The organism is Tamaricihabitans halophyticus (genome assembly GCF_004340875.1).
In the GTDB taxonomy this organism is placed as follows: Bacteria; Actinomycetota; Actinomycetes; order Mycobacteriales; family Pseudonocardiaceae; genus Tamaricihabitans; species Tamaricihabitans halophyticus.
Map to the genome: position 1 here is coordinate 457,907 of NZ_SLXQ01000001.1, position 57,671 is coordinate 515,577.

Here is a 57,671-nt window from a genome sequence, read left to right on the forward strand (position 1 = left end):
GGTGTGAGTACTCCGGAAAGCGGCGAGCAGGCCGCAACGGAACCAGCGGCGGTCGAGTTCTACTGGCGGCCCGGCTGCGGTTTCTGTGCGCGGCTGCGCGCGCAGCTGAACAAGACCGAGCTGCCGGTGCAGGAAGTGAACATCTGGGACGACCCGGAGGCGGCCGCGCGAGTACGTGCGGTCGCTTCCGGAAACGAGGTCGTGCCAACGGTGTTCGTGGGGCCGGCCGCGATGGTGAACCCGAGTATCGATCAGGTACTCGCCGCCGTACGGGAACACGCGCCAGCACTGGCGGAACTTGCCGAGGAACCGGCCAAACCAGGTGGCTGGCGACGCTGGCTGCCAGGCGGCTAGCCAGCGATTCCGGAAAAGGGCTGGCCAGCGGGAATACGCTGGGGTTATGTCCGCGCAACCGCCGCAACGGCCGACGCTGGACGGGTTGGAGGACAAATGGTCCGCGCACTGGGAAAGTGCCGGCACCTATCGATTCCACCCGCCAGCGACCCGCGACGAGGTGTACTCCATTGACACCCCGCCACCGACGGTAAGCGGCTCATTGCATGTCGGGCACGTGTTCTCGTATACGCATACCGACCTGATCGCCCGGTTCCAGCGGATGCGCGGCAAGCGGGTCTGCTACCCGATGGGCTGGGACGACAACGGGCTGCCGACCGAGCGACGGGTTCAGGTCTACTTCGGAGTGCGCTGCGACCCGAGCCTGCCGTATGACCCGGATTTCGTCCCACCAACCGATACCAAGCGGCCGGTGGCGATCTCCAGAAAGAACTTCGTCGAGCTGTGCGGCGAACTGACCGAATTGGACGAACGGGCGTTCGAAGGACTGTGGCGCCGGCTCGGGCTCTCGGTCGACTGGTCAATGCTCTACACCACGATTGGCGAGCGGGCGAGGCGGCTGTCCCAGATCGCCTTTCTGCGCTTGTGGCGCGCCGGCGAGGCTTACCAGGCCGAGGCGCCAACACTGTGGGATGTGGACTTTCGTACCGCGGTTGCCCAGGCCGAGTTGGAGGACCGTGAGCACGCCGGCGCATGGCACCGGATCGCGTTCCAGCGCACGGACGGTCCAGCCATCGAAGTGGAAACCACCCGCCCCGAACTGCTGCCCGCCTGTGTCGCACTGATCGCGCATCCAGCCGATGAGCGCTACCAAGCCCTGTTCGGCAGCACCGCTCGCTCACCGGTGTTTCACGCGGATATCCCGGTTCTCCCGCATCCGGCCGCCGATCCGGAGCGGGCCAGCGGGATAGCGATGTGCTGCACTTTTGGCGATCTGACCGATGTGCAGTGGTGGCGAGAGCTGAAGCTGCCGACCAGAACGGTGCTCGGCAGGAACGGCCGGCTGCTTGCCGAGGCACCGGCGGGAATTGACCCCGGGCCCTACACCGAACTGGCCGGAGCTACCGTCACCACGGCACGCGCACGCGTGGTGGAGCTACTGCGCGAAGCCGGCGCGCTGCTTGATGGCCCACGCCCGACCAACCGCCCGGTGAAGTTCTACGAGAAGGGCGAACGCCCACTGGAGATCGTGTCCAGCCGGCAGTGGTTCATCCGCACGCTCGCCCACCGCGAGGCGCTGCTGAGCAGGGGCACGGAGCTGCGCTGGCATCCGGAATACATGCGAGCGCGCTACACGGACTGGGTGAACGGCCTCAACGGTGACTGGCTGATCAGCAGGCAACGGTTCAACGGAGTTCCGTTCCCGCTCTGGTATCCGCTGAACGAACAGTCCGAACCGGACTACACGCGGCCGATCCAGCCGGACGAGCGGGAGCTGCCCGTCGATCCGACAACCGATGTCCCGCCCGGCTACACCGCGGCGGACCGCGACCAACCGAACGGGTTCACCGCGGAACCCGATGTGTTGGACAGCTGGGCAACATCCGCACTGACCCCGCTGCTGGTCTGCGGCTGGCTGGATGATCCGGAACGGTTCGCGCTGACCTATCCGATGGACCTGCGCGCACAGGCACACGACATCATCCGCACCTGGCTGTTCGACACGGTGTTGCGCGCGGAACTGCACACCGGCGAGCTGCCCTGGCGGCATGTCGCGTTGTCTGGCTGGATCCTGGATCCGGACCGCAAGAAAATGGGCAAGTCCACGGGCAACGCGCGCACCCCGACCGGCTTGCTGGACACCTTCGGCGCCGACGCGGTGCGGCATTGGGCCGCGAGCGGCCGCCCGGGCACCGACACCACCTTCGACGAGGCGCAGCTCAAGATCGGCCGCCGGCTGGCGACGAAGCTACTGCACGCCAGCAAGTTCGTACTCAGTTTCACCGAGCCGGAGCGCGCCACGAGCGAGGGCGCCTGGCTGCTCGACCGCGCGGTTTTCGATGAGCTGGACGCGGTGATCAACCAGGCCACCGAAGCGTTCGAGAACTACGAGTACACCACGGCACTGGAACGTATCGAACGGTTCTTCTGGTTCTTCTGCGATGACTACCTGGAACTGGTCAAGCTGCGCGCCTATGGGCAACACGAAGGCACCGCATCCGCGCTGGCCACGTTGCGCGGCACGTTGCACGCGCTGCTCCGGCTGTTCGCGCCGTTCCTGCCGTACTGCACCGAAGAGGTCTGGTCATGGTGGCAACAGGGGTCGGTACACCTGGCAAGCTGGCCAACCCCCGGCGACGGCGCCAAGGTGCGCGAACCCGGGGGCGCCGAGGCGGTGCTCGAGACCGCCCAGCTGGTGCTCGGCGCGATCCGCAAGAGCAAATCCGCGGCGAAGGTATCGATGCGCGCACCGGTCGCCCGCGTCCAGGTGGCGACATCCCCTGCGGAGGGGGAAATTCTTCGTCAGCTCGATGCGGACATTCGCGCCGCCGGCTCGGTTGAAGTGATCGACATTACAGCCACCTCTGCGGGTGCGCCGCAGGTGACGGTCGAGCTCGGCTGAGCTCGCGACAACCTGCGCCAGCAGCGCGAACGACCGCAGTAGCTCACCCGAACGCCACCGCCGAGTTAGGCCGAACGCAGCCACCCGCGGGCGCTCGGGATTGTGTGTGCCCGTTGGTATCGTTCGCGCCGCTCGCCGCGTATTTGCAGATTCAAAGATCTCGCACAGCTGTGACGCTTAGTGAGTTTTTAGCTCCAGCCCGATACCTAGAGGAGTAGAGTTCGTCTAGTGATTGTAGAGCGACGCAGCGTGCGGGGCGTCGCCAAAGCTGCCCGGACAACCCCGGGTAAACCGGACCGATTGTGGAGCGTGTAGCAAGGGGGCATCGTGCAGAGATCCACACGTTCGCCTCTGGCGACCGGCGAGTGGCGCTCGCTGTGGATCGCTGAAGCCCTTTCGGTCGCGGGTGACCAGCTAGCCAGGGTCGCCATCTCGGTTCTGGTCTACGAGCGGACCTCGTCCGCGGCGCTCACCGCGGTCACCTACGCGCTGACCTTCCTGCCTGACATCGTCGCCGGCCCGCTGCTCTCGGGACTCGCCGACAGGTTTCCCCGCCGCGAAGTGATGGTGTTCTGCACCACCCTGCAAACCGGGATCGTCGCGATCATGGCCATCCCCGGCATATCGCTGTGGATCCTCGGCACCTGCGTCGCTGGCATCGCCGCGCTCCAGGCACCGTTCAAGGCCGCGCAGAACGCGCACGTCCGGGTACTGCTCGGCAACCAGCACCTCACGGTGGGTCAGGCACGGCTCACCACGCTGCGCGAAATGGGTCAACTCGCCGGGCTCGGTGGGGCAACCGGCGTCGTCGGCTTCGTCGGGGTCACCCCCGCGCTGATCATCGACGCGGGGACCTTCGCGCTGGCCACCGTTCTACTCTCGGTTGGCCTGCGGCGTCGCCCCGCGGCACGCGCCACACACGCCCCGCTGCTCAAGCGCTCACTGCCACCAAGCAGACGACGCAAGGCGCTTGCCACCCTGTCCATCCTGCTTGCCTGCACGATTTTGCCGCACGGTCTGATCGTGCCGTTCGTAGCCGAGATCGGCGCGCCGACCTGGTCGGTGGGACTCATCCTGGCGGCCGATTCCGTCGGGTTCCTACTCGGCGCGGCGTTCGTCGGCCGCAAGGCGCGGCCACGGGCAGTAGAGGACGGCTGGATTGGCCCGCTTGCCGGCCTGTGCATGGGCGCGCTGGTGCTGTTCGCACTCAACCCATCGGCCGTATTCGCGGGAATCCTGCTGGCCACGTCGAGTTTCGGCGCGTCTTATCACATCCTCGCGCGTTCGGCCTACATCGAGATGTTGCCCGATGAGCTCACCGGACGCGCGACCGGACTGGTGCGTACCGGCCTGCGAACAGGGCAAGGTCTTGGGGTCGCCTTTGGCGGCATCTTCGCCGAATGGCTGAACTCAACGGCGTTGGCGATCTCCGTAGCCGCGGCGGTCGGCCTCCTCGGATGCCTGGTCGCCTGGCTGATCGTCAAACGCAATCCAGCTGATGCCGTCGATTCGGTAGCGAATGACGCTGTGCGCACGATTGAATCAACAAGTACTAGTACTCCCGGTCACGCACTGACCACACCTCCAAGCGGGGCTCCAGCGTCGGTCGAGCCGGAGTCGAACAAGCCGGCGTCGAACGGAAAGGAGCCAGTACAGACGGCTACGAAAGAGAACGGGACGACACGGTGACTGCGCCGTGCGATCAGTACTCGCGGTCACGCATCACGAACACCTCCCTGCGGAGTCGAACTAGTAAGGGAAAGCGCACAACTCAGTACTCACGGTCACGGAACACGGGAACCTCCTCGGTGGGTCCGGCGTCATACCGGGTAGACATGAATGGACTTCAGGTAACGCGGATAATCAGTACTCGCGGTCACGCACCACAGACACCTCCTCGTGGGGTCCGGCCGGAAAGGAGAGCGATCGGATGAGAATCAGTACTCACGGTCGCGCACGGCCAACACCTCCCTTCCGGAAGCGGTCGGCGGCTGCGCGGGCCGAGTTGGACACGGCCCCAGCGGACCGACCAGCCGAGCAGTCGGCCGGCTCGACGAAGCAACCGGCACCGGCGCGCGGCAGCCTGTCCGAAATGGATCTCTTCGCGCACACGACGCCACTCGGTGTCACCTGGATTCTGCTGTGCGAGGTCCTGGTACTCGGTTGGGCCGGCTTCGCGACCTGGACCTCGGCTGCGCCCATCAGCAAGGACTGGCTGATGTTCGGGCTGCTCGCGGCCTCGGCGCTGATACACATGACGTTGACGAAACCGGCTGAGGAACGGCGACGCGCGGCACACCTCCGGCGCGAGCACATTGCCCACACCAGTGTCTGGAACTTCACCGGAGCGCTGATCCTGCCGGTGCCGCTGCTGCTCGCACTCGTGCTGATCATCCGGTCCAGCCAGTACATGATCGCCAGGAAACCTCTCGGTCGCTATCTATTCACCACGTCGGCCATTACGGCTTCGGTGCTAGCGACGTATACCGTCGCCGACGTAACACCGGTGCACGACTGGTTCGCCGGAACCCGTGCGGTTCCCACGAACATCAACGAAGTCGTAACCGGCCTTCTCGCCATTACAGCCGCCGCCGCCGCGTACTACGTCGCTCAAACTCTCATTATCGGTGTCGCTCGGGTATTCAGAGAGAACTGGGCAATTGTACCGATTCTGGGTAGCCGCGAGGAAAATTTTGATCTGGCCATCACGATATCTCTCGGGCTGGTCGCCGCGGGCGCCAGCAATCAGGCTTTCGGACTAACGCTGCTCGTAGTATCGCTGATCCTTGTTACTTATACCCGACTGACCCAACGAGTCGAACAACTGGAAACCGAACGCAATCAGCTCAAGGTAGACGCGCTGCACGACGCGCTGACCGGACTACCCAATCGGCGCAGCTTCAACCCTGCGGCCGAACTCGCGTTGGTCACCGACGCCGCCCGGAAACAGCCGAGCGCCTTGCTGATGTTCGACCTGGACAGGTTCAAGCAGTGGAACACCGACCTCGGACACATCGGCGCGGATCAGGTTCTCACCGCGGTAACCAGGACGCTGCGCGAGCACACCCGCGACGGTGATCTGCTCTGCCGCTGGGGCGGCGAGGAAATCGCCGTGCTGCTACCGAATACCGACGCGTCGAACGCCCTGGCCGTAGCCGAGCGGTTCCGCGTCGCCATCGAATCGATGACGGTCACCGTGACCAAGCCGATGGGCGGGCGCCCGGTCACCTTGAACCAAGACATCCCTGGCTGCACCATTTCCGGCGGTATCGCGATCTCGACCGAGCACGGCACGGAGCTCCTTCCGCTCCAGGAAGCTGCGGATCTCGCGCTACAGCAGGCCAAGGACGGCGGCCGCAACCAGGTGTGCCTTGCCACTCCGGAACCCTCGCGGTCGACCCACTAGCCAGGTTTCGGATCCTTGCCATGTGCAAGACACGTGCAAGACAGGTTCCCGCAAGGAGGTAGTCGCAGCGCGATGAGCTCGCGAAATCACCGGGGAAAATCCCCGAAAGTCATGCTGATCGCGTCGACCGGCGGGCATCTCGCGCAGCTGCTGAACTTGCGCGAATGCTGGTCGGGATACCAGCGCCATTGGGTGACCTTCGACAAATCTGATGCGTTGACCGCACTGCGCGACGAAACGGTTACTTGGGCTTACCACCCCACTACTCGGAATGCGCGTAATGCGATAAGAAATTTTGTGCTATCGATCCGCACACTGGTGCATACTAAACCGGATGTAATCGTCTCGACGGGCGCCGGAGTCGCGTTGCCGTTCTTTCTTGTCGCGCGATTTCTGCGAATCCGAACGATCTATCTGGAAGCCTTCGAACGCATCGAGGCACCCTCGCTGACGGGGCTGCTGTGCTATCCGCTCACTGACCGGTTCTGCGTACAGTGGGCCGAGCAACAGCGCATCTATCCCGAGGGCGTGCACGTGGGGCCGGCGTGGTGAATGCGGACAAGACGGGGCTACTCGGCACGCTCGGCACCGACCATCATCAGTTCGGCAGGCTGGTTTCCTGGCTGGACAACTGGGCAGCCGAACACGCGGAGACGCCGGTTTTCGTCCAGTACGGCGAATCCCCGGCGCCGGCTGTCGCCAGCGGCGCCGCGATGCTGCCGAAGGAGGAACTGCTCGACCGGGTGCGGGTTGCCTTCGCCGTGGTAACCCATGGGGGCACCGGCTCGATCATGGAAGCGCGCTCCTGTGGCAAGCTGCCCATCGTGGTGCCGAGGTTGGCGCGGGCACGCGAGCATGTGGACGATCACCAGCTGGTGTTCGCGCGCAAACTCGCTGACACCGGATGGATCCGGTTGGCGGAGACCGAGGCCGAACTACACGAGCACCTCCGGTCAGCATGGGAGCGGCCGGCCGAGTACCGCGTCCAACCGACAACCCAGGCGATCGAGCACACGAAGCGAAACATCGACCAGTTGCTTACCGATGTGCTCTACGAACGACCGGGTTTCGTCCGGCCGACGCGGGTACGCCAACTCGTCCGGTTTCTCCGCGCACGCAAGCAAAACACCTCCGACTGAGTCAGGACACGATGAGCGACCAGCACTCCGGCAATGATGTGACCGAGCACGACGAGCAGCCGACCAACCGGCGCCGCACTATCGCGATCATCACCGGGGCCGTGGTAGCCGTCGCGGCGATCGGACTCGTTCTGCTGTGGACACTGCGGGATCAGCCGGCTGACGAGTCAGCCGCCCAGCCGGACCAGTCCACTTCGCGGGACGCCCCGACGAGCAGTGTCGCCGCGGAAGGGCTCGCCCCGGAGCAGGCCGTCGCGGGCGCGCGCGAGGCCTTGACCGAGTACCTGCGGATCAACGACGAGGTTTTGCAGGACCCCGAAGGCAACCTGCGTGGTATCGAGCGGGTCGCTGTCGGTTCGGCGCTCGATGAGGTTTCCGGGAACAAGCAGGAGTTCAGTGACAGCCGGATGAGTCAGGACGGCAGCGTCACACTCGCCGGCGCCGATCCGCAGGAGACCAAGGTGGACGCTGAGCCACCCGAGGTCACGCTGCGCGCCTGTATCGACTCGACCGATATCGACGTGCTCGATGAGTCCGGCGAACCAGTGCAGCGGCCGAAGTCCGCGGCGTCCAAGGTGGCGCATCTGTACACCGTGCGGCTGGACGGTGGCGCCTGGAAGGTCACCAATCACACCTTCCCCAGCCAGACCACCTGCTAGCCCCGATCACCCCGGTGACCGCGTTCTTTAGGGATCTTGCGGTCGGAGGCCCCCGGACTGGGAGCTTTGCTGGGGGCGCGGTTGGCCGGACCGCGGGGGCCGCTGCTGAGGTTGGGGTGTCGACTGCGGCCAGGCTATGGCGCCGGCCTGGCCACCAGGGTTCGCTTTGCCTGGCGTCGCCGGACCAGCCGGACTTCCCGTGTTCGCCTGGCCGGTAGCGCCCGCTGGACCACCGGGAGTGGGCCCATTAGGGATCGGCCCACTAGGGATCGAACCAGTGCCATTCGGCGGGGTCGGCGGAATCGAGCGGTCCACCTGCACCACGGCCACGTCGTGCCGTAGCCCAACCGCAGCCAACTCCTCGATCAACCGCAGCGCCACCGCGAGCTCGTCCGTTTCGCTTGCGGTAAGCACGACCTTGTCCACCTGCTGGCCGAGCATCGCCGCCCTGGCAACTCCCACCTCGACCGAAGTGGACACGATCCGAAACCGGCCGTCCCCCGTGGACGCGCTGGATCCGCCACTCGGTAGCAGGCCGCCCTGCCAGTTCATCAACTGCGCCGGATGCCCAGCGCGCAACAACTGCTCGACGAGTACCGCGGCCACGACTTCCGCGCTCGTCCGATCCACCCCGAGCACGCCGATCGTGCAAGGTTCCTCGCGTCGCAGTCCGACGCGCATCAGCAGCCTGCTCACGAACTCGTCCGAATCGGGGCCGCCGGTGAACTCGAGCACCGGCGGTCCGATGATGCCGGCCAGCCGGTCGGCGCCGCGTACTCGCCGGTCTGCCCGCTCCGCGACCAGCGCGAGTCCGCAGCCGGCGAGTAACCCGCTGGCCAGCCCGCCAGCAAGGAAGACAAGCAGCCCGTAGGAGGATTCCTCCCTCGGCGGCGCCGCCCTGGTGATCACCCGTCCCGGGTCGACGGCCAAGCCCACCAGACCACTGCGCTGATCACGCAGCGTACTGATCTCCTCTTGGATCCCCTGCGCGTCGTTTGGCTGGTTCGCGAGCTCCTCCCGAAGCTCGCGAAGCCGGTCATCGATGCGCTGGATCCGCCCGTTCAACTCGGCGCTCGCGTTGTTGCCCCGGACACTCAGGTAGCCGTCGGCAAACGCGTTCGCCAGGTCAGCGGCCGCCTTCGGATCACCCTCGGTGGCCGCGATCTCGATGACCTGAGCTTCCATCGGCGAGGTCACTTCGATCCGCTCGATCAGATCCCGTGGATCTTCCTGGGACCCGATCGTCTCCCGTGCCGTATCGGCCACCTCGGTCGAGCCCACCACCGCGCGCTCCGTGGTGATGTTCACCGAACTGCTGGATGAACCCTGGTCGTACGGGTTGAGGGAAAGCGCGTTCACGGTAAGCACTGAGGTCGCCGTATAGCTCGCCGGCTGAAACAGCGCGAACGCGGTACCGAGCAGCACGCAGGCCAACACCGTCCAGGCGATCACCCGCCAGCGACGACGCAGCTGTCCACCAAGGTCACTGAGCCGAACGGCCGGACCATCTACGCCATTTGCACTACCCCGCACGGGTCGGTCCTCAGCTGCACTCACGGCCGATCCAAGTCTGCGATCCCCTCGGCGAGGTATGGACTCCACCACAGCGCAGGACACACCCACCACAGCGGCAATTCGTGCATTATCCTACCAGCGCGGGGACTTGAGCACGCCGAGTTCACCGGCCAAGCCGGACTCGTGACCGCTCGCCCGAAACCTCCCACCACGGGCACGGCGCGGCATTTTGGAGAACGATGACAGATGCGCAGCACAACGCGCGAGATACGTTCGGCGCAGTCGTAAAACGGTTGCGCGCCAAGCAGAAGAGCGCGGCCGGGGTACCCGCGTACACCCGCTACGTGAACCGGCCACTTGGCAAACTCGCCGCGGCAGGCGGCTACCTGCTTGGCTTCACCGCGAACCAGCTGACCGTACTCAGCGGGATCATCTCGTTCGCCTCGCTGGCCTTCCTGGCCATTCTGGGACCGTCCTGGCTGCTCGGCATCGGCGTTGCCGCTGGCCTTGCCATTGGTTACATCCTGGACTCGGCGGACGGCCAGCTCGCCCGACTGCGCGGTGGCGGCGCCCTTGCCGGTGAGTGGCTGGACCACGTGGTGGACGCGGCAAGGATGCCGGCCGTCCACCTTGCCGTCCTCATCGGACTTTTCAGGTTCACCGACCTAGCTGACGGTTACCTGCTCATTCCACTCGGCTACCTGCTGGTGACCGTGGTTCGGTTCTTTGCCCTGATCCTTGCCGAACAGATGCACCGCAACAGGAAAGCAACTACCGATACGGACCCGCCAGCGGCAAGCGATTCACCGCTGCGCGCCTTGCTCGGCCTTCCCGCGGACTTCGGCGTACTCTGCCTATTGTTCGTGCTTTGGGGACATACCAACACCTTTCTTATTTGCTATACCGTGCTTTTCGTAGCGAACGCGCTACTCATGGTCGCTAGCTTCATCAGGCGGTATCGCGAACTTACTGGCGTATAACGGAAGTGTCGCAACGACATACGTGCTGCGACGGGAATCGGCTACGCACCTGGAGTTGACCCATGGACCAACCCGCCTACAGCAGGCGCGGGCTTATCTGGGGTGCCGGTCTCACCGCGGCAGCGGGGGCAACCGCCGGCATATTCGCCGCGCCCGCGGTATCCGGGCAACCGCTTGCCGAACCCGCCGAACCGTGGACCTACGTGCCGCCCGGTGGCTCCATCGCGGACAGTATCGAGAAGGGCGCGCGGGCCATTCAGCTCGGGGCCGGCGACTACCCGGTCGAGGAACCGATCGTCCTTCCGCACGGTACCCAGCTACGTGGGTTAGGGCATTTGAGCCAACTTACCGCCGTCGAAGAGGTTCCCGCGATCATCCTGGTTGGCGCCGCGGGCCCCGCCTACGGTGTCGGGATCGTCGATCTGGCCATCGACTGCGCGGAAACGGCCAAGGTCGGTATCGATCTGCATATCGTCGGGCGGGAGGGCAACTGGTACGGCGATAACGATGCGGTCTGCCGGTTGGAGAATCTCTGGATCTGGGGGCCGGTAAACGACGGTGTGGTCTACAGAGGCACCGATAACCGCTCGGTTCACTCCAGCAGGGTACGCGTCCGGCAGGCAGGCAGGTTTGGCTTCCTGATTGGCGAATCCGAATCATCCACCGCTTCAGACTGCTGGTGGATCGCTTGCGAGGCAACGACGATCCGGCAGACCGGGGAGTCGGCTGGCTTCGAGGTGCGTGGCGCCAACCACTTCTTCCAGGCTTGCAAAGCGTGGTACTGCCGGGACTACGGTTTCCGGATCAGGGGAACCAGGAACAAGTTCACCGGTTGCGAGGCCCAGGACACCCGGTTGCATGGCTGGTCTATCGAATGGGATATGAACACCTTCGTCGGCTGTACCGCCGATACCGCGGGCATGTGGGACGTTGGCGGCGAGCCGGACTCCGCTGATGGCTTCTACTTCGCGGACGGTACTGGCACCTCCATCGTTGGCTGCCAGTCCTTTGATCGGGGCCCGCGGGGGCGAAAGGAGCAACAGCGGTTCGGGTTCAACGTGCCGGCCGAGATGCTGGCCCAGGGCAGGCTGATCGGCCACTCTGGGTGGGGCAATACCAGAGGCCTCGTGCACGAACGTTGATGTAGCAGAGTTCTTCGACCCAGTGGGAGTAACGCAGTTATGGCGGAACGGCCGACCATCGCACGGCGCGCGGACGAGCAGCTGGCCAACTACCTCCGGTTCATTACCGAGCAGCAACATGCGCAGAAGCGGACCAAGTCAACCGACAGTGCATTGCGGAGGCTGGCGAAACACGCGGTACCGGTTCAGTTCCGCGGCAAGGCACGGTTTCTGGTCACCGACGCGCTCACACCGCTTGCCAGGGCGCGAGCCCGCCAGCTGCTCAGGGAGCATGCCACCGGCGAGGATTTCCTGCTGCATATCGGCAGCGGCGGGGAGCACAAGGAAGGCTGGGTAAATCTGGATCTGGCCGGCGATCCGGTCGAGCTTCCGTGGAATCTCAAACGTGGCCTGCCTTTCCCAGACGCAACAGTGGACGCGATCTTCTCCGAACATCTGCTTGAACACATCCCGCTGCCAGGGGTGGCGCAGACACTGGCCGAATGCCACCGAGTACTCAAGCCTGGCGGGACCATGCGCGTCGGCGTACCGGACGCCGGTCAGCTACTCGAGTCCTACGCGCGTGGTGGCACGGGTTTCATCGAACACACCAGGCCGGATCGGCCAACCTCGATGCTCGCCGTGCAGGAGCTGTTCTACTGGTATGGACACTGCACGATGTTCGACGAGGAAACCCTTGGGTGGTTACTGGCCGCGGCCGGGTTCACCGAGCCGGTAAAGCGTTGCGAACCACTGGAAACCCGGCTACCGGTCCCCGCTCCGGACACCGAACGCCGCTGGGCGGAAACCCTCTACATGGAAACTATTCGTCCAACTTAGACCGTTGAAGGCGCTCGCAGTACGGCGGGCACCAGCCGGGAACGCAGCAGCCAGCACGCCGTGCCGAACAGCGGCAGTGCCACCGCGAGGTGCACACCGAGCGCGAGCAGGGTCGCGCCGAACAACCCGAGTACCAGGATGGCCGGCAGCACGACCGTGCCGGCCACCACGGTGATCGGTAGAAGCAAACCGGTTCCGGGTAGCCGTACACCAATCAATCGGTGTACCTGCCAGCCGGCCAGCGCGGTGTCCACGGCGATGGTCAGCAACCACGCCAGCCCGCCGCCGGCAATGCCGATGGTTGGCAGCAACGCAAGGTTCGCACCAAGATTCACCACGACGGCGGCCACCTTGTTGTTCATCTGCCACCGGCTCCGGCCACCCATCAGCAGCGCGGTTTGCAGCACGCTCGAGGCGGTGAGCACCATCATCGCCCCGCTCAACAGCGCCGCGGCCAGCGCGCCGGCGCCGAAGCCCGAACCGAACAGCTCGAGCACCGGCGCGGCGAACAGCGCCAGGGTGAGATACAACGGCCAGGAAAGCAGGATCAGCACCTTCGTCGCGGCGGCAAGCAGTTCCCGCGCCGCACCCAGCTCCCCCGCGGCGAGCAGCGCGCTCATCCTTGCCGAAACGGCCATCCGCATCGCGGTGTCCACAAGCAACCCCGCGCGCACCGCCCGCGAGGCAACCGCGTAGACCCCGGCGGGAACCGGCCCAAGCAAGGCACCGACAAGCAGCACGTCCGCCCAGGCAAGCAAGATCTCCAGCGCCGCCGCCACGCCACGCGGCGCGCTGAATGACCAGAACTGCCTGGCCAGCACACCGAATGGGCGGGGCTCCCGATCCACCGTGGCCGAGGCAACCGCCAATCGCCTCGCCAGCACCACAGCCGCGACCAGTACCGCGAGTACGAACGGCCATGCCCAAGCCTGGGTGACCCCGAGCAACCCGATCCCGGACCACAGCGCGACCAGTACGAACACGACCCGAGCAACCGGCAGACCGATGTTGTACACCGTGACGAACGGCAGCACGGTGCTCAGCCCTCTGCTTCCGCCGAGGAGCACCGCGACCAGCGAAGCCGGCAGTACGAATGGCGCGGTGTAGCGGATAAGACCGGTCATCGTTTCGCTGGCCGCTGGTTCGGCGAGCAGCGTGGCCAACCACGGCGCGAGAACCCACAGCAGCACCGTCGCCAGCACGCCGACGATAAGCACCGGCAGTACCGCGACGAACACCGTACGCCGCAGATCCGCCTGCTGGCCGAGCGTGAGTTGCCTGGACATCTCCCGTACCAGGCCAGTGTCCGCGCCGAGTTCGAGCACGTTCGCCAGGATCATGAACAGCGCGACGGTCTGGAAGAAATACCCGGTGCCCTCCGGGCCGAGGCCCCTACCGACCACCAGCGCGAGGATCAACCCGAACACCGCACCGGTCGCCCCACCGACCAAACTCAGCAAACCGGCGCGGGTCAACCGCTCGTTACTCATCTGCCGTCCCGCGGTGCTCTACCGTCCCCCGGAGCTCCGGCGGGTAGCGCACTAGCCCGCAGCTCGTTGGGGCGTAACCCGCCCGCCGGTAACCGGGGCCGGCGCGCACAGACCGCTGGATCACTCAGCAGGATCACCGCGACCAGCGCTACGGTGAGCATCTGCATCGTATCGATCCCGTAGAAGAACATCAGCGCGCACGGGATGATCAGTACCGAATGCAGCCACAGTTGTGCGGTACTCGGTGCGCGCCAGGTGCGCAGCACGGCACCGTAGAGGAACCAGAGAAACAGCCCCAGCCCGACAAAACCGTAGGAGAACATCAGCATCCACAGATGCCCTTGGGTGCCAACGGAAATATCCAGTAGCTGGGAGGGGCGTGGCGCACCATAGCCGAGTACCGGCGAATCCAGGGTGCGATCGATCGTTTCCAGGTAAAGCTGGGCTCGCCCGTCGTTGCTGCCGTAATCGGCTCGCTCGGTCAACTCGTCGAGCAACCCTGCGGAAAGGAACACGACGGCGCTCGCGATCGCCGCGGAAAGAATCGCCAGAAACGGCAGTATCGCACCGCGCAACGCCAACCTGGCCGCGACATAACCGACGGCGATCGCCAGCCCGATGAACATGCCGCGGTTCAACGAGGCCATCGCGGGGACGGCGATGGCGGCGGTACCCAGGATGATCAACAACCGCACGCGATTGCTCGTAGTCATCGCGTACTGCGCGAAAGCGACCGGGGTGAGCAGGGCCATCGCGCTGCCCCAACCGTTGGCGTAAGGGAAGGGCGCGGCCGGGCGTTCATAGGGTTCCGCCGCGCCCCATGGATGTTGGATCTCCGCGAACGGCGGAGAAACGAGGTCCCGGACATACTCGTTGTTGGTCAATGACTCCGGCAGCAGCACGCCGACCGGGGTGGTCAACCGGACTTCGGGGAACAGGGTGCCGAGGTAGCCACCGAAAACGACGAACAGCCAGACCACGGTCAGCCCGGCAACCACCCGCCGAGCGGTGATCCGCTCCCGCGCGTTGACCACGTAGACCAGCACCACGGCGATGGCCAGGTAGTTGGCGAATCGCTGGCCGTAACCAACCACGCGCAGCACTGAGCCGAGCATCAGTCCACAAGGGATGACCCAAGCGACAAACGCCAGCCACGGCGCGATGCCAGGGACGAGCCGCAATCCCCTTCGGTGGATCAGCAGTACGGCCATCACCAAGGCGAGCAACACGACGATGAACGGCGTCATCCCGAGCACCCACCACAGCGGAAAACCCCAGAGCAGCGCATCCACCGGCCAGGCTGGCAGCGGTCGCCGGACCATTGGCCGCACTTCGGGCCCGATCACCTTTGCGCTGCTAGCCACCGGTCAAGCCTACTCGCGACCGGGTAATGGGACATTGCGGCGAGTCAGAGCCCGCGCCCTTTCGACTGGACGATCCGGACCAAGCGGGCCGGGCTGACCAGCCTGGCGGCCACGGCAAGCGCGGCGAGCGCGCGTAACTGCCTCGGGTCATGCCGGAGGGCGCGCCAGGCCCAGCGCACCGCATCCGCCCGATTGCCGAGCGCCGCAGCGGCAAAAGCGATCTGTCCCTCGATCCTGGCCCGCCCGCGTGGGGCACTGGCGAATTCCGGGTACCTGTCCAGGATGTAGCTCAGCCCGGCCACCATCGCCAGCCATCTGCCCTCGTAGAACGAGGGTCGATTCCAGTTGATCACGGCATACGGCTCGCGGACACAGTGCACATCGCCATAGCGTGCGGCTCGCAGCAGCCACTCGTAATCCTCGCCGAACGAATTAGGCAGCTGCTCGTCGACCAACCCGATCCGATCGAGCAGATCAGCCCTGCGCACCAGCAGGTTCGAGGAGTGGATCTCCATGATCCGGGAACCGAGAAAATCAGCAAAGCTGGCTCTCGCCGGCGCCGGCCTTGGATGGTCCCCGTTCTCGCCTCGCACCACCAGCCCAGTAGCCACCACGGGCGCATCCGGAACCGTGCGCCACAACTCGAGCTGGCTACGCAGTTTGCCCGGCAGCCACTCGTCGTCATCATCGCAATGCCCGATGATCTCGCCGGATGCGGCGATAATGCCACTATTGCGCGCGCCGGCGAGCCCTGGCGTGCGCTCGTTGCTGAGCACCCGCAGGCTCCGGCCGGCCGACTCCGGTACCGCTATCTCGTGCGGATCCGACTGATCGAACACCACGATGCACTCGATCTCACCGGGGTAATCCTGGGCAAGTACCGAACGCACCGCGCGGGTAACCAGTTCCGGCCGGTCCCTTGTTGGTACCACCGCGGTGACCGCCGGCCAGTGCTCGGTTTCCTCGCCACCCGCGGTTTCCCGCGTGATCTGTCCGGTCACGGCCCCACTCGCTGGCTTGGCGGGCTGGTCGAACTCGATGGCTCCACCGGCCGCGCCGACGTGCTTGGCGGCGGCGCGCTTTCGCTGGTTGGCGTCGGTTCAGCGGGTGACTCGGAGGGCGCGGACTCGGACGGCTCCGGCTGCTCGGTCCGCTTTGCCACGGCCGCGGCCGGCTGCACCGCATGCACCGAAGTACTTGCCGAACGGTTGCCCTCCCTGTCGACCGCGCGGACAAAGTAGCGGGCAGTCGAGGTCGGCGTGTCCACTTCGTACGAGGTCTGCCCCGTGGTCCGGCCGATGACCCTGTCCTGCAACAGGATTTCGTATCCGGCCACCTGGCGATCGTCCGTCGAGCCAGACCAGCTGAGCCGCACCTTGCCGGCCGCGCCCGGCCCGCTCCGCAGGTTCGCCGGTGTGCTTGGCGCCGTGGTATCCCTCGGCGCGAACCGGACGAAGCCACCAAGCCAGGTCCAACCGCCGTTGTTCATCCTGCCTCGGGTGAGGTCTCCGGAGAACCACACCTTGCCGGTGCTGTCCTGGAACGATCCCCACGGACCCTGGCTGAGGCTGGCGTTGAGCCACGGGTTGAACTCGGGCTGGTACTCGCCGGTCGCCGCGTCGTAGGCGCCGATGAAGCTGATCTTGTCGCCCTGCGTCCAGTTCTGGCCGACATTCGGCCAGGTGTAGGACTCGGAGTAGTTCCAGTGCTCACAGTGACAGGTGCCGTACACCGTGCCGTCATAGGCCTCGGCGGACTGGAAGTCCCCGCCCGCGGTGGTGATACTGCCGGACTTGATCGCGAAATCTGATCTGTTGTAACTGAACAGGCTGTGTTGCGAACCGCCGACGAAAACCCGATCGCCGACCTCCACAATGGCCTGCTGATAGTTCGTCGAGGAGCTGAACTTCGGCTTCTGCAAGCCGGGTACCAGAGCCGCGCCCGGCTCAGTGCTCACCACGGCGACCTTGTCCGAAGACACGCCCCGCGAGGTGGTCAGGTGGCCAACCGCGTAGAACCGGCTGCCGTCCGCGCTCGCGTCGATATCGAACACGGTGCCGTTGAACTCGGGATTCCAGCCGTGATCGGCATTGCCATTCGTGATGGATACCCGGCCACTGTTGCGCGCATAGGCAGGTTGACTCTGGTTGCCACCCTTGAGATGCGTGAAGGTACCGCCGAGGTAGAGCCAGTTGTCCTGCACGTCGAGCGCTCGCACCTTGACCACCCCGGTGGCCGTATTGTCCTGCACCTCGACGTTCCAGCTGGGATCGGTCTGGCCAGTGCTCGGGTCAAGCGAGACCAGGCCGACCTGCTCCTCGCCGTTCACCTCGGTGAACTCACCGGCAACCACCAGCCGGCCATCCGGCAGCGTGGCCAGGTCCTTGACCTGCGCGTTGAACTTGGGGCGGAAACTCGAAACCCACTCACCTGTGCGCACATTGAAGCCAGCGAGATAACTCTGGTCGACCCGCTGACCATCGGCTCCATTTTGGACGTACCTGAAGTTGCCACCGACGTAGACCGTCTCACCGACCTGGGTAAACGCCTGCGATTCGGTGTTCAGCTCGCCGTTGTTCCCGTCCGCGCGACCGGTGACGCCCCAACTCTGCGGCTCCGCTCCGCTCTGCAGCAATGGGGAGAGCTCCCGTTTCGCGGTGCCACCGTCCGCGATCGGCGAGTACGACATATCGGCTTGGGTCAGTTTGGGGCGCAGGAAGACCTGCGTGAACGGGCGGGCGTAGCCGCGGCCGCTGGTCCGCGACCACAGGTAGGAGCTGGCGGAGGAGGAACCCGACGTCAGTGAACCGAATGCCCAACCACGGGTCCACCCTTGGTCCTGCCGCTCCCTGGTGTCGACCCGACGTAGCGAGGAGTCCCTGCCGAAGTTGTTCGTGTAGCCGCCGGAGCCGGAAGTACCGTCGAAACGGTAGCTGCCAACAATATGCCCTGCTTCGAAACTCCAGGTCCACCTGTCCTGGTCCGCGAAGTTGAACCGCGCTTCCTGCCACCGGGTTCCCGAGGTATTGGTTGCCCTGCGCAGCCGGATGCCGTCACCAAGCTCGTCCACCCTGCCGCCGTTCAGCAGTCCGTCCACAATGTCACCATCCAGCTTGCGCGGATTGAACGCGGCCTGGCCAGTGACGTTGTTGCGCACCTCGGCGGGGCTGCCCTGGCCGCGATACTCCGGCCGCCAGTTCTCCCTTCCCCTGCCGATCAGCACCCAGCCACCGCCATCGGTGGTCATATCGCAGTAGAACTGCTCCGGCGCGATCAGCTCGGGCGTCTGCAACCAGTAGACGCCATCCTGCGCCCGCGAGTCGTTCTGCTTCGCCTCCCAGCAGGAAGCCGCCGCATCCGCGGCGCTACGCCCGGTCGGCTTGGCCTGCTGCGCCTGCGCGGTGCCCGTACCGAGCACGATCAACGACGCCGCGAGCAAACCCACGGCGCCGAACACGCCGCCGCGCTTCACAGCCATCTTCGGAAACCACACGGTTTTCTCCTCGCTGCGCCCAGGGCGGCGCCACATCTGACTCATGCGATCTCCGCGATCACTTTCCGCAACGCGGTACTCGACGTCTGGATGGTGTATGGAAAGTAGACGAGCCGCGCGCCAACCTCGGCGAGCCTCCGCTCGAGTAAGCGACCTCGCTCGGTACCCCGCCAATCATCACCTTTGAACAAGACGTCATAGCGAAGTTCCTGCCATGTCTCGAATTTGTCCACATGCGTATCGGCAACGGCCTCGTCAACAAACCGGATATTACGCACGATATCGATGCGTTCCTCGAACGGCATCACCGGTGCCCGCGTTTTGGCCCGCTGCACGACATCGTCGGTGACGACACCCGCGATCAAGTAGTCACAATGTGCGCGCGCCTGTCGCAGGATATTCAGGTGCCCAATGTGGAACAGGTCGTAAGCACCTGGCGCGTAACCAACTACCGACACGTCAGCAATCCTCCAGAACCATTGGCACTTGGCCAGAACTGACCGAAATGACCCGTCGCGATACCGCCAACCGGACTAACACCTTGCTCCATTTCCACGCGTCGCATCAGTAAGCACCCGCTCCACTTGCCACGGCACGGACCGTCTTCCAGAGAATCATCGCGTCCAAAGCCAGCGACCAATCCTCGACATAGCGCAGATCGAGCCGGACGGACTCGTCCCAGGAAAGATCGCTACGCCCGCTTACTTGCCACAAGCCGGTCAGTCCCGGCTTCACCAGCAACCGCCGCCGTACATGTGGCCGGTAGGCCGCGGTCTCCGCTGGCAACGGGGGGCGTGGACCGACCAGGGACATCGAACCGGAAACCACGTTCAGCAGCTGCGGGAGCTCATCCAATGAGTACCTGCGCAGGAAAGCCCCAACCCGGGTGATCCGCGGATCCCGCCGCATCTTGAACAATGGCCCCGCGCCCTCGTTGCGCTCCGTGAGTCCCGCGAGCACGGCATCCGCGTTCGGCACCATGGTGCGGAACTTGAGCATCGTGAAAGTCTTGCCGTTCTTGCCAACCCGTTGTTGCCGGTAGATGGCTGGACCACCGTCACCAACCCGGATCGCGGCGGCGATCGCGAGCAGCGCAGGCGAAAGCAAGGCAAGTAGCAGTGCGGCACCAATGCGATCCACGACGCCCTTGACGACCCGGCGCCCACCGGTGAGCGTTGGCGCGGACACGTGCAGCAGCGGCATCCCAAGCACCCCGGAAACCTGCAACCGCGGACCGGCTACCTCCATCAGCATCGGCGCGACGGCCATCTCCGCGGTGGTGTCCTCAAGAGACCAGGCAAGCTCCTGCAGCCGCGCGGGCGTCCAGTACGCGTCCGCGGTCACCGCGACCATCCGGTAGCCACCCCTGCGCACGTGGTTGGCGATCTCCGAAAGGTCACCAACCACCGGCACCCCGTCAATATCACCGCGCGCACCGTCCTGGCCGGTCCCGTCGATCGTGCAGACGGCCTCGACCTGCCAACCCACATGCGCCTGGTCTCGGGTTCGCTGAATCAGCTCGCGCACCGCGTCCTGACTCCCCGCCGCCATCAGCGGCAGCAGACAGCGGCCCTGCCTTCGCGCCCGGTGCAGCCGCTTGCGCAGTACGTACCGGCCGGCGATCACGGAAACGGCCGCGGCTGGCAGTACACCGAACACCCAGGGCCGCACCGCGAGTTCGCCGGCGATCAGGCCACAGAGCGCAACAAGTACGGCCGCAAGCAGAAAGCCCTTGCCCAGCCGGCGAAACTCTTCCGCGCCGTTGCCGAGCACCCGTTGCTGCCAGGCGCGCACCGCCGGCAGCGCGCTACCGACCGCGACCGCGGTACCGAGGGCCAGTAGCAGGTCCATCCCAGGGGCACCGAAAAGCAGCGAACCACCGAGGATGACCACCAACGTGAGGCAGGCATCGCTGGCCAACACCCAGTGGCGGTAGCGCCTCTCCCAGCCGGTAGGCGGGAACGTGGTGGCCGGTAACTCAGCCGCGCGTGCGTCGGCCGTCACCGTCGAGCTGCCATACGAGCCGTGCGGCTCCGTAGGCATGCCGGACCACCCAGGATAGCTATCCATTCAATCCCCTTCACCCGACCGTGGCCGATGCCGGCCGATCAAGCGCTCGCCGCGCGGGTCTTAGCTTTGCGTGACACGGAGACCGTAACGGATCGGGTGTCACTCAATGTGAGTTTCGGGGCCTCCTCGCGGACCGTTACAGTGAATTTGGCCGCTACATGATCACTCGCCAGAGTGACGTTTTGGCGAAATCTTGCATCCAGAGAAATACTCTAGGTAGTAGACGCAAGACTGTTAAGAAATTACTGACAGTGGCTTGACCGGCCTGGACCTGCACCCTTCGAGCGCCGCGAATCGAACTCTTGGCGGCAAGGAGTCATCCGAACCCCGGGTCAGCGCGGCGCGTCTGGCCCAAGGGCGCCAGTGCGGCTGATTACTCAAGGCAATATGGATCAAGCCCGGGTTGCCGTTCGCGCGGCCCCAGACTGGGCCGAAGGCGGCAGAAATCGTGAAGAAGTTACACCTTTAGTGGCATGCGCGCCGACGACCAGGCGGCGCTGCCCGAAATACAACGATTCAACATCGGCACCGCTCCACTATGGACGAAGAGCGAGCTGACACCCACCGGGGTTACCCCTGGTTAGTGCTGCGGGCGCAAAAAGCGGGGGCCCGCTCGCGTGATCGCGAACGAGCCCCCGCCGTTAGGTACTACGTCAGACGACGCTGACACCAGTGGCTTGCGGGCCCTTGGCGCCCTGGCCGACCTCAAACTCCACCCGGGCGTTCTCTTCCAACGTGCGGAAGCCGCTGCCCTTGATCTCCGAATAGTGCACGAACACGTCAGCGCCGCCGCCATCCGGAGAGATGAAGCCGAAGCCCTTCTCCGCGTTGAACCACTTCACGGTGCCCTGAGCCATACTTTGTTCTCCTCAACCACATACTTAAACGAGACACCGCCTAACTGCGATGACCCGGGCCAGTCTTAGACGCTGGCTTCCCGGCTTGAGGAGGAAAACCATCGCGCCCGCAACATCGTTTTGCGAGCGTGACCCAACACGAACACAAAAACTCTGACCGCTACCAGCTAACCACATGAGTCCACTCATGGCTAGCGCGCCCGGGCCCTGCTCGGAGCGAAAATACCGGCAACCGCGCTGGTATCTCCGGACGATCCGAACCGCCCCTGCACTGCCCGCCGCCCGGCTATGCTCGCGATCATGTCGACCGGCGTATGCACCGTGTGGTTCAGCCAGCCACTGCCACTGGACCAGCAGTGGCTCGAGCTACTCGACGAGCTGGAACACGGACGGCTCGCGGCATACCGGCAAGAAGTGGACAAGCGACGTTTCCTCACCGGCCGGGTGCTGGCCAAGACGGTCCTCGCGGCCAGGGACGGTCGGCGACCGGAGACGATCCGGCTGGACGCGAGCTGCGCCGACTGCGATAAACCGCACGGCCCACCTCGGCTACCCGAGCCCGATGCGCCCCAGCTGTCCATCGCGCACTCCGGGGAGCGGGTGGCGCTCGCGGTCTGCTCGGTAGCCGCGGTTGGCGTCGACGTGGAACGAATCGGCGAATCCGTCCGCGCCGGCATGTACGAGCACGTGCTCAGCGCCCAGGAGCGTCCCCGACTGGATCGGCTGACGGAAGACGAACGAGCGCGTGCCTTCTTCGGCTACTGGGCACGGAAGGAAGCGCTGATCAAAGCCTGCCGGCTCGGCCTACGGCTACCCATGCCGGAGCTGACCGTCAGCTCGCACGACTCCCCGGCGCGGCTGCTCGCATCCACCTCGGCCGCGCTGCATCCGGCGAGTACGACGATGCACGATCTGGACGCCGGCGAGGGCTACCGGGCCAGCCTCGCCGTACTCACCGCCGAAGCGATCCAGCCGAAAACCAAGTGGTGGCACCCCGAGCCGGAATACGACTGACGGTTAGCTCTCCAGTGTGAGGCCCATCGCGCGGAGAAGGGTCTGGAACTTGGCCGTCGTCTCGGCCAGTTCGCGCTCCGGCTGCGAATCAGCGACGATTCCCGCACCTGCGAACAACCGCATGGCCCGCTCGGCGATATCGGCGCAGCGGATCGCGATCGCCCACTGGCCGTCACCGTTGGCATCGACCCAGCCAACCAGGCCCGCGTAGTAGTCTCGATCGAACGGTTCCAGCCGGTCGATCGCCTCCCGCGCCTGCTCGCGCGGTGTGCCACCGATGGCCGGCGTCGGGTGCAGTTCGGCGGCAAGAGTGAGCACGGACAGTTCCGGATCGCGCAGTTCACCGGTGATCTTGGTGCCGAGGTGCCACACCGCGGAGGTGGCCGTGAGGGAAGGCCGCGGCGGCACCACCAGATTCCGACAGTACGGCGCGAGCGTATCGGCCACGGCCTCGACGACCAGCTCGTGTTCGAGTTGTTCCTTCGCCGAATCGACGAGGTAACGGGCGTTCGCGTTGTCCGTGACCGGGTCTGCTGAGCGCGGGGCCGAGCCGGCGAGCGGATGAGAGATCACCGAACGCCCGGTACGGGAAACCAACAACTCCGGACTTGAGCCGAGCAGGGTGCGCTGGCCAGCCCGATCGGCGGGAGGTAGCTCCGCGGCAAAGGTATAGCCATGCGCATTGTCACGGACCAGATTGGCCAGAATCGCGGCAACCGGAACGGAATCCGGGAAAGCCAGCTCCAGCATCCGAGCCAGTACCACCTTGCGCAACTCGCCGGCGCGCAATTGACGTACGGCGGTGGCGACACTGGCGGCATAGCCGGCCGGTTCGGGCACGGCGGCAACCGGCACACCGGATTCGATGGCCTGTACTTGGCGACGCCCGGCGGCTGGATGCAGCGGACCCGCGCTACGTACCATTGTCGGCAGGATTAACCGAGCCGGTACGGCGGCGGAATCATAGGGCAGTACTCCTGCGGCGAGCGGTAGCCCATCGCCGAGCAACGTCCCGCGAATCCGGTTCGCCAGCCGCGGCCAATCGTGATCCTCGAGCACGCCAATCGAATCGCTGGCCAACAGTGTTCGCTGCGCCGAACCAAAGAAGAAGTCGCCGCGGCGGAAATCATCGAGCAATCGCCCAGCGGAGACATCGCCGACCGCATGGACTACCCCGTCCCGCGTCACAGTCAACCCGCCCACCTCGGTTTCTGGGCTCAATCGGCTCATGTGGCTCAATCGGATCAGCTGCTACCCATTCTTCACCGACCGCGCATTAACCCAGTGTCGGCTATGACAGCAATCACCTCCGAGCCGGCCTTGATAAAGCATGAAAACGACAACATCGCGGTAACGAGTGTGACAACGAAACTGACCGAACGACGCTATGCCGGCGACTACTTAACGTGATGTTGATCATTACTGGGTTTTGCCGATTGCGTGTTACCAAATCCGCCAAATACCAAGAAAGTTAGCCCATTAGAGTTAATTTAGGGTAATCCTCCTACCAGGCAAAATATCCGATTCACCCAGGTGAGGCAGTTACCGGCGGTAGTAGATCTGCTTGATTTGTCCGATCCCGAATCGGCAAGATGCACTTCACCAGCGGTTGAACCGTGCTCGGCTGCCCTACGGCTGGGATACGGGACCGCGAGTCGGGGTGTCACCAATGTCGGGTTTGGGTACCGACAGCCGGTGGCAGGGGGTTCGCCAGCCATTTCCGTTGTGACCCGCCATCACCTACAGCGGCGTGTCCTGCGGTTTTAGCTGGGTGAGCAGCACGCACGGATCCACCAAGCGAAACCAGCGGGTTCGGCCCGCTCGTCCGGAACCGGAGTAACGACACCCTCCATGAGCAAGCGAACATCTCTACACAGTCACGCGCGCACGCGGTCTGGCCGATTCCGCGCCGCGCCCCTGATTGGCCTCGCCGCGGTCGTCGCGATCACCGTGAGCGGCTGCGGTGGCGACGGGGAAGACGGCGACCAGCAAGCCCAGTCGGACGTCCAGCCAATCGCCAAGGAAGAACTACTAAAGCTCCCCGAGGCGACGACATTCGGCGATATCGAAGGCGCACCGAAAGACCCCGCGCCAACCGAGCCGACCGACGGCGCCGTGGTGCAGGTCACCGAAGAAGTTCCGGTCTATGACGACAAGGGCGGCGAGCCGTTCGCGCGGATGCCAGCCAAGCAGCTCGGCTCGCCGACCTGGCTGGCCGTCCTCGATCAGCAGGACGACTGGTTTCAGGTACTGCTGCCGTCCAGGCCGAATGCTTCGACCGGCTGGCTGCACAACGACAACGGGGTACTCGAAACGGCCGAGAACGACTTCCTGGTCGAGGTGGACACCGCCGACTTCAGCATGACGCTCACCGAAGCGGGCAACGAGGTCGGCAGCTGGGAAATTGGCACCGGAACCGAAGAGCACCCCACTCCGACCGGTCGCGCGGCGATCATCTCCTCGCTCGAGGAGTCCGTTAAGGACTACAGCCCGCTCGTGCTTCCGCTGAGTTCGCATTCGGACAGTCACGAAACCTATGGCGGCGGTCCTGGCACCGTCGGCATTCACGGTTGGCCGGACGACAGCGTCATGGGTACCGAAACCAGTGACGGCTGCATCCGAGTGCCCGCCGACGCGCTGGAGAAGCTCAGCACGGTGCCGCTCGGCACCGTCGTGCTCGTCAGCTGAGCGTAGATCGCATCAGCTCACCCGAAAGGCGATTCCGTGGCTGGCGCACGCCAAATCCGGGCCAGCCGGTAACCGGAGAACCACGGAAACGCGAATGTACGTGTACAAGGAAGGAAAGTACTTTGTCTCTTCGTAAGAAGGCGGCCGGTGGTGCCGCGATCGCCGCGGCGACCGCGCTTGGTCTGGCACTGCTGCCGAGCACCGCTGCGGCCAGCGAGGACCAGCTCAGCGAGGCCTACGCGATCGGCGCTTCCGGGCTGCTGAACATCGAAAAGACGCCGTATCTGGACAGCAGCGCTGGTTTCCAGGAGAAGTCGCTGGCCAGCGTGGACATTCCGGAGAACCTGGCAAGCGTCGGCGTGCTGAACGCGGCGGTGGACACCGGCAGCGCATCTGCCAGTGTGGCCGACGTCAAGGTCAACCTGGCCGCGATCCTCGACCTCGGCGAGCTGACCCAGCTCAGCGCCGCCGTGATCGAGGCGACCTGCGAGAACGGCGAGGGCTCCGCGGCGCTGGCCGACGCGAAGATCGCCGGCACCGCGCTGGACGTCAGCCCGGCACCGAACACCGGGGTGGACATCCCGGGCGTGGCCTCGGTCATGCTGAACAAGCAGGTTGAGAACGAGGACGGCACGCTCGGCGTGACCGCGCTTTCGGTTGACCTGCTGAACAGCAGCCAGACCATCGACATCGCACACGCCACCTGTGGCACCAAGTCGGACGACTCCGACAACGGCGACGGGGACAACGGCGGCGACAATGGCGACAATGGTGGGGACAACGGCGGCGACAACGGGGACAACGGTGGCGACAGCGCCTCCGGCGGCAAGGCCCCAGCGCCGACCCCGGTCACTGGCCACCACCCGGTGACTGGCTGACCTAGCGAGACTAAAGGCGGGTGCGTGCGGCAGCTGGTCGCACGCACCCGCCTTTGTCTGCCGGGAAGACCGCTGCGGTGGTTGCGCGCTTGTAGCCCGACGGCAGTACCGACGGGCTACAAGGTAATTCGCGCGGTGGCTACTTGAGTGCTTGAATCAGCGCTTCGCGCTGACGCTCACCAAGACCGGCCGCCCGACGGTCCGGGTCAATCCCGGTCTGCTCGAGCAGCGCGGCAACCTTGACCGCACCAAGGCCGGGAACGGCCTTGAGCAGCGCGGTTACCTTGGTCTTTCCGATCGTCTTGTCCTCTTTGGCTTTGTTGAGCACCTTGTCGATGCTCTGCTTGCCGGACTTGATCGACGCGAGCAGCTCAGAACGTGCTTTACGTGCTTCAGCCGCTTTGGCAAGAGCCTCCGCACGCTGCTCCGGAGTCAACGTAGGCAGAGCCAACGTGGTGATCCCTTCTTCCTCGGCGTTAGCGATCGCGACAGCGGTCACGATTTCCCGTGACTGCCGCGCGCTGTGCATCCAGTAAACGTGAATGAAGCGCCGACGCTAGCACCGACACGCAGTTATTTCTCGCCGTTCACTCCGATCGGGACCGCTTCGAGCGATGTGACGGGCGGTGAAACCGGGATCTCATGCAAAACATGGGCGAGGATTTCTACTCCCCGTATCACTCTCGGTCCAGGTCGGTTGAAGTACGCGGGCCCGTCGACCACCCACACGTGTCCAGTGCGGACAGCGGATAACTCTGACCACATCGGATTACCGGTCAACAAATCCAGTTCCTGGAAAGTGCGTTGTGGACTAAATCCACACGGTTGAATGAGGATGACCTCCGGATCGGCATCCCGCAGTTGCGCCCAGCCCATCGCTTTCGTGTGTTCACCAGGCCGCGCGAGTACCGGTGTACCGCCAGCCTGTTCGATTTGCTCTGGCACCCAGTGACCGGCCGGCCACAGTGGGGCCAACCACTCGATCGCGGCAACCCGTGGGCGGGACCTGCCAGCCACCTGGGCGCGTACCGTAGCCAGTCGAACGCGCAGCGCATCCACCCGCTCCGCGGCGAGTCCTGCCCAGGTATCCGTACCGCCCAGCTCGTCCAGTTGCTCGGCCACCCTGATCAGGGTGTGCAGTACCCCGTCCAGCGTGGCCGGCTCCAAACTGAGCACCGCGGGCCCGGCATCCAGCCGTAGTGCCCGCAAGGTCGTCGAGACCTGTTGATAGGACACCGCGCAGACATCGCACAGGTCCTGGGTGAGCACCAGATCCGGCGCGGCTTCGGCAAGGTCGGACGCGGCCAGCTGGTAGAGCCCGGAGCCACGATGCATACCGCCGACGGCGGCGGAGATCTCCCGCGAACTGGCGTCCGGAAGCGAGGCGTCCGAGGTGAGCACCGGTACCCCGGCGACCTCGACCGGCGGCCAGTCGCACTCATGCGTCCGCCCAACCAGCATGTCCAGCGCGCCCAGCTCGGCTAACAAGTCGGTGGCGGCTGGCAACAGAGACACGATGCGCACCACCCGAAGATATCGAGCCCCAAAAGATACGGATCGAGACAATGTGGGCATCCCACGCGCCGGCCAAGCGCATTAGAGTTCGCGGGTAACCCAGTTCACAAGTACAGACTGCCTCGCGCACCGATGTGAGTACTCGGAGTTGCCATGTTGAGCACTATGCAAGACGGCCAGCTGTCCCTCGCGCAGCTTCTCCGGCACGGCACCACGCTGCATGCCGACGCCAAGGTCACCACCTGGACCGAGGAGGGCCCCCGGTACACCTCGTTCGGTGAGCTTGGCGGCGAGGCCGCCAAGCTTGCCAATGCGCTGCGTTCGCTCGGCGTGACCGGCGACCAGCGAGTCGGCACCTTCATGTGGAACAACGCCGAGCATCTGGCCGCCTATCTCGCGGTGCCGGCCATGGGCGCGGTGCTGCATACGCTGAACATCCGGCTGTTCCCCGACCAGCTGACCTATGTGGCCAACCACGCGGAGGACCAGGTGGTGCTGGTCGACGCGACGCTGGTGCCGCTGTTCGGCAAGGTGCTCGGGCAGCTGAGCACGGTACGGCACGTCATCGTGGTGAACGGCGACGCCGCAGCGCTCAGCGCCCCGGAAGGCGTCCAGGTGCACGACTACGCGCAGCTGCTCGCCGCGCAGCCGGCCGAGTTCGACTGGCCCGAACTGGACGAACGCTCGGCCGCGGCGATGTGCTACACCTCGGGCACCACCGGCAACCCGAAGGGCGTGGTGTATTCGCACCGGTCCATCTGGCTGCACTCGATGCAGGTGTGCATGTCGGACAGCATGCGGTTGAGCCAGGCCGACAACGCGCTGGCCATCGTCCCGATGTTTCACGCGATGTCCTGGGGTCTGCCGTATGCCGCACTGATGGTGGGCGCCTCGCTGCTGATGCCGGACCGCTTCCTGCAGCCACAGCCGCTACTCGCGATGATCGAGCGGGAACGTCCGAGTTTCGCCGCCGCGGTGCCCACGATCTGGCAGGGCGTACTCGCCCAGTTGGAGGCCAGTCCACAGGACATCAGCTCGCTGCGGGAGGTGGTGGTCGGCGGCTCGGCCTGCCCGCCAGACATGATGCACACCTTCGAGGAGAACTACGGCGTGCCGATCCTGCACGCCTGGGGGATGACGGAGACCTCGCCGCTTGGCAGCGTCGCCCGCGCTCCCGGAAACGCCACGGCCGAGCACGCCTGGCAGTACCGGTACTCGCAGGGCAGGTTCCCGGCATCGGTGCGTGCTCGCCTTGTCGACGACAACGGCACCGAGGTGCGGTGGGACGGCACGAGCGTCGGTGAGCTGGAAGTGGCCGGACCGTGGATCGCGGGCGCCTACTACCGACCAGAAGCCGAGGACGCGGCGAAGTTCGACAACGGCTGGCTACGCACCGGAGACGTTGGCCAGATTACCCCGGACGGCTTCCTGCGGCTGACCGACCGGTCCAAGGACATCATCAAGTCCGGCGGCGAGTGGATCTCGTCGGTCGAGTTGGAGAACCAGGTGATGGCGCATCCCGCGGTTGCCGAAGCCGCGGTGATCGGTATCCCGGACGAGAAATGGGATGAGCGCCCGCTGGTTGCCGTGGTGATCAGGGAAGGCGCGGAAGTCACCGCTGCCGAGCTACGCGAGTTCCTGGACGGCAAGGTCGCCCGCTGGCAACTCCCGGAGAGCTGGACGTTCATCGACGAGGTGCCGAAGACGAGCGTGGGCAAGTTCGACAAGAAACGTCTGCGCAGCGCGCATACCGAAGGCAAACTGGACATCAGCCAGCTGCGCTGAGTACACCGCCCGTCCCAGGCTCTAGCTGGTAGATATGGACGCCATGACGGACGTTGACGAGCCGGCGACGAAGCTGTTCCACGACACCATGCCGTTCGCCGCCAGCCTCGGTGTTGAGGCGTTGAACAGCAACAAGGACGAAACCCGCGCAAGGCTCCGGTGGGCCGAGCACCTCTGCACGCTCGGTGGCGTGCTGCACGGTGGGGTACTGATGGCGTTGGCCGACTCAACGGCGGCCGTCTGCGCCTTCCTGAACCTGCCGGATGGCGCAGCGGGGACTACGACGGTCGAGTCCAAGACGAACTTCCTGCGTTCGGCCAAGTCCGGGTACGTCACGGCCATGGCGAAACCGCTGCACGTTGGGCGGCGGTTCATCGTCGTGGAAACCGAACTACGGACGGACGACGGGCGGCTTGCCGCCAAAGTAACGCAAACCCAGGCGGTGGTTTAAACCAAACTTCTACGGAACAGCTTTACTAACGAGGCGTGACCGGCGAAAATTTCTTACCTGCCGAATACGTTGCCCGAAGTGGGGTTAAGTCATGCGCGCTGCTCGCCTAGTTCAGTTCGCCATCAGCACTTTCGCCGCGCTCGCGATGGTCGCCGTACTCTCGCCGAGCGCGAACGGTGGCACGGCGAAAGACGCCGCCACCGACAGCGAAGGCGATGAGGCGATCGACTTCCAGGCATGGCGCGGCGCGCAGGATTTCCAGTCCGGCGAACTCGCCGGACTGCGCGCGACCGAGCAAGGGCTGCGGGTCGACGAACCGATCGGCACCGTGGAACGGGACAACCCGGACGGTGAACCGGTCAAATACGAGTACGGCCAGTGGACCTCGCCCGAACACACGCCCGGTTTCGATGCCACCGAGCTGATCGCGTCCTGGAACGCGGACACCCCGGAGGGCACCTGGTTACAGGTGGAGGTGTCCGGAACCACCGCAAGCGGCGCGCGGACCACCTGGTACACGCTTGGTGAGTGGGCATACCAGGACACCGATATGTTGCGCACCACCGTTCCCAACCAGTCCGATGCACACGGCCAGGTCAATGTGGACACCTTCGCCGCCGCGGAAGGTGAACAGCTGCGCTCCTTCCAGCTGCGTCTCACGCTGTACCGGGTCGCGGGTAGGGCGCAGACGCCAACCGCGAGCATGCTCGGGGCGATGACCTCCGTGGTGCCGGACCGGTTCGAGGTGCCGACAAGTGAACCTGGCGTGGCAGCCGGTATGGAGCTGGATGTGCCGCGTTACTCGCAGAACGTCCATAGTGGCCACTATCCGGAATTCGGTGGCGGCGGGGAAGTCTGGTGCAGCCCGACGTCCACCTCGATGGTGGTTGACTACTTCGGGACCGGCCCGACGCAGGAAGACCTCGCCTGGATCGACCCGGAGCACGAGGATCGCCTCGTTGACCACGCGGCGCGGTATACCTACGACTACGACTACGCGGGCGCGGGAAACTGGCCGTTCAACACGGCATACGCGGCACACTGGGGCCTACAGGGCTATGTCACCAGGCTGTCGTCGCTCACCGAGCTGGAGACCTACATCGCCCGCGGCATTCCGGTGATCACCTCGCAATCCTTTTTGGAGTCTGAGCTGGACGGCGCTGGTTACGGTACGGCGGGGCACATCATGGTGGTTATCGGCTTCACCGAGGATGGCGATGTGATCGCGAACGACCCCGCCTCACCGGACAACGAGGCGGTGCGCCGGGTCTACCCGCGCGACCAGTTCGAGAACATCTGGCAGCGTACCCAGCGCCATGACGAGAACGGTGAGGTCGCCAGCGGGCCCGGTGGAGTGGCCTACATCATCAGCCCGCGCGACTGACCCCCGGCGGACAAACGCGCAGGTCCTCGCCCTGACCAGGGATATGACTGGCCGAACTGTCGACAATTCGGCTAACGTCGGGTTCGTGGCAACCGAGCATTGGAGCTGGGCGCTGGCTGGACACGCCGGCGAGATCAGAGCACGGACCTGGCCGAATCCGCGGGCGCACTGGCTCGCGGTACTCGTGCACGGGTACGGCGAACATATCGGCCGGTATCAGCATGTGGCGGACGCGCTGATCGAGGCTGGCGCGGTGGTGATCGGGAACGACCATGTTGGCCACGGCGAATCAGCGGGCGAGCGTGTCCTCTTCCGGGATTTCGAGTCTGTTGTAGACGATCTACATGAGGTGATCGTGCAAACGGACGCGGAACACCGGAACCTGCCGATTGTGCTTATTGGCCATTCGCTAGGCGGGATGATCGCGACGAGATACGCCCAGCGTCATCGGGATGAGCTGACCGCACTGGTGCTCTCCGGTCCGGTACTCGGCAGCTGGAAGGCGCTTGACCTGCTCAAGTACGAGGAGATCCCGGAAGATCCAATCGATGTGTCTACATTGTCCAGAGATCCCGGAGTAGGCAGCGCGTACGCCGCCGATCCACTTGTCTGGCACGGCCCGTTTCGGCGCCGCACGCTGTGGGCGATCGAGAAGTGTTTGGGCACGATCGACGCACATGGACCGTTCGGGGATGATCTACCCGCGTTGTGGCTGCATGGCGGGGAAGACGAGCTGGTGCCGATCGCTGAGACGCGCACCGGGATCGACCGCGTTCGCGGGCTGGGTTTCGAGGAGATCGAGTATCCCGGCGCGCGCCATGAGATCTTCAACGAGACCAACTCCAAGCAGGTACTTGGTGATGTGGTGTCGTTCGTGCATCGGGTGCTTGGCTAAGCGTCGGGTAGCAGCTTGCCGGGATTGAGGATGCCGGTCGGGTCGAGGGTGTGCTTGAGCTGCCGCAGCACGTCCACGCCGAGCGCGCCGATCTCCGCTTCGAGGTAAGGCGCATGGTCCGTGCCAACGGCATGGTGGTGCGTGATCGTCCCGAGCGGCTCGCCGACGTCGGGGTCGGACCAGCCGGCGATGGCCGCGCATGCCGCGGCTTTGGCCCGTTGCCACTGGCCAAGCTCGTCGCCATGCGCCCGTGGCACGAGCACGGTGAAGTACAGCGAGGCGCCCGTCTCGTAGGCATGCGAGATATGGCACATGATCAGCGGCGCCCGCCCATGGCCGGTCAACTCGGTCCGCAGCGCGGTGCGCACCGCATCCCGCAGCCGGTCCAGCCCGGACCAGAACCCCGCGGTTTCCAACGTCTCCACGCATACCCCGGCGTCCAGCAGCACATCCCGCTGCCGGGGCCCGCCGAACCGCCCGCGCCGCCACGCCTCACCTGCCGCGGTACCCAGGCGCACGGGCCGGAACCGGCGCAGTACGCCCAGCGTCACCGCGCGCCGACGCGCGAGTTCGGCCCGCGAACCGGCATGCCAGCCAAGCACAAGCAGATTCGGTTCGCGGACCCCACGTGCCCGCAGATAACCGCGCAAAGCCGCGGTCCGCATACCCCCGCGCAGCGCGAAGGACACGTTCGTCTCATCGCTGTCGGACAGTCTGGTCACCTCGGCAAGGCAGCCAGCTTGGGCAAGCGCGCGGACGGCTTCCTGGCCACGTGTCCAGCCATCCAGCACGAAGCCCTCGTACCGCTCTACCGTCGGTAGCGGGCGAACACGCAAGGTCACCTCGGTAAGCACGCCGAGCGTGCCCTCGCTGCCGAGCGCCAGAGCGCGCAGATCCGGGCCGGCAGCCGACGCCGGGGCCACGCCCAGCCGCCATGGACCGCGCGGGGTGGCCAGCCGTAGCCCGGCCACCATGTCCTCAAAACGCCCATAGCCGCTGGAGGCCTGGCCTGCCGAACGGGTTGCCGCGAACCCGCCGATGCTCGCCCGCTCGGCGGACTGCGGTACATGGCCGAGCGTCAGACCGTGTGCCCGCAGCATTCGCTCGGCGGCCAGCGCCCTGGTCCCCGCGCCGAACACCGCCAGCCGGGAAACCGGGTCCACCGAGTGCAACTGATCCAGACCGACCAGGTCCAGCGCGAGCACCGCGGCCTTGCCACCACGTAGCGCGCTCACCCCGCCGACCACCGAAGTGCCGCCGCCGAACGGCACCACCGCGATGTCGTGTCGCACACAGCATTCCAGTACCCGCTGTACCTGCTCGGCGTCGCTGGGCAGTGCGATCGCGTCCGGGACGGCCAGCTCGCCGAACCCGCGCTGGTGCAACAAGTCCAGATATGACAGCCCGCCGGCTCGGCCGAGGCGCGCCGCGGGATCGGTCGTCAGCCGCTCGTGCCCGAGGATTTCGGTAAGATCGGCTTGGGCCGCCGTCGGCAGGGTGGTTGGCGAAGGTTCGCCAGGCTCCCCTTCCGTGCCAGGACTGGCTACTTCGGACGCGCCAATGCGAGTGGATAGCCACCGCAGGCTACGTGCGGGTAGTTTGTCCTGGTGTGCGCCGTGCGGCGCCCACCGCCCCCGCAACCTATGGTCGATCCCTTCCGTCATAGTTAGAGTGTGACATATGACAACTGAGCGTCACGTCGTGGCCACAGAGCAACGACAGAGCGCGAATCGAGTGCCCGATGACGATCTGCTCGACGCGGCCCGCAGCTGCGTCCTCGCCGTCGGAGTACGCCGCACCACGCTGGCCGAGGTGGCCCGTACCGCCTCGGTGAGTCGGATGACGCTGTACCGGCGCTTCCCCGATGTGCGCAGCATGCTCGTTGCGCTGATGACCCGCGAGTTCGGCACGCTGCTCGGTGATGCGATGGATCATGCGAAGCACGCGTCGACGAACCGTGAGCGGTTGGTCCTGGCTACCGTTGAGTCTGTCCGCCGGCTCGTCACCGATCCGATCATGCGCACGGTGCTGGATGTCGACGCCGAGATGATGATCCCGTACGTGGTGCGCAGGGTGGGCAGCACCCAGCGCAATGCCGAGCGGTTCATCCGAGGGCTGGTGGATGCCGGCCATGCGGACGGTTCGGTCCGTGAAGGTGACGGCGCGACCCAGGCGCGCGCGCTACTGCTGCTCTCCCAGTCCTATGTGTTCTCACTGCGAATAGCCGTGTCCACAGAGGAGGGAATCACGGAAAGCGGCCTGCTCGACGAGTTGGCGCATACATTGGACAGCTCGCTGCGCCCAACCGAGGCAGGGTAGTGCGGAATTTTCCGCTGCCACACAGTAGTTCACTCAACGCGGCTCGTCGAGCGGCCGAGCTCGATGAGATCGCCGCGGGCGAAACCGTTGATGTACTTGTGGTTGGTGGCGGTGTTACCGGCACGGGCATCGCACTTGATGCGGCGAGCAGGGGACTTTCCGTCGCACTGGTCGAAGCCGAGGATCTGGCCTTCGGTACCTCCCGCTGGTCAAGCAAGCTGATTCACGGCGGGCTACGCTATCTGGCCCACGGTGAGCTGGCGCTGGCTTGGGAAAGCGCGGTGGAACGCCACGTACTGCTCACCCGCACTGCCCCACATCTGGTGCGGACACTGCCACAGGTGATCCCGCTGGAAGAGCGGAATGCTCGGCGCAGGGGCGCGTTCCTTGGCGCCGGACTGGTCGCGGGCGATCTACTGCGACGCGGCGCTGGCACGCCGAGCAGCCTGCTGCCGCCGCCCCGCCGGATATCCATTGCCGAGGCACGGGCACTGGTGCCGTGTCTGCGGCGCGCGGATCTGGCCTGTGCACTGCTTTCCTTCGATGGCGCGCTGACCGACGACGCCCGGCTGGTGGTCGCGCTGGCGCGTACCGCGGCTGGCTACGGTGCGCGGATCCTGACCAGGCTGCGGGCAACAGCCGTCGCCGGCGATCACGTCACGGTGCTGGACGGCTGTACCGGGCAGCAGGCCACGCTGCGCGCCAGGGTGGTACTCAACGCGGCTGGGGTATGGGCCGGTGGGTTGACGGACGCGGTGCGGCTGCACCCGTCCCGCGGTTCACATCTGGTGCTTGATGGCGTCGATCTCGGGCTGTCCACTACCGCGTTGACGGTACCGATTCCTGGGGAACGTAACCGGTTTGTCCTGCTTATCCCGCAGCCTTCCGGACACGCGTTACTCGGGTTGACCGATGAGCCGATGACCGGGGACATCCCGGATATCGCGGACGTTCCGGATTCCGATGTGGACTTCCTGCTCGGGGTGGTTTCCACCGCGCTCAACCGGAAACTCACCCGCTCGGACGTCCTTGGCTCGTTTGCCGGGATGCGCCCACTGCTTGCCGGGTCCCGGACGCGCAGTGCCGACCTGTCCCGTAAGCACGCGATTGTCTCCGCCGCGAACGGCGTACTTACCGTGGTCGGCGGGAAGCTCACCACCTACCGGAAGATGGCCGAGGACGCGGTGGACGCCGCGATCACCGCTGCCGGGCTCTATGCCGGACCCACGCGGACCACGCGGCTGCCGCTAGTCGGTGCGGCACCCCGGTCCGCGCTATCCGCTATGGACGTTCCGGAACGGTTGATTGCCAAGTATGGCACCGAGGCGACGCGCATTGCCGCGGTCGCCGAGTTGGATGCCGAGCTGGCGAAGCCGGTCGCGCCGGGCACCGCGATCACCGGGGCCGAGATCGCCTTCGCGGTGCGACACGAGGGCGCGCTCGACGTGGCCGATGTACTCGAACGGCGTACCCGGCTCGGGTTAGTACCTTCGACGGCCGCCGCGGCCGCGCCGCAGGTCAGCGAGATCACCCGGCGCGCCTTGGCCGGGCTCGCCGGGTAGTTCGGCGATCCGGCGGCACTGGGCGCTAGGCTAACGCCACGACGGCGCGACCCGCTGCCCAGCTGACCGAGGAGAGCTCGCCAGTGCCCAGCACCTGCTTGGAGATCGACCGCGTTTCGAAGCGGTATGGCGAGGTGGTCGCGCTCAGGGAGATGACATTCGAGGTACGGCCCGGGGAACTGTTCGGGTTTGTGGGCAGTAACGGCGCGGGCAAGACGACCACGATGCGGATCGTGCTCGGGGTGCTCGCCGCCGATTCCGGCGAAGTGCGCTGGAACGGGGCACCGGTCGACTTCGCGACCCGCACCCGGTTTGGGTATATGCCGGAGGAACGCGGGCTTTACCCGAAAATGAAGGTACTGCACCAGTTGGCGTATCTTGCCGAGCTGCACGGGATGAGTATCCAGGCCGCGCAGCGCAACGCTGAGTTCTGGATTGGCAAGCTCGGCCTGCGGGACCGGCGGCAGGACACCGTGCAGTCGTTGAGTTTGGGTAACCAGCAGCGGGTGCAGCTGTGCGCGGCACTGGTGCATGAACCCGAGGTACTTGTGCTTGACGAACCGTTCTCCGGTCTTGACCCGGTTGCGGTGGACGTGATGAGCCAGGTGTTGCGCGACAAGGCCGATGAGGGTGTACCGGTGCTGTTCTCCAGTCACCAGTTGGATCTGGTCCAGCGGTTGTGCGATCGGGTCGGAATTGTCCGTAGTGGACAGATGGTTGCGGCGGGCACGGTGGCGGAACTGCGAAGTGGCGCCGCGGCACGACTGATCGTGGAAGCGCCGGACGCGCCGGCCGATTGGGCACGGGGACTCGCCGGGGTAACCGTTACCGAGCGGACCGCCGGCCGGTGGACACTTGAGCTTGCACCGGGCACGGATGAGCAGCGAATACTGCATGCCGCGCTGGCGACCGGTCCGGTCACCGAGTTCAGCCGGCATAAGCCGACGCTCGGCGAGCTGTTCCGCAATGTGGTCACCGAGGGGGATGCGCGATGACCAGGTTGGTGCGCGAGGGCAGGCGGGCGGTGTGGCTGATCGCGCGCAGGGAAATCGCGATGCAGCTGCGCAGCAAGGGCTTCGCGGTCAGTACCGGGGTGATCATCCTGGTGCTCGCCGGTTACCTGTTGCTGCACACCACGGTGCTCGGCACGGGCGCGCGGAGCACCGTCGGGCTGACCGGGCAGGCGAGCGCGGTGGCCGGGCAACTGCGGGTCGCCGCCGAGCAGCTTGGCCATGAGGTGCGTACGGTCCAGGTGCCGGATGCGGATACCGGGCGGGAACAGGTCGCTGATGGCGAGCTGGATGTGCTGGTTTCCGGTTCGCCGTCGACGTTGCGGGTGCTTGCGGACAGTCAGCTGGACGAAAGCCTGCGCAATGTGTTGAACGGCCTGACTCGCCAGCAGGTGTTGGCCGCGAAGCTCGCCGAGGCCGGGGTGGAGGATCCGGGTGCGACGCTGGGTTCGGTGTATACGAGTCAGGTGCGGGTGGACTATCTGAATCCACCTGACGCGGATCTGGATCAGCGGCTGGTGGTGGGCCTGGTGCTGGCCGTGCTGCTGTACATGTCGGTGATCACTTATGGCATGCAAGTGGCTACCGGGGTTGTGGAGGAGAAGTCCAGCCGGATCGTGGAGCTGTTGCTGGCCACGGTGCGACCGTGGCAACTGCTGCTCGGCAAGGTCGCGGGGATCGGCACGGTGGGTTTGTGCCAGCTGGCCATTGTCGGGGTCGTTGGGCTGACGCTGACTTCGGTGACCGGGGTGTTGACCGTGTCCGGGGTGACCGCAGGCGCGCTGTTGTGGGGCCTGGTGTGGTACTTACTCGGGTTTTTCCTGTATGCCACGGTTTTTGCGGCGGCCGGGTCGCTGGTGTCCCGGCAGGAGGAGACGCAGCAGGTAACCGGGCCGATGATGGCGATCCTGGTGATCGGCTTCGTGATCGGGTTCAACGTGCTGCTGCAGGGGGCGACGAGCTCGCTGGCGGTTGGGCTCTCCCTGGTGCCGCTGCTTTCACCGATCATGATGCCGGCGCGCATCGCGATGGGGCTGGCGCCGGCCTGGCAGATCGCCGTGGCCATCCTGGGCACGCTCGCCATGATCGCGCTGGTGACCTGGCTGGCCGGGAAGATCTACGGGAACGCGGTACTGCGCACCGGAAGCCGGGTCAAACTCCGCGAAGCCCTAAACTAAGTCACGTTCTTTAGGGATCTTGCGGTGGCTGTGGCTGTGTGTGTCCGCGTTCTTTAAGGTTAGCGGGCAGACTGCCGCGCCTGACCGCGTTCTTTGGGGATCTTGCGGTTACTGGGCAGCCTTCATCGTCTGCAACATGTACCCAGCAATACCCTGCACCGTCCCACAGCCATCCCCGCCACGATTAGCGCGCGACAAACGCACGTTAACGTCCATCGCCAACTCATCAGTCAAACCCACGGCAACTGTACAGTGCCAGTTCGCCTTCTCCGCCGAGCTGTAGACAACACCGGGGTGGCCCTCGATCAGATCAACCGGCTCAAACACCTCGTAATCGCCACGGGTCTCATACAACGCCGTCAAACCACGATCACTCGCAGTCACAAGAATGATAGTGGCGCTACCAGTGGTTTCCCGATTATTCCACCCACATGTCGGCCCAGCCCCACCGTCCCGCTCTTCGCCCTGCTCGGGAAGGTTCAGCTCATTGAGCTGTTCAACGGTCAACGCTGCACAGGGATCCTGCTCGAACTTCGACGTATCTAGTGGTTCCTCAACAGCCGGCGCGCCTCCTGCCGGAAGATCATCGGTGCCACCCGGCGCTGAAGTCGACGGTGACGCCGTGTCCTGTGTCTCCGCCGGCGCAGCCGAACCGGGCTCCTCCGTCGAACAACCCGCCAGCAACACCGATATAACCGCGACCGCCGAAGTGACTGCGACACGAGTACGTACCATCAAACCGGTCCCACCGGTCCGTCTGGCTTCTTCATTTCCCGTTCCGCCTCGTCCTCGGTCTCGACATACTCACCCAACGCCTTCGCGCACTTGTCCGCCTGCGTCTGGCAGTACTCCTGCCGCTCAATCAGGGTATCGATCACCTTTTGGCCGGCCGCGTTCGCCGCTATCGCGTAGCGAGCGCTGACATATTCGTCGCCTGGCCCTCGAATCCGCCGCAGCGGCTCTGCTGTTATTACGTCCTCGGCGTACTCGTCGGCTAGGGCTTGCCAGCGGTTCATGATGGAGCGGAGTTGTTCTTCGGTGTACTCGAAGCGCCCGGCTTCGCCGCCGCTGTTGGCTACGGCGTTGAGCTCGTCCATCTGGCCCGCGCCGATGGCCGTGGCTCCGAGGCCGATGGCGCCACCGACTTCGGCCGGGCCCGCTACATTCTCGGCTCCGGGTGCGGCCCCAACCTCTGGGTCTTGTTCCGGCTGGCCCATGTCCCCTCCCCATGCGACAACCATGCGCGGCTACATACTGCAAGCAATGTATCACCGCACGCGATTGCCGCGGGGACAATCAGTTAAACTAGCTGGATAGAGCACTACCAACAACAACGGGCTCACTCAGGGTGAACCCGAATGGGCGAGGTCAGCTCAGCTCGTCCAGCAACGCGCGCCAGGCGGCGCCCGAGATCGTGAGTTGACCACCGGCACGGTTCTTGGTGTCCCGCACCTGGACAGCGCCTTCAGTCCGGGCCACTTCGACGCAACCATTGCTGCCAGCGCTGTAGCTGCTCTTCCGCCAGGTCATTCCCGCCGATTTGGGCATGATCATCGCTGTTCTCTCCATCCGGGTAGAGCTCCATCGCCGTATTGCCGATCAGCTCCTTCGATTGTCGCGCATCCAGAGCGGTTTCCGCGAGCCTGCCCAGCATGCTCCGATAGGTGGCGATTTCCGCCGGCTCCTCAAGAAACACGCTTGCCGTCTGACTTTCCAGATACACCACCGGCTTGAAACCAACGATATCCAGCAACATGAACGGCCCCGCGATCCCAGCATGCGCACCCTGCGCTGCGGGGATGATGCGCAGCTCGATATTCGGTCGTACCGCCATCCGCAGCAGATGATGCAACTGCTCCGACATCACCACCGAACCGCCGACCGGCAGTCGCAGTACGAACTCGTGGATAAAGAACCCGAACTGGACCGGCTGCTCCCGGCTTAGCAAGCTCTGCCGAGCTAACCGAGCGGCAACCCGTTCATCAATCTCGTCTGGCGCGTCATTGCCGGCTTCAGTGAGCAAGGCACGTGCGTATGCGCCGGTCTGCAACATGCCGGGAATCATGTTCGGCTGAAAGTCTATGTAGCCCGCCGCGTTGTCCTCCAGGTCGACCAGGATGCGCAGCTGCTTCGGCAAACCGGTACCGAACTGCTGCAACAACCCCGGCCGGTTCGCTTCCTCGCCCAGCCACAACAACCGCTCGCGTTCCGCGCCCTTCACCTCACACGCGCCAAGGAACGTCGCCAGATCCAGGTTCGGGCAGGTGCGCTTACCACTGAGATAGCGGGAAAGCCGCGCCTCGTCCCAACCGATCTTGCGGGCAAATTCCTTACCGGACAGTCCGGTCGCGCGCAGCGCCTGTCTCATCGCATCGCCGAGCTGCCGGCTACGGATCGTGGGAAAATCGGCATCCATGACGGCCCAACCTAGCGGGCCGCCATCGAACTCCACACCGACAACGGGATTGTTCCCCGGAAAGACGGATCGATTGTTCCGCCGGCAATTGCTTCACTTATCCCGCGCCGTTCTGTCCACAAGCGAGGGTACTTCAATGATCAACCAAGCAAGCACCGCACTGACGCCCGCACGAGCCGATGCCTATCGGCTACTGCGCGACGACCTGATGCTGCACCTCTACGGAGCGGAATACCATGCAACCAAAGCGGAAACATGGACACCGGACGATGAGGCGATCGCCCGCGAACTCATCCCGGACCTGGTGAACGTGCTCAACGGGGCACTACTCGCACACGAAGGGAACTGTCACGGCCGTTGCCGATTCTGCCGCGAAACATGGCCGTGCGCCACCATCGAATCCCTGCACCGCGCGGTAAAGGATCCCAAGCGACAGTTCATCACGTTGGTCGAAACCGTCCGCGCCTAGCCAGTCAGATTCCGCACCAGGTGCAGTCGCCGCTGCTGAGCATCCGTCAAGGGCGGTAGCAACAGCGTTGGCATACCAAGTTCAACCGCGGCCCCGTCATGCGATGCCCGATCGCCCACCATGAGCGTTTGCCCGGATTCAGTGCCAAGCATCGCCAAGGCGATGCGAAAGATCGACGGATCAGGTTTCTGCACACCACGCTCGTACGACAGCACATAGGCATCGACGAACTGGTCCAGGCCCCCTGCCACAAACGCCGGTCGAAGGTCGAAATGGATGTCGCTCAACACCGCGACCGCGCAGCCACGCCCGGAAACGGCAGCCAACACCTCAAGCGCGTCCACCGCAAACTCGTTGTAAACCGGATCCGATTCGACCGCGTACAGCGCATCGGCAAGCTCATCGTCCAACCCCGCATCCGCGAACACCGCATAGTAGGTATCACGATGCAGAAGCGCGTCACTGTCGATTCCCGGGGCGTCAAGCCGATCCGGGGACCCGGAGGCGCTTGCGATTGCCGCGCATACTTCGGCCACGGAAACCTCGTCAGCCGCACGACCAATCCGGTGCAACGCCGCATGGACCCAGCCTCGCTCGTCCAGCGTAGTCACCAAGGTTCCACGCCAATCGAACACTACCGCTCGCAGACGCACAGTCATCGCAAGATCCCTAAAGATTGCGGTTCGGGCCCAGAAACGCCGGAAGGCCACCCAGCGCCGCGCCGGATGGCCTTCCACATTGGACAAATCAGGGCTCAGCGGCCCGCCATGTCAACGTAATCTCGAGCGGTACGCCCGATGTAGAGCTGCCTCGGCCGACCGATCTTGGTCGCCGGATCGTTGATCATCTCGCGCCAGTGCGCGATCCAACCCGGCAGCCGGCCCAGCGCGAACAGCACGGTGAACATCTTCGTCGGGAAGCCCATCGCCCGGTAGATCAGCCCGGTGTAGAAGTCCACATTGGGGTAGAGCTTGCGCTCGACGAAGTAGTCGTCGGCGAGTGCGGTCTCCTCGAGCTGCTTCGCGATGTCCAGCAACTCATCGTGGACGCCAAGCTTGGCAAGGATCTCGTCCGCGGTCTTCTTGATGATCTTCGCCCGCGGGTCGTAGTTCTTGTACACCCGGTGCCCGAAGCCCATCAGCCGTACGCCGGCTTCCTTGTTCTTCACCTTGCGTACGAACTCGGCAACATCCGAACCGTTGCTCCGGATGTCCTCGAGCATGTCCAGCACAGCCGCGTTGGCACCGCCGTGCAGCGGACCGAACAGCGCGTTTATCCCGGCCGAGATACTGGCGAACAGGTTCGCCTCGGAGGACCCGACCAGCCGCACCGTCGAAGTCGAGCAGTTCTGCTCGTGGTCGGCATGCAGGATGAACAGCAGGTCCAGCGCGCGGGCCAGCACCGGGTCCACGTCATAGGGCTCGGCGGGGAAACCGAAGGTCATCCGCAGGTAGTTCTCCACCAGGCCAAGGGAGTTGTCCGGGTAGAGGAACGGCTGGCCAACGGACTTCTTGTAGGCGTACGCCGCGATCGTGGGCAGCTTCGCCATCAGCCTTATCGTGGACAGGTCCACGTTCGGCTCGTCGAACGGGTTCAACGAGTCCTGGTAGAAGGTGGACAGCGCGGAGACCGCGGAGGACAGCACCGGCATCGGGTGCGCGTCCCGTGGGAAACCATCGAAGAACCGTTTCAGGTCCTCGTGCAGCAAGGTGTGCCTGCTGATCTTGGAGCTGAACTCCTCCAGCTGCTGCCGGGTGGGCAGCTCACCGTAGATCAACAGGTAGCTGACCTCGATGAAGTTGGACTTTTCGGCCAACTGTTCGATCGGGTAGCCGCGGTACCGGAGGATTCCGGCGTCACCATCGATATAGGTGATCTCCGAAGAACACGAGGCAGTGTTCACGAAACCGGGGTCAAGGGTGACCAGGCCGGTATCCGCCATCAGCTTGCCAAGTGCGATACCTGGAGCTCCCTCGCTCGCAGGCATAACCTTCATGTCGTGCTCGCCGCCGTCGAGGCGTAGCGCGACGGTACGAGTACCGGATTGCGGCGCAGTCGTCGCGTCGGGCATGCATGTCCCTCTCACGCTCGGACAGGGCGGCGCGGACGACAAACACGTGTCGCTGCCGAGCCCGCGGTTCGCTATGGCGCACCGCAGCACCGCCCCGTTGGGGTCCTGTCAGTCCTTACGCTAGTAGCCACATCCGCGCGCGGACACCTCAACCGGTGATCCGGTTGCCTCGTTGGGACAGGTATCACACGCCGGATCGCATTTCAGTCACTTCACCACTTACCGGCGGCTGCGCCCCCTCCCTCGAGACGGTGACCGCGGCCGCCGCGGCGGCGAAGTCGAGTGCGCTCCGCCAGTCCGCATCCGCCAACTCAGCCAGCTGGCCAGGGCCAGTCAACCCCTTCCGGTGCAACCAGGCAAGTAGTGCCGCCTGAATCGTGTCGCCGGCACCGATGGTATCCACGACCGGAACCCGTACCGCAGGTACGTGCACCGTGCCGCCAGCAGCGGTGAACACGGCCAAGCCGTCCGCACCCCTGGTCAGCACGACCGCCGAAGGGCCGAGCGTCAGCCAGTCACGCACCGCACGCTCGACGTCATCCTCCTGGTCAGCGAGCCACGCCGCGTCCGCATCGGACAGTTTGAGCAGGCTGGTATGCGGTAGCCAGCGCCGGAACCGCGCACGGTACGCGTCCTGGTCGGCGATGAGGTCGGCCCGGATGTTCGGGTCGAGCGCGGTGAGCACACCCGCACCAGCGGCCCTGGCGAGTACCGCCTCGTACGCGGTGGCCCCCGGTTCCAGCACCATGCCGAGAGTGCCGAGGGAAAGCATCGTGGTCTCGCTCGGCAAACTACCTGGATCGACAAAAAGTCGATCCGCGGTCCCTTCGGTGTAGAACGTGTAATGCGCCGAACCAGAACCGTCCAGCGCAACCACAGCAAGCGTGGTTGGCTCCGACCCACGCTCCACAAGCGACAGATCTACACGGGACTCATCCAGCCGCCGCATCAGGGACCTGCCAAACGGATCGGTAGAAACCCGAGAAAGAAAGGAAACCGGCACATCCAGGCGCGCAGCGGCAATGGCCACATTGTACGGACCGCCGCCGAGCTTCGGCGCCAATGGACTGAGTGGATCGTCCACAGCGGACGGAACAAGATCAACAAGTGCCTCGCCGCCGACAACGATCACCGCGCCGCCCTTTCCCCGCTAGTCCGGCCAACCTCGATCGTCAAGGATAACCGGCGCGCGCCACCACCCTGCCGGCACGTTCCGCGCGCTGCTCGGGCCGAGTAAAGTAGTTGGACGACCGACAGTTCGACGCAGAACCAGCATGCCCTCTGGAGATGGATATGCCAGCCGAGCGACTGCTACCGGATACCGAGTCGCAGGACTTGATCGAGCTCACGCGGGAGATCGCCAAGCAGGAGCTCGAACCGCACGCCGCAGAGTACGAGGCCGCCGAGCGCTTCCCCAGGGAGCAGTTCCGCCTACTCGGCCGCAGCGGGCTCCTCAGCCTCCCCTACCCGGAGCACTGGGGCGGCGGGGCGGTCCCGTACGAGACCTACCTTCAGGTTCTCGAGGAGATCGCCACCGCGTGGATGTCGGTTGGCGTTGGCCTTTCGGTGCACACCATGTCCTGCTACGCGCTCGCCGAGTATGGCTCGCCGGAGCAGCAGGAACGCTGGCTGCCAGAGATGCTTGGCGGCGAACTGCTCGGCGGCTACGCCCTGTCCGAGAGCCAGGCGGGTTCGGATGCCGCCGCGCTGTCCACCCGCGCGGTGCGCGATGGCGCGGACTACCTGGTCACCGGCGCGAAGGCGTGGATCACCCACGGCGGGGAGGCCGACTACTACACGACGATGGTGCGCACCGCCGAAGGCAGCGAGGGCATCAGTTGCCTGCACGTCGCCGGTGATACGCCAGGGCTCACGGCGGCACCGCCGGAGAAGAAGATGGGGCTCACCGGGTCGACCACCACGCAGCTGCTTTTCGACGGCGCCAGGGTGCCGGCTGACCGGCTGGTCGGCGCGGAGGGGCAAGGGCTGAAGATCGCGTTGTCCTCGCTCGCCTCCGGACGACTGGGCATTGCCGCCTGCGCGGTCGGGCTCGCGCAGGCGGCGCTGGACGAAGCAGTCGGCTACGCCAAACAGCGTAGCCAGTTCGGTTCGCCGATCATTGAATTCCAGGGCATCGAGTTCCTGCTCGCGGATATGGCCGCCGCGGTCGAATCAGCGCGGGCGACGTATCTGGACGCGGCAAGGCGGCGCGATCGCGGTATGCCGTTCGCCCGGCAGTCGTCGGTGGCCAAGTTGATCGCCACGGACGCCGCGATGCGGGTAACCACCGATGCGGTGCAGGTCCTCGGCGGGGCCGGTTACACGCGAGACTTTCCGGTCGAGCGCTATATGCGGGAAGCGAAAGTGCCACAGATCTTCGAAGGGACGAACCAGATCCAGCGCATGGTGATCGCGAGGCAGCTCCGGAACGGCTGACACGCTCCGTAACCGCATTCCGTAAGGATCTTGCGGCCAGGGAGCACGCTCCGTGATCGCGTTCTTTAAGCTTAGCGAGGCTGGCTGGTCCCGTTCCTGGTTGCGGGTGAAACGGGACCAGCTAGCTAGCGAGAATCGTCGATCAGCCTTCGGTCTTGCGGGCCACGCAGAGCACCGACTGTCCGAATGGCACCTTGACGCCCTTCTCGATCGCCTTGGTCACCGGCACGACGAAACGGTCGTAAATGGCCACCAGCTTCGGGTTGGGCGCGCCCGCGCCGCCCTTGCGCACGGCCGCCCACCAGGCGAACGCGCCGAGGAAGTTCACCGGCTTGGCGACCTCCACGGTCAGGCCGGCAGCCTGCGCCGCGGCCGTCACCGTGGTCGGCGTGTACCGCCGGAAATGCCCAACCTTGCGGTCGAACTCACCGTAGAGTTGCTGATATCCGGGTACAAAAAGGACAATGTTGCCGTTAGCGGTCACGGATTTGGCCAGTAGCCGCAAGGCTTCCACGTCGTCTTCGATGTGCTCGAGCACGTTGATCGCGATCAACGATTCGACCGGCTTGTCCAATTCGGTCTGCCCGTCGATGTCGAACTGGCGGACCTCCATCTCGGACCGGTCCGCGAACCGCTCCTTCATCCGCTCGACGGCGCCAGGGTCCACGTCCGTGACCACATACCGGTCCGCGCCCCGGTAGCCGTCGGCGAACTCGCCGAGCCCGGCACCGACCTCAAGAACGCTGCGCCCGCAGTGCCGGCCAATCAGCTCCCGCTGGTAGGCGAGGTATCGCGGCTTCCCTTGGTCGTTTTCCAGCCCGCGTCCGGTCGCGGCCGTGAAGGCGCCCTGCCCTTGGTCGTCCTGTGTCACGCAGTCTCCAATGCATCGTGCGCGCTCGGGAAACAAAGTCCGCTGCCATTGGGTAGGTAACGGTCAGCGAGATGATCCGTACCGGCACCAGCCAGATCCGGTCCCGAGCACGCCGGGGACGATTTCCAGATTAGCTGCCCGGGATCGTAGTTGAAGGTCACAGAGTGATCTCACCCCGGCCCCATTCCCGCGATCGGGAGTACACACAGTGTTACAGCGGCCGGGGTCAGCTCAGGCTTCCTGGTAGTACCGGGCCGCGGCGCTACCGCGGCCATTGGCCTCGTCGTACTCGTAGACCTGCTCGCCCCGCACGAACACGCGCAGCGCGCGGTTCATCACGTCCAGCGGGTCGCCCGACCAGATCACCACATCGCCATCCAGACCCGGTTTGAGTGCACCCACCCGGTCGTCCAGGCCGAGCATCGCCGCCGGGTTGACGGTGAGCGCGCGCAGCGCGGTATCGCTGTCCAACCCTTCCTTCACCGCGAGCGTGGCCTGGTGCACCAGGAAGTCAATGGGCACAACGGGATGATCGGTGGTCAGCGCGATGCGCACGCCCGCGCGCGCGAGCACTCCGGGGTTGCGCAGCGTCCTGTTCCGCACCTCGACCTTGACCCTGCTGGTGAACAGCGGGCCGACGATCACCGGAATGTCCTTGGCGGCAAGCACATCCGCCACCAGGTGCCCCTCGGTCCCGTGGTTGACGATCAGCTGGTAACCGAACTCCTCGGCAAGCCGGATGGCCGTGACGATGTCGTCCGCGCGGTGCGTGTGCTGGTCCCAGTACAGCTCCCCGGCAAGCACCCTGGCCAGGGTCTCCTTGCTCAGATCCACATCGAAGGGTTTGCCCTCGCCCTCGGCGTGCGCGCGCTGCGCCGCGTAGTTGCGCGCCTCGGTAAAGGCCTGGCGGATCACCGCGGCAACGCCGAGCCGGGTCGATGGGGTCCGGTCCTTCTCGCCATAAACCCGCTTCGGGTTCTCGCCGAGCGCGCTTTTCACGCTGACCGACGCGCCGAAGAGCATGTCGGTCACCGTGCGGCCCCAGGTTTTGACCGCGACCGTCTGCCCACCGATGGGGTTACCGGAACCGGGCTTGATCACCACACTGGTGACGCCGCCGGCCAGCGCGTCATCGAATGCCACGTCGGTTGGGTCGATCCCGTCGATCGCCCGGAACCGCGCGCCATTCGGGTCGGTCATCTCGTTGGTGTCGTTACCCGACCAGCCTTCGCCATCCTCGTGCACGCCGAGATGTGCGTGCGCGTCAATGAATCCGGGCAGCACCCAGTTACCCTGAGCGTCCACACTGGACATATCGTCGGGTACGTCCACATCGGCATCGGCGCCGATCTCGGCAATCTTGCCGTCCCTGATCAACACGGTGCCGCCGTCGATCGGCTCCCCATCGACGGGCACCACGTAGCCACCTGTAATCGCGATATCCACGAACGCCGACCCTAGCTGACATAGTGTCCTGAGTCAGAAGTATGAGTGGCGTCTTTCGGACCCAGGCGGCGCCTCGCGGCGTTGGGCCCCCGCTGTGGCACGCTTGGCGGCCACGGTAGGGGAGCGTCGTCACCGATAGCGCTGCTATCGGCTTCTCCCCCACCTCACGGCGGGGGCACCCCCACCTCCGCCTTGCGATGCATCCACCTGGATCACCGAAATCCGCTAACGAACCCCTAACTCAGGACACTAAGCGCAAACGGCTCGATTCCCCAATTCACCCGCCACTTTTCGCCCGGTGCAAGGATGCGCAGATCGACCCCGGAGTTGAGCGCGTCCGGCGGGCAGGTCATTGGCTCAACCGCCAGCGCGAAGTCACCGCTTTCCGGCCGCCAGATGAACACGTGCACCCACCGAAACGCTGGATCGGCCCACAGCCGCGCTCCCCCGGCGGCGCCGCGCAGCGTATGCCGGACGAACCCATCGTCGTCCGGCTCGCAGCGCCCGAACGCGTTGTCCAGACCTAGACCACGAAGCGTGGCTACGGCGGCCCCGGCACGCAGGTCATAGGCCGTGCCATCGACCGGGCGCGGCGCCCCCTCGGGAAGCATGGTCGCCGGATCGGATGGCTGATAGCTGGGCGCGGCCACGCGTAGCACCGCATCGGCGTCGGCCCGCAGGTACGGGTGCGTGCCGAGCCCAACCGGCACCTGCTGCGCGCCAAGATTGTCCAGCTGATGCCGCACGCGCAGGCCGTGTTCATCCAGCGAGTAGTGCACCGAAACCCGCAGCGGCACTGGCCAGCCGGGCTGTTCCGGGACAACGGTGCTGAGCTGGACATGCTCGCGCTCGTGACGGATGACCGTCCAGGCATGCGCGCCGGCCAGACCGTGGATCGCGTTGCCCCGCGCCGGCTCGGTGATCTCGAGCTGCCGCGCACGCCCAAGATGCTCCCAGCGACCACCCGCGACGCGATTCGGCCAGGGCACCATGACCTTGCCGGCGGAAGGCAGTTCCCCAGCGGCATTCCGGTCCACCACGTATGCCCGGTCGGCCTGCCAGAAGCCCCGCAGGCTCGCCCCGAGGACCGACACCTCGGCAACGGCGGTTCCTCGGCGGATCCGCACCAACTCGCTCATCCGCTGTTACGGCGCCAGACGCTCCACGATCCACCGCTCGTCCACCCGCCGGAACCGCAGCCGGTCGTGCATCCGATCCCGCCTGCCCTGCCAGAACTCAACGACTTCCGGGCGGATCCGCCAGCCACCCCAGTGCGGCGGCACTGGCACGTCATCGTTCTCGCCGAACTGGCGCTGCACCTTGGCCAGCGCCTTGTCCAGCGTCGGCCGGCCCTCCACGATCCGGGACTGCGGCGAGGCCCAGGCACCGAGCTGGGAACCGCGCGGACGCTGGTCCCAGTACTCCTTGGTCTCCGCCGCACTCACCCGCACGACCTCACCGCGAACGTGTACCTGGCGATGCAGCGCATACCAGGGGAAGGTCGCCGAGGCGAACCGCGTGGCCAGCAGGTCGTGACTCTTCGCGGACGTGTAGTTGGTGTAGAAGACCACGCCGTGCTCGTCGAGGCCCTTGCACAGCACGCTGCGCGAGGACGGCCGACCGTCGGCATCGGCCGTGGCCAGCACCATCGCATTGGCGTCGGGCACGCCGGCTTTGGTGGCCTCCTCCAACCACAGGCGCAGCTGATCAGCCCAAGTAGCGGCCAGTTCCTCCTCGACAAGCGAGCCACGTTCGTAGGACACCCGCATCCCCGGCAACTCGACCGCTATGCCCGATTCGGCATCGCCGGCCTCGCCGTTCGCGACAGCCTGGCCACCGCTGCTGGTATCTGGCATGTTCCGCCACCCTCCACAACCTGCGCCATCCCGATGAACATCCGGTGAAATGGGACGGTAGGCCCTAGCCATAGTCGAACGGAACCGCCCGACTGGTGATGCGGGCCACCCGAGGCGTAGGTGATTGCTCAATGTCCGTAATCGGAGCAGAGTTTGCGCCGGAACAGGGCTCGCCAATGGACAGCCGGACCGTCGGGGAAATGGCGCGGGAGGACACCCAGTGACCAGCACAGCTCAGTCAGTGAACAACACCGAGTTTCGACCTGGCTTGGAGGGAATTGTCGCGTTTCGCACGGAAATCGCGGAACCGGACAAAGACGGCGGCGCACTGCGCTACCGAGGGGTGGATATCGAAGATCTAACCGGAAAGGTGACCTTCGGCAATGTGTGGGCGCTGCTGGTGGACGGCAGGTTCGGCCAGGGGCTGCCGCCTGCCGAGCCGTTCCCGCTGCCCGTGCACTCCGGCGATGTGCGGGTTGACGTGCAGGCCGCGCTGGCCATGCTCGCCCCGATCTGGGGATACGAACCGCTGCTGGACATCAGCGACGAGGCGGCCCGCGAACAGCTCGCCCGCGCCTCGGTGATGGCGCTTTCCTATGTCGCGCAGTCCGCGCGGGGGATACATCACCCAGCCGTACCGCAGTCCAGGATCGATGAATGCACGACGATCACCGAACGGTTCATGACCCGCTGGCGTGGCGAGCCGGATCCGGCACAGGTACGCGCGGTGGACGCGTACTGGGTGTCGGCCGCCGAGCATGGGATGAACGCGTCCACCTTCACCGCGCGGGTGATCGCGTCCACTGGCGCGGATGTGGCTGCTTCGCTTTCCGGTGCGGTCGGCGCGATGTCCGGGCCGTTGCACGGCGGCGCGCCGGCGCGGGTACTGCCGATGCTGGCCGAGGCGGAGCGCACCGGGGACGCCCGTACTGTGGTGCGCGGCATCCTGGACCGCAAGGAGCGGCTGATGGGCTTCGGGCATCGCGTCTACCGGGCCGAGGATCCCCGGGCTCGAGTGCTCCGGCGCACCTGCCAGGAACTCGGCGCGCCCCGGTTCGAGGCGGCGGCCGCACTGGAGCAGGCCGCGCTCGCCGAGCTGCGGGAGCGTCGCCCTGACCGTCCAATCGAGACAAATGTGGAGTTCTGGGCGGCGGTGATCCTGGATTTCGCCGACGTGCCACCACATATGATGCCGGCGATGTTCACCTGCGCGCGGACCGCCGGATGGTGCGCGCACATCCTGGAACAGAAGCGCACCGGTCGGCTGGTGCGGCCAGCCGCGGAATACATCGGCCCGGCGCCACGCGGACCGCAGGAGGTCGAGGGCTGGCGCGAGCTCGGCTAGCCAAGACCAGCAAGGAGTTTACGTAGAAGCTCGGTCAGCTGGGCGCGTTCGCCCGGCGACAGGTGCTCCACCAGCGTCTGCTCGTGCGCAAGCAGGTCGCCGACCAGCTGCTCGTTCAACCACAGGCCAGCCTCGGTCAGCCGCACCCTGCTGGTCCGCTTGCCACTGGCACCGCGCTCGGTGTGCACCCAGCCGGCGCGCTCGGCCTTGGCCACCCGCTGACTGATCGCGCCCGCGCTGATCAGCGAGGCTTCGGCGAGTTCGGCCGGCGTCATCGCGTACGGCTCGCCGGACCGCCGTAACGTGGAAAGCAGATCCAAAGTGGATGGATCGGTGTCCAGCGCGCGCAAGGTACGCCGCCGGTCGTCACTGAACCACTGAGCGAGCCGCCAGATCCGGGTGATCACCCCGATCGACTCGACCGGGAAATCCGGGCGCTCCCTGCGCCACCCCTCCTGGATCGCGTCCACCCCATCGGCCATCCTGCGACTCCCAGTTGTTTAGACCTAAACTCTTCCGCTACTCTGACTCCGAACAGTTTAGACCTAAATAATGGAGTTGAGATGACCCGCACCGCCATCGTCACCGGTGGAGCAACCGGGATTGGCAAAGCAACCGCCGCACGGCTGCGCGCCGACGGTCTGGACGTGGTGATCACCGGACGGCGTGCCGAACTGCTCGCCGAAACCGCCCGCGAGCTGGGTGCCACCCCGGTCGCCTTCGATGCCACCGATCCAGCGGCCATCACGGCGGCGCTGCCGGCCCTGCCCCCGCGAGTGGACGTGCTGGTGAACAACGCGGGCGGGAACACCGATATCGGAGCGCCCGCACCGGGCGATCTGGTGGCACTGCGGCAATCCTGGCTGCGCAACCTCGAGGCGAACCTGCTCGGCGCGGTACTGGTGACCACCGCGCTGCTCGACCGGCTCGCCGAACAGTCCCGGGTGATCACGCTCGGCTCGATCGCCGCGCGCGGCGGTGCCGCCGGTTACGGTGCGGCCAAGGCAGCCGTGGAAACCTGGAACCGTGAGCTGGCAAGGACCATCGGCGCACGAGGTGGCACCGCGAACGTCGTATCGCCGGGGCTGACCGAACCGACCGAGTTCTTCGGCGGCGGTCTGCCGGAGGACCGGCGCGCGATGCTGATCGAGCAGACCGCGAACGGCAGGGCTGGCACGGTGGACGACATCGCGGCGGCGATCCGCTTCCTTGCCTCCCCCGAGGCCGGTCATATCACCGGCCAGGCGCTGCCGGTCAACGGCGGCGCCGCGTAGCACGATCAACCTCGGTGTCCATCGATCGACGGACACCGAGGTTCAGCCGGACGTTCGTCCCGCGACCCGGTAGCTGGCACGCAGACTCAGCGTATGCACACCATCGATGTCCGCGGGTTGGCCAAGGCCTATCGAGGGGTACCCGCGGTACGAAACCTCGACCTGGCGGTTCCCCGCGGCGAAATCTTCGCGCTACTCGGTCCGAACGGCGCGGGCAAGACCACCACCGTGGAGATCCTCGAGGGACACCGGGCCCGGGACGCCGGCACGGTACGGGTACTCGGTGAGGACCCGGCCCGCGCGGGCTATGCCTGGCGCGCCCGGTTGGGCATCGTGCTGCAAACGGCGACGGACGCGGCCGAGCTGACCGTCGCCGAGACGGTACGACACTTCGCCAGGTACTACCCGAATCCACGCGAAGTGGACTATGTGCTGGACGCCTGCGGGCTGACCGAGAAGGCCAGCGCGCGGGTACGCCGGCTCTCCGGCGGGCAACGCCGGCGGTTGGACGTCGCGCTCGGCATCATCGGTAAACCCGAGCTGATCTTCCTGGACGAACCGACCACCGGATTCGACCCGGAGGCGCGCAGGCAGTTCTGGGACCTGATCCGGCTACTCGCCAGCGACGGCACCACGATCGTGCTCACCACGCACTACCTGGAGGAAGCCGAAACACTCGCGGACCGGGTTGCGGTGATCGCGCGCGGCGAGATCGTCGCCGAAGGCGAACCCGACACGCTTGGTGGCCGGGCAACCGCCGAAGCCACGGTCCGCTGGACGGACGCGAACGGCGTGCACACCAAACAGACCGGCACGCCAACCGCGCTGATCAACCAGCTCTCCTCGGGCACCGAGGAACTGGCCGAACTCACCGTCAGCCGGCCGACGCTGGAAGACATCTATCTCGAACTGATCGGGGGCCGGCCATGAATCAACTAGCCACCGCACTTCCCGGCACCTTCCGGCTCGGCCTGGCCAGGGGCGCGATCGAGCTCAAGCAGTTCTTCCGGCAGAAGGAACACGCGCTGTTCACCTTCTCCCTGCCGCCGTTCCTGCTGCTGATCCTCGGCTCGGTCTTCCGGCAGGCCTTCGACAACGACGGCACGGCGGTAAGCCAGATGTTCACCGCGAGCATGATCGGCTCCGGGATCATCTCCACGTCGTTCGTCAGCATGGGCATCGGGGTGGCGCTGGATCGCGAGGACGGCACGCTGAAACGGCTGCGCGGCACGCCGCTGCCCGCCGTCGCGTATTTCCTCGGCAAGATCGTGCTGGTCGGTGTATCCAGCGTGGCGCAGGTTGTCCTGCTACTCACGATCGGTCTGCTGATGTTCGACCTCACGCTGCCCACCGATCCGGCGCGCTGGGTCACCTTCGCTTGGGTGTTCGTGCTTGCCGTGGTGACCTGCTCGCTACTGGGTATCGCGGTCAGTTCGGTGGCGCGGTCGGCGCAGAGCGCGTCCTCGGTCACGAACTTTCCGTACCTGGGCCTGCAGTTCATTTCCGGGGTGTTCATCAACCCGATCACCATGCTGCCGACGGCTATGGTGACGGTGTCCTCGTTCTTCCCGGTCAAATGGATCTGTCAGGGTTTCCGTGCGGTATTCCTCCCAGAACACATGGCGGCGCGAGAAATGGCGGGCTCATGGGAACTCGGCATGATCGCACTGGTGCTGAGCAGCTGGTGCGTGCTGGGGCTGGCGCTGTGCCGGCTGACCTTCCGGTGGACGAACACCGGTCGTTGACCGAGGCATGGCGACGCTGGTACGGGCTATGGGACGCGCTGTTCGCGCTCGTCTTCGCTGGTGTGGGCTGGCTACTCGCCACCCAGACCCCCGGCACGGTCGAGCGGGTTGGCGCGCTCAGCGCGCTCGGCTGCGCGGCGCTCGCGTACCTGGTAGTTGGCCGGCGGCTGATCCTGCGCGACCGCCTCGGCCGGGATTCCTGGCTGTTCGGCGGGTTCATCCTGGCGGCCTATGTGGTCGCGGTCGCACTCACGCCGGATGCGGGATTCGTGCTGTTCGCCATCCTGCCGATGCTCTACATGTCGATACCGACGGTCGCGGCGAGCCTAGCCACCGCGGTCGCGATCCTGCTGCCGGTGTTCAGCACCCTGCTCGGCTCCCGGCTGAGCGCCGACGAGCTGCGCACCACCCTGATGCAGTCCGGTTTCATGGTGCTCTTCGCGATCTTCGCGGGATTCTGGCTGAACCGTGTCGCCGCGCAGAGCCAGCAACGCAAGGAGTTGATCGACCAGCTCGCCGCGAGCCGCGCGGAGGTGAGCCGGCTGTCCCACGAATCGGGTGTGGCCGCCGAACGCGAGCGGCTGGCCGCGGAAATCCACGACACCCTGGCGCAGGGATTCGCCAGTATCGTCACCCTGGCGCAGGCGGCCGAATCGGCCGTGGAGGTGGACTCCACTCGGGTACGTGAACGCCTCGGGCTGCTCGCCGATACCGCGCGGGAAAATCTTGCCGAATCCCGCGCCCTTGTCGCCGCGCTGACCCCGCAGGTGCTTGCCGAACACCAGGTAGCCGCCGCGCTGCGCCGGCAGTTGGACGCGCTGGGTACCGAACTGGGCATCCCGGTGGTGGCCGAACTCGGCGATACCCAGTACGAGCTGGCTACCAACACCGAGGTGGTGCTGTTGCGCGCGGGCCAGGAGGCGTTGAGCAACATCCGCAAGCACGCCCGACCGAGTACCGTCCAGCTCCGGTTGACGCACACCGAGTCGACCGTGCTGCTCAGCGTGGCCGACGATGGCGCGGGGTTCGACGCGGACCGCCCGTCCGCCGGCTACGGCTTGCCGGGCATCCGCGCGAGAGTGGCACAGATCGGCGGTCAGCTGCGGGTACACAGCTCGCCAGGGCAGGGCACCGAACTCGAGGTGGAGGTACCGCGATGACGATCCGCGTGCTGCTCGTGGACGATCACCCCGTGGTGCGTACCGGACTGGCCGGGATGCTGGACGCCGAAGCCGATATCGCGGTCGTGGGCGAGGCGGACTCGGGTGCCGAAGCGATAGCGCTGGTCGCCGAGCGTTCCCCGCACGTGGTGCTGATGGATCTGCGGATGCCCGGAGTCGACGGTGCGCAGGCCACCCGGCGGATCCTGACCGAGCACCGGGAAACCAAGGTGGTGGTGCTGACCACCTATGACACCGATGCGGACATTCTCAGCGCGGTGGAGGCCGGCGCCTCCGGGTACCTGCTCAAGGACGCTTCCCGGAGTGAACTAGCCGAGGCGGTCCGCGGTGCGGCGCGAGGCGAGACGGTGCTCGCGCCCACGGTGGCCAGCCGGTTGGTGCAACGCGTGCGGGTTCCGGCCAAGGCCGGGCTTTCCGATCGGGAGCTGGACGTGCTCCGGTTGGTCGCTAGTGGACACACGAATGCCGCGATTGGACAGGAACTACACATCAGCGAAGCCACCGTGAAAACACACCTGTTGCGGATCTTCAACAAACTCGGCGTCTCGGACCGCACGGCCGCGGTAACCACGGCGATGGCCCGCGGGCTGCTCTGACAGACTGACCGCATGCTGGAGGCTACTGAGTTCGCGCTGCTTCGCCGGCTGGCCCAGGAGCAGGCGGGCAGCCGTGCGCCGTCCATGGTCGCGGCGCTCGTGCGCGGTGGGCAGATCATCTGGACCGGGGCGCGCGGGCGGGTCGGCGACAGCCCGCCAACCACCGATACCCAGTACCGGATCGGGTCGATCACCAAATCCTTCGTGGCAGCGCTGGTGCTACGGCTGCGGGATGAGGGCAAGCTCGAGCTGACCGACCGGCTCGACAGCTACCTACCGGAAACGCAGCTCGGTGACCTCACGATCGGCCAGCTGCTCGCGCATACCGGCGGGCTGACCGCCGAATCGCCCGGCCAGTGGTGGGAGCGCACCCCCGGCGCGGACTGGACCGTGCTGAACGCGAGCCTGGATGACGACCAGCGCAAACACCGCCCCGGCCGAAGGTTTCACTACTCGAATGCCGGCTTCGGGGTGCTCGGCGAACTGGTCGCGCGGCTGCGCGGGATGAGCTGGCTGGACGCGTTGCGCGAGGAGATCCTGGCACCGCTCGGGCAGCATCGGACGACCCCGCATCCGGAGGGCCCGCACGCAGCCGGTTTCGCCGTACACCCCTACGCGGACGTGCTGCTCCCCGAACCCAGCCCGGACGCGGGCGCGATGGCTCCGGCGGGCCAACTGTGGTCCACGGTGACCGACCTGGCCAGATGGGTGCGCTTCGTCGGCGGCGACACCGCCGGCGTGCTGCATCCGGACACCGTGGCCGAAATGCGTGAGCCGGCGATCGTGGACGACGGTGACGTCTGGCAGGTCGGCTACGGCCTCGGGTTCCAGCTGGTCCGCGCGCATGGCCGCAGGTTCGCCGGGCATACCGGTTCGATGCCGGGTTTTCTTGCCTGCGCCCTGATCGACCCGGCTACCGGCACCGGCGGGCTGGTCATGGCGAATACCACCAGCGGGGTGCCGGTGGTGCCGGTGACGCTGGATCTGATCCAGATCGTGGATGACCTCGAGCCCGTGCTGCCGGCCGAATGGATACCCGCCACCGCGGTGAACGAGGAACTGCTCGCGCTCACCGGGCCGTGGTACTGGGGCCCCTCGCCGTTCACGCTGCGCCTGCTCGGTGATGGCTGGCTGGACCTGGCGCCGACGACGGGTAGCGGCAGGGCCTCCCGGTTCCGCCCGGACGGCACGGACGCCTGGATCGGCCTTGACGGGTATTACGCGGGCGAAACGCTCCGGCTGGTGCGCGGCGCGGACGGCGCGCCGAGCCATTTCGACCTCGCGACGTTCATCTTCACCCGGACTCCATATGACCCGAACGCACCCATTCCGGGCGGCACCGAAGGCTGGCGCGGGACGGCCCGCTAGACAGACCGCGTTTCTGGTGTGTCCGCGGTAACCCACGCTTAACGCGGAGCTGGCGAGCTGAAAGACT

General features: G+C 65.7%; 55 protein-coding genes (1 of these 55 cut by a window edge). 31 read left to right on the plus strand and 24 right to left on the minus strand.

Translation table 11 applies throughout. From position 1 onward, the window contains the following. The 8 genes from EV191_RS02125 to EV191_RS02160 form a co-directional block, all read left to right on the plus strand. Window positions 1–7, plus strand: partial view of a malate dehydrogenase gene (locus EV191_RS02125; protein WP_132875081.1) — the final stretch only. Its footprint begins 983 nt before the window's first position; the window shows 7 of its 990 coding nt (coding positions 984–990); its start codon lies off the left edge, out of view; its stop codon occupies window positions 5–7. After that, a complete protein-coding gene (locus EV191_RS02130) occupies window positions 4–354 on the plus strand; it encodes a glutaredoxin family protein (RefSeq protein ID WP_132875082.1) in 351 nt (116 codons plus the stop codon). The genes EV191_RS02125 and EV191_RS02130 overlap by 4 nt, the downstream gene beginning before the upstream one ends. A gap of 46 nt (window positions 355–400) precedes the next feature. Next, window positions 401–2,917 carry a valine--tRNA ligase gene (valS, locus tag EV191_RS02135; protein ID WP_132875083.1) on the plus strand — a complete coding sequence of 839 codons (2,517 nt, stop codon included), beginning with the start codon at window positions 401–403 and terminating at the stop codon, window positions 2,915–2,917. 327 nt (window positions 2,918–3,244) lie between these two features. Then, a complete protein-coding gene (locus EV191_RS02140; RefSeq protein ID WP_165912783.1) occupies window positions 3,245–4,606 on the plus strand; it encodes an MFS transporter in 1,362 nt (453 codons plus the stop codon). A 241-nt stretch (window positions 4,607–4,847) separates the two neighbouring features. Further along, window positions 4,848–6,323, plus strand: coding sequence for a GGDEF domain-containing protein (locus EV191_RS02145; RefSeq protein WP_132875085.1), 1,476 nt, complete (start codon window positions 4,848–4,850; stop codon window positions 6,321–6,323). 111 nt (window positions 6,324–6,434) lie between these two features. Beyond that, window positions 6,435–6,875, plus strand: coding sequence for a PssD/Cps14F family polysaccharide biosynthesis glycosyltransferase (gene pssD / locus EV191_RS02150; RefSeq protein ID WP_207894372.1), 441 nt, complete (start codon window positions 6,435–6,437; stop codon window positions 6,873–6,875). Then, on the plus strand, window positions 6,869–7,462 hold the full coding sequence (locus tag EV191_RS02155; RefSeq protein WP_132875087.1) for a glycosyltransferase: 594 nt from the start codon (window positions 6,869–6,871) through the stop codon (window positions 7,460–7,462). The genes pssD and EV191_RS02155 overlap by 7 nt, the downstream gene beginning before the upstream one ends. Window positions 7,463–7,473: 11 nt before the next feature. After that, the gene (locus EV191_RS02160) at window positions 7,474–8,121 is read left to right on the plus strand and encodes a hypothetical protein (RefSeq protein WP_132875088.1); all 648 of its coding nucleotides are present in this window, start codon (window positions 7,474–7,476) and stop codon (window positions 8,119–8,121) included. Window positions 8,122–8,148: 27 nt separating this feature from the next. Here EV191_RS02160 and EV191_RS02165 read toward each other — a convergent pair whose 3' ends face one another. After that, complete coding sequence (locus EV191_RS02165; RefSeq protein WP_165912784.1) at window positions 8,149–9,654, minus strand: Wzz/FepE/Etk N-terminal domain-containing protein; 1,506 nt, start codon at window positions 9,652–9,654, stop codon at window positions 8,149–8,151. A gap of 221 nt (window positions 9,655–9,875) precedes the next feature. On the opposite strand from EV191_RS02165, the gene EV191_RS02170 reads away from it, so the two are divergent. From EV191_RS02170 to EV191_RS02180, 3 genes are all read left to right on the plus strand, one after another. Beyond that, on the plus strand, window positions 9,876–10,616 hold the full coding sequence (locus EV191_RS02170; protein ID WP_132875090.1) for a CDP-alcohol phosphatidyltransferase family protein: 741 nt from the start codon (window positions 9,876–9,878) through the stop codon (window positions 10,614–10,616). 62 nt (window positions 10,617–10,678) lie between these two features. Further along, entirely contained in the window at window positions 10,679–11,758 is a 1,080-nt protein-coding gene (locus EV191_RS02175; RefSeq protein ID WP_132875091.1) for a right-handed parallel beta-helix repeat-containing protein, read from the plus strand. Window positions 11,759–11,797: 39 nt separating this feature from the next. Next, complete coding sequence (locus EV191_RS02180; RefSeq protein WP_132875092.1) at window positions 11,798–12,577, plus strand: class I SAM-dependent methyltransferase; 780 nt, start codon at window positions 11,798–11,800, stop codon at window positions 12,575–12,577. On the opposite strand, the gene EV191_RS02185 is transcribed toward EV191_RS02180, so the two are convergent. The 7 genes from EV191_RS02185 to EV191_RS02215 form a co-directional block, all read right to left on the minus strand. Beyond that, window positions 12,574–14,067 (minus strand): MATE family efflux transporter, encoded by a 1,494-nt coding sequence (locus EV191_RS02185; protein WP_132875093.1) that lies wholly within the window; start codon window positions 14,065–14,067, stop codon window positions 12,574–12,576. The two genes, EV191_RS02180 and EV191_RS02185, sit on opposite strands and share 4 nt — an antisense overlap. Continuing rightward, the gene (locus EV191_RS02190; protein WP_132875094.1) at window positions 14,064–15,431 is read right to left on the minus strand and encodes an O-antigen ligase family protein; all 1,368 of its coding nucleotides are present in this window, start codon (window positions 15,429–15,431) and stop codon (window positions 14,064–14,066) included. The genes EV191_RS02185 and EV191_RS02190 overlap by 4 nt, the downstream gene beginning before the upstream one ends. Window positions 15,432–15,475: 44 nt before the next feature. Continuing rightward, entirely contained in the window at window positions 15,476–16,432 is a 957-nt protein-coding gene (locus EV191_RS02195) for a glycosyltransferase family 2 protein (protein WP_207894373.1), read from the minus strand. Then, complete coding sequence (locus tag EV191_RS02200) at window positions 16,429–18,909, minus strand: fibrinogen-like YCDxxxxGGGW domain-containing protein (RefSeq protein WP_165912785.1); 2,481 nt, start codon at window positions 18,907–18,909, stop codon at window positions 16,429–16,431. Before EV191_RS02200 ends, EV191_RS02195 begins: the two co-directional genes overlap by 4 nt. Before the next feature lie 56 nt (window positions 18,910–18,965). After that, window positions 18,966–19,382, minus strand: a complete 417-nt coding sequence (locus tag EV191_RS02205; protein WP_132875096.1) for an FAD synthase family protein — start codon at window positions 19,380–19,382, stop codon at window positions 18,966–18,968. A 106-nt stretch (window positions 19,383–19,488) separates the two neighbouring features. Then, on the minus strand, window positions 19,489–20,967 hold the full coding sequence (locus EV191_RS02210) for a sugar transferase (protein WP_132875097.1): 1,479 nt from the start codon (window positions 20,965–20,967) through the stop codon (window positions 19,489–19,491). Between the two features lie 680 nt (window positions 20,968–21,647). Further along, window positions 21,648–21,851, minus strand: a complete 204-nt coding sequence (locus EV191_RS02215; protein WP_132875098.1) for a cold-shock protein — start codon at window positions 21,849–21,851, stop codon at window positions 21,648–21,650. A 300-nt stretch (window positions 21,852–22,151) separates the two neighbouring features. Between EV191_RS02215 and EV191_RS02220 the strand changes: the two genes are divergently transcribed. Beyond that, complete coding sequence (locus EV191_RS02220) at window positions 22,152–22,865, plus strand: 4'-phosphopantetheinyl transferase family protein (RefSeq protein WP_132875099.1); 714 nt, start codon at window positions 22,152–22,154, stop codon at window positions 22,863–22,865. Window positions 22,866–22,868: 3 nt separating this feature from the next. On the opposite strand, the gene EV191_RS02225 is transcribed toward EV191_RS02220, so the two are convergent. Then, on the minus strand, window positions 22,869–24,053 hold the full coding sequence (locus tag EV191_RS02225; protein WP_341539597.1) for an isochorismate synthase: 1,185 nt from the start codon (window positions 24,051–24,053) through the stop codon (window positions 22,869–22,871). Window positions 24,054–24,716: 663 nt separating this feature from the next. Between EV191_RS02225 and EV191_RS02230 the strand changes: the two genes are divergently transcribed. Together EV191_RS02230 and EV191_RS02235 are read left to right on the plus strand one after the other, a co-directional pair. Further along, complete coding sequence (locus tag EV191_RS02230; RefSeq protein ID WP_132875101.1) at window positions 24,717–25,553, plus strand: L,D-transpeptidase; 837 nt, start codon at window positions 24,717–24,719, stop codon at window positions 25,551–25,553. Window positions 25,554–25,675: 122 nt separating this feature from the next. Next, on the plus strand, window positions 25,676–26,431 hold the full coding sequence (locus tag EV191_RS02235; RefSeq protein ID WP_132875102.1) for a choice-of-anchor P family protein: 756 nt from the start codon (window positions 25,676–25,678) through the stop codon (window positions 26,429–26,431). Window positions 26,432–26,570: 139 nt separating this feature from the next. Here EV191_RS02235 and mihF read toward each other — a convergent pair whose 3' ends face one another. Further along, window positions 26,571–26,882 (minus strand): integration host factor, actinobacterial type, encoded by a 312-nt coding sequence (gene mihF / locus EV191_RS02240; protein ID WP_165912865.1) that lies wholly within the window; start codon window positions 26,880–26,882, stop codon window positions 26,571–26,573. Between the two features lie 122 nt (window positions 26,883–27,004). Beyond that, the gene (locus tag EV191_RS02245; protein ID WP_132875103.1) at window positions 27,005–27,955 is read right to left on the minus strand and encodes a cobalamin-binding protein; all 951 of its coding nucleotides are present in this window, start codon (window positions 27,953–27,955) and stop codon (window positions 27,005–27,007) included. Window positions 27,956–28,099: 144 nt separating this feature from the next. Between EV191_RS02245 and EV191_RS02250 the strand changes: the two genes are divergently transcribed. The 4 genes from EV191_RS02250 (at window position 28,100) to EV191_RS02265 (ending at window position 32,461) form a co-directional block, all read left to right on the plus strand. Further along, window positions 28,100–29,731, plus strand: a complete 1,632-nt coding sequence (locus EV191_RS02250; protein WP_132875104.1) for a long-chain fatty acid--CoA ligase — start codon at window positions 28,100–28,102, stop codon at window positions 29,729–29,731. 43 nt (window positions 29,732–29,774) lie between these two features. Beyond that, window positions 29,775–30,182 (plus strand): PaaI family thioesterase, encoded by a 408-nt coding sequence (locus EV191_RS02255; RefSeq protein WP_132875105.1) that lies wholly within the window; start codon window positions 29,775–29,777, stop codon window positions 30,180–30,182. Window positions 30,183–30,273: 91 nt separating this feature from the next. After that, entirely contained in the window at window positions 30,274–31,566 is a 1,293-nt protein-coding gene (locus EV191_RS02260; RefSeq protein WP_132875106.1) for a C39 family peptidase, read from the plus strand. An 85-nt stretch (window positions 31,567–31,651) separates the two neighbouring features. Further along, the gene (locus EV191_RS02265; RefSeq protein ID WP_243658704.1) at window positions 31,652–32,461 is read left to right on the plus strand and encodes an alpha/beta hydrolase; all 810 of its coding nucleotides are present in this window, start codon (window positions 31,652–31,654) and stop codon (window positions 32,459–32,461) included. On the opposite strand, the gene EV191_RS02270 is transcribed toward EV191_RS02265, so the two are convergent. Beyond that, window positions 32,458–34,125: an FAD-binding oxidoreductase gene (locus EV191_RS02270; protein ID WP_132875108.1), complete on the minus strand. Its 1,668-nt coding sequence runs from the start codon at window positions 34,123–34,125 to the stop codon at window positions 32,458–32,460. The two genes, EV191_RS02265 and EV191_RS02270, sit on opposite strands and share 4 nt — an antisense overlap. A 16-nt stretch (window positions 34,126–34,141) precedes the next feature. On the opposite strand from EV191_RS02270, the gene EV191_RS02275 reads away from it, so the two are divergent. The 4 genes from EV191_RS02275 (at window position 34,142) to EV191_RS02290 (ending at window position 38,530) form a co-directional block, all read left to right on the plus strand. Beyond that, entirely contained in the window at window positions 34,142–34,780 is a 639-nt protein-coding gene (locus EV191_RS02275) for a TetR/AcrR family transcriptional regulator (RefSeq protein ID WP_132875109.1), read from the plus strand. Then, window positions 34,780–36,342 (plus strand): glycerol-3-phosphate dehydrogenase/oxidase, encoded by a 1,563-nt coding sequence (locus EV191_RS02280; protein WP_165912787.1) that lies wholly within the window; start codon window positions 34,780–34,782, stop codon window positions 36,340–36,342. The genes EV191_RS02275 and EV191_RS02280 overlap by 1 nt, the downstream gene beginning before the upstream one ends. Before the next feature lie 83 nt (window positions 36,343–36,425). Then, complete coding sequence (locus EV191_RS02285) at window positions 36,426–37,337, plus strand: ABC transporter ATP-binding protein (protein WP_424565420.1); 912 nt, start codon at window positions 36,426–36,428, stop codon at window positions 37,335–37,337. Beyond that, window positions 37,334–38,530, plus strand: a complete 1,197-nt coding sequence (locus EV191_RS02290) for an ABC transporter permease (protein ID WP_132875110.1) — start codon at window positions 37,334–37,336, stop codon at window positions 38,528–38,530. Before EV191_RS02285 ends, EV191_RS02290 begins: the two co-directional genes overlap by 4 nt. Window positions 38,531–38,638: 108 nt before the next feature. Here EV191_RS02290 and EV191_RS02295 read toward each other — a convergent pair whose 3' ends face one another. From EV191_RS02295 to EV191_RS02310, 4 genes are all read right to left on the minus strand, one after another. Further along, the gene (locus EV191_RS02295) at window positions 38,639–39,265 is read right to left on the minus strand and encodes a DUF3558 domain-containing protein (protein ID WP_132875111.1); all 627 of its coding nucleotides are present in this window, start codon (window positions 39,263–39,265) and stop codon (window positions 38,639–38,641) included. Beyond that, window positions 39,265–39,747 carry a hypothetical protein gene (locus tag EV191_RS02300; protein ID WP_132875112.1) on the minus strand — a complete coding sequence of 161 codons (483 nt, stop codon included), beginning with the start codon at window positions 39,745–39,747 and terminating at the stop codon, window positions 39,265–39,267. The genes EV191_RS02295 and EV191_RS02300 overlap by 1 nt, the downstream gene beginning before the upstream one ends. Before the next feature lie 151 nt (window positions 39,748–39,898). Continuing rightward, entirely contained in the window at window positions 39,899–40,009 is a 111-nt protein-coding gene (locus tag EV191_RS30930) for a DUF397 domain-containing protein (protein WP_424565421.1), read from the minus strand. Continuing rightward, window positions 39,996–40,946 (minus strand): helix-turn-helix domain-containing protein, encoded by a 951-nt coding sequence (locus EV191_RS02310; protein ID WP_132875114.1) that lies wholly within the window; start codon window positions 40,944–40,946, stop codon window positions 39,996–39,998. The genes EV191_RS30930 and EV191_RS02310 overlap by 14 nt, the downstream gene beginning before the upstream one ends. Before the next feature lie 136 nt (window positions 40,947–41,082). Between EV191_RS02310 and EV191_RS02315 the strand changes: the two genes are divergently transcribed. Next, window positions 41,083–41,415, plus strand: coding sequence for a hypothetical protein (locus tag EV191_RS02315; RefSeq protein ID WP_132875115.1), 333 nt, complete (start codon window positions 41,083–41,085; stop codon window positions 41,413–41,415). Here EV191_RS02315 and EV191_RS02320 read toward each other — a convergent pair. From EV191_RS02320 to EV191_RS02330, 3 genes are all read right to left on the minus strand, one after another. Further along, entirely contained in the window at window positions 41,412–42,074 is a 663-nt protein-coding gene (locus EV191_RS02320) for an HAD family hydrolase (RefSeq protein WP_132875116.1), read from the minus strand. The genes EV191_RS02315 and EV191_RS02320 overlap by 4 nt on opposite strands. Window positions 42,075–42,169: 95 nt before the next feature. Beyond that, the gene (locus EV191_RS02325) at window positions 42,170–43,486 is read right to left on the minus strand and encodes a citrate synthase (RefSeq protein ID WP_132875117.1); all 1,317 of its coding nucleotides are present in this window, start codon (window positions 43,484–43,486) and stop codon (window positions 42,170–42,172) included. A gap of 184 nt (window positions 43,487–43,670) precedes the next feature. Then, the gene (locus tag EV191_RS02330; protein ID WP_132875118.1) at window positions 43,671–44,618 is read right to left on the minus strand and encodes a carbohydrate kinase family protein; all 948 of its coding nucleotides are present in this window, start codon (window positions 44,616–44,618) and stop codon (window positions 43,671–43,673) included. A 161-nt stretch (window positions 44,619–44,779) separates the two neighbouring features. On the opposite strand from EV191_RS02330, the gene EV191_RS02335 reads away from it, so the two are divergent. Beyond that, entirely contained in the window at window positions 44,780–45,922 is a 1,143-nt protein-coding gene (locus tag EV191_RS02335; protein WP_132875119.1) for an acyl-CoA dehydrogenase family protein, read from the plus strand. A gap of 142 nt (window positions 45,923–46,064) precedes the next feature. On the opposite strand, the gene EV191_RS02340 is transcribed toward EV191_RS02335, so the two are convergent. The 4 genes from EV191_RS02340 to pdxH form a co-directional block, all read right to left on the minus strand. Continuing rightward, a complete protein-coding gene (locus tag EV191_RS02340) occupies window positions 46,065–46,793 on the minus strand; it encodes a class I SAM-dependent methyltransferase (protein ID WP_132875120.1) in 729 nt (242 codons plus the stop codon). 231 nt (window positions 46,794–47,024) lie between these two features. After that, window positions 47,025–48,239 (minus strand): amidohydrolase, encoded by a 1,215-nt coding sequence (locus EV191_RS02345; RefSeq protein WP_132875121.1) that lies wholly within the window; start codon window positions 48,237–48,239, stop codon window positions 47,025–47,027. Between the two features lie 236 nt (window positions 48,240–48,475). After that, complete coding sequence (locus EV191_RS02350) at window positions 48,476–49,378, minus strand: aldose epimerase family protein (RefSeq protein ID WP_132875122.1); 903 nt, start codon at window positions 49,376–49,378, stop codon at window positions 48,476–48,478. A 6-nt stretch (window positions 49,379–49,384) separates the two neighbouring features. Beyond that, window positions 49,385–50,095, minus strand: coding sequence for a pyridoxamine 5'-phosphate oxidase (gene pdxH / locus EV191_RS02355; RefSeq protein WP_132875123.1), 711 nt, complete (start codon window positions 50,093–50,095; stop codon window positions 49,385–49,387). A 220-nt stretch (window positions 50,096–50,315) separates the two neighbouring features. On the opposite strand from pdxH, the gene EV191_RS02360 reads away from it, so the two are divergent. Then, on the plus strand, window positions 50,316–51,440 hold the full coding sequence (locus EV191_RS02360) for a citrate synthase 2 (RefSeq protein WP_132875124.1): 1,125 nt from the start codon (window positions 50,316–50,318) through the stop codon (window positions 51,438–51,440). Here the strand turns inward: EV191_RS02360 and EV191_RS02365 are convergent. Next, the gene (locus EV191_RS02365) at window positions 51,437–51,922 is read right to left on the minus strand and encodes a MarR family winged helix-turn-helix transcriptional regulator (protein ID WP_132875125.1); all 486 of its coding nucleotides are present in this window, start codon (window positions 51,920–51,922) and stop codon (window positions 51,437–51,439) included. The genes EV191_RS02360 and EV191_RS02365 overlap by 4 nt on opposite strands. 81 nt (window positions 51,923–52,003) lie before the next feature. On the opposite strand from EV191_RS02365, the gene EV191_RS02370 reads away from it, so the two are divergent. The 6 genes from EV191_RS02370 (at window position 52,004) to EV191_RS02395 (ending at window position 57,604) form a co-directional block, all read left to right on the plus strand. Then, window positions 52,004–52,714: an SDR family NAD(P)-dependent oxidoreductase gene (locus tag EV191_RS02370; protein ID WP_132875126.1), complete on the plus strand. Its 711-nt coding sequence runs from the start codon at window positions 52,004–52,006 to the stop codon at window positions 52,712–52,714. A gap of 93 nt (window positions 52,715–52,807) precedes the next feature. Next, window positions 52,808–53,644, plus strand: a complete 837-nt coding sequence (locus EV191_RS02375; protein WP_132875127.1) for an ABC transporter ATP-binding protein — start codon at window positions 52,808–52,810, stop codon at window positions 53,642–53,644. Further along, window positions 53,641–54,459: an ABC transporter permease gene (locus EV191_RS02380; RefSeq protein WP_132875128.1), complete on the plus strand. Its 819-nt coding sequence runs from the start codon at window positions 53,641–53,643 to the stop codon at window positions 54,457–54,459. Before EV191_RS02375 ends, EV191_RS02380 begins: the two co-directional genes overlap by 4 nt. Continuing rightward, on the plus strand, window positions 54,360–55,619 hold the full coding sequence (locus EV191_RS02385; RefSeq protein ID WP_132875129.1) for a sensor histidine kinase: 1,260 nt from the start codon (window positions 54,360–54,362) through the stop codon (window positions 55,617–55,619). Before EV191_RS02380 ends, EV191_RS02385 begins: the two co-directional genes overlap by 100 nt. Then, window positions 55,616–56,236, plus strand: coding sequence for a response regulator (locus EV191_RS02390; RefSeq protein WP_132875130.1), 621 nt, complete (start codon window positions 55,616–55,618; stop codon window positions 56,234–56,236). Before EV191_RS02385 ends, EV191_RS02390 begins: the two co-directional genes overlap by 4 nt. Window positions 56,237–56,248: 12 nt before the next feature. Then, entirely contained in the window at window positions 56,249–57,604 is a 1,356-nt protein-coding gene (locus EV191_RS02395) for a serine hydrolase domain-containing protein (protein WP_132875131.1), read from the plus strand. The last annotated feature ends 67 nt before the right edge of the window (window positions 57,605–57,671 follow it).

What these genes read in the sequence shown, in the direction of transcription:
- pdxH (WP_132875123.1), bottom strand. Translation starts at nt 50,095, where the DNA reads ATGCCAGATACCAGCAGCGGTGGCCAGGCTGTCGCGAACGGCGAGGCC.
- EV191_RS02380 (WP_132875128.1), top strand. Translation starts at nt 53,641, where the DNA reads ATGAATCAACTAGCCACCGCACTTCCCGGCACCTTCCGGCTCGGCCTG.
- EV191_RS02275 (WP_132875109.1), top strand. Translation starts at nt 34,142, where the DNA reads ATGACAACTGAGCGTCACGTCGTGGCCACAGAGCAACGACAGAGCGCG.
- EV191_RS02170 (WP_132875090.1), top strand. Translation starts at nt 9,876, where the DNA reads ATGACAGATGCGCAGCACAACGCGCGAGATACGTTCGGCGCAGTCGTA.
- EV191_RS02210 (WP_132875097.1), bottom strand. Translation starts at nt 20,967, where the DNA reads ATGCCTACGGAGCCGCACGGCTCGTATGGCAGCTCGACGGTGACGGCC.
- EV191_RS02230 (WP_132875101.1), top strand. Translation starts at nt 24,717, where the DNA reads ATGAGCAAGCGAACATCTCTACACAGTCACGCGCGCACGCGGTCTGGC.
- EV191_RS02255 (WP_132875105.1), top strand. Translation starts at nt 29,775, where the DNA reads ATGACGGACGTTGACGAGCCGGCGACGAAGCTGTTCCACGACACCATG.
- EV191_RS02385 (WP_132875129.1), top strand. Translation starts at nt 54,360, where the DNA reads ATGGGAACTCGGCATGATCGCACTGGTGCTGAGCAGCTGGTGCGTGCT.
- EV191_RS02320 (WP_132875116.1), bottom strand. Translation starts at nt 42,074, where the DNA reads ATGACTGTGCGTCTGCGAGCGGTAGTGTTCGATTGGCGTGGAACCTTG.
- EV191_RS02200 (WP_165912785.1), bottom strand. Translation starts at nt 18,909, where the DNA reads ATGGCTGTGAAGCGCGGCGGCGTGTTCGGCGCCGTGGGTTTGCTCGCG.
- EV191_RS02290 (WP_132875110.1), top strand. Translation starts at nt 37,334, where the DNA reads ATGACCAGGTTGGTGCGCGAGGGCAGGCGGGCGGTGTGGCTGATCGCG.
- EV191_RS02215 (WP_132875098.1), bottom strand. Translation starts at nt 21,851, where the DNA reads ATGGCTCAGGGCACCGTGAAGTGGTTCAACGCGGAGAAGGGCTTCGGC.
- EV191_RS02175 (WP_132875091.1), top strand. Translation starts at nt 10,679, where the DNA reads ATGGACCAACCCGCCTACAGCAGGCGCGGGCTTATCTGGGGTGCCGGT.
- EV191_RS02310 (WP_132875114.1), bottom strand. Translation starts at nt 40,946, where the DNA reads ATGGATGCCGATTTTCCCACGATCCGTAGCCGGCAGCTCGGCGATGCG.
- EV191_RS02220 (WP_132875099.1), top strand. Translation starts at nt 22,152, where the DNA reads ATGTCGACCGGCGTATGCACCGTGTGGTTCAGCCAGCCACTGCCACTG.
- EV191_RS02375 (WP_132875127.1), top strand. Translation starts at nt 52,808, where the DNA reads ATGCACACCATCGATGTCCGCGGGTTGGCCAAGGCCTATCGAGGGGTA.
- EV191_RS02300 (WP_132875112.1), bottom strand. Translation starts at nt 39,747, where the DNA reads ATGGGCCAGCCGGAACAAGACCCAGAGGTTGGGGCCGCACCCGGAGCC.
- EV191_RS02160 (WP_132875088.1), top strand. Translation starts at nt 7,474, where the DNA reads ATGAGCGACCAGCACTCCGGCAATGATGTGACCGAGCACGACGAGCAG.
- EV191_RS02365 (WP_132875125.1), bottom strand. Translation starts at nt 51,922, where the DNA reads ATGGCCGATGGGGTGGACGCGATCCAGGAGGGGTGGCGCAGGGAGCGC.
- EV191_RS02335 (WP_132875119.1), top strand. Translation starts at nt 44,780, where the DNA reads ATGCCAGCCGAGCGACTGCTACCGGATACCGAGTCGCAGGACTTGATC.
- EV191_RS02350 (WP_132875122.1), bottom strand. Translation starts at nt 49,378, where the DNA reads ATGAGCGAGTTGGTGCGGATCCGCCGAGGAACCGCCGTTGCCGAGGTG.
- EV191_RS02315 (WP_132875115.1), top strand. Translation starts at nt 41,083, where the DNA reads ATGATCAACCAAGCAAGCACCGCACTGACGCCCGCACGAGCCGATGCC.
- EV191_RS02250 (WP_132875104.1), top strand. Translation starts at nt 28,100, where the DNA reads ATGTTGAGCACTATGCAAGACGGCCAGCTGTCCCTCGCGCAGCTTCTC.
- EV191_RS02390 (WP_132875130.1), top strand. Translation starts at nt 55,616, where the DNA reads ATGACGATCCGCGTGCTGCTCGTGGACGATCACCCCGTGGTGCGTACC.
- EV191_RS02325 (WP_132875117.1), bottom strand. Translation starts at nt 43,486, where the DNA reads ATGCCCGACGCGACGACTGCGCCGCAATCCGGTACTCGTACCGTCGCG.
- EV191_RS02185 (WP_132875093.1), bottom strand. Translation starts at nt 14,067, where the DNA reads ATGAGTAACGAGCGGTTGACCCGCGCCGGTTTGCTGAGTTTGGTCGGT.
- EV191_RS02260 (WP_132875106.1), top strand. Translation starts at nt 30,274, where the DNA reads ATGCGCGCTGCTCGCCTAGTTCAGTTCGCCATCAGCACTTTCGCCGCG.
- EV191_RS02180 (WP_132875092.1), top strand. Translation starts at nt 11,798, where the DNA reads ATGGCGGAACGGCCGACCATCGCACGGCGCGCGGACGAGCAGCTGGCC.
- EV191_RS02270 (WP_132875108.1), bottom strand. Translation starts at nt 34,125, where the DNA reads ATGACGGAAGGGATCGACCATAGGTTGCGGGGGCGGTGGGCGCCGCAC.
- EV191_RS02395 (WP_132875131.1), top strand. Translation starts at nt 56,249, where the DNA reads ATGCTGGAGGCTACTGAGTTCGCGCTGCTTCGCCGGCTGGCCCAGGAG.
- valS (WP_132875083.1), top strand. Translation starts at nt 401, where the DNA reads ATGTCCGCGCAACCGCCGCAACGGCCGACGCTGGACGGGTTGGAGGAC.
- EV191_RS02370 (WP_132875126.1), top strand. Translation starts at nt 52,004, where the DNA reads ATGACCCGCACCGCCATCGTCACCGGTGGAGCAACCGGGATTGGCAAA.
- pssD (WP_207894372.1), top strand. Translation starts at nt 6,435, where the DNA reads ATGCTGATCGCGTCGACCGGCGGGCATCTCGCGCAGCTGCTGAACTTG.
- EV191_RS02145 (WP_132875085.1), top strand. Translation starts at nt 4,848, where the DNA reads ATGAGAATCAGTACTCACGGTCGCGCACGGCCAACACCTCCCTTCCGG.
- EV191_RS02295 (WP_132875111.1), bottom strand. Translation starts at nt 39,265, where the DNA reads ATGGTACGTACTCGTGTCGCAGTCACTTCGGCGGTCGCGGTTATATCG.